The 56,273-nt window shown below is 64.2% G+C and carries 56 protein-coding genes and 1 other RNA gene (2 of these 57 only partly in view); 27 read left to right on the top strand and 30 right to left on the bottom strand.

The features are described from left to right. The 5 genes in view from MUG94_RS12240 to MUG94_RS12260 are tightly spaced (at most 1 nt apart) and all read left to right on the top strand, a layout consistent with a single transcriptional unit that may run on beyond the window. Positions 1–92 carry the end of an ABC transporter ATP-binding protein gene (locus tag MUG94_RS12240; RefSeq protein WP_227906309.1) on the top strand. The gene continues 703 nt to the left of window position 1, outside the view, so the window shows 92 of its 795 coding nt (coding positions 704–795); the start codon falls outside the window, past its left edge; the stop codon is at positions 90–92. Continuing rightward, entirely contained in the window at positions 89–805 is a 717-nt protein-coding gene (locus MUG94_RS12245) for an ABC transporter ATP-binding protein (protein WP_227906311.1), read from the top strand. The genes MUG94_RS12240 and MUG94_RS12245 overlap by 4 nt, the downstream gene beginning before the upstream one ends. A 1-nt stretch (position 806) precedes the next feature. Next, positions 807–1,685 carry a branched-chain amino acid ABC transporter permease gene (locus tag MUG94_RS12250; RefSeq protein ID WP_227906312.1) on the top strand — a complete coding sequence of 293 codons (879 nt, stop codon included), beginning with the start codon at positions 807–809 and terminating at the stop codon, positions 1,683–1,685. Next, positions 1,682–2,890 carry a branched-chain amino acid ABC transporter permease gene (locus tag MUG94_RS12255; protein ID WP_227906314.1) on the top strand — a complete coding sequence of 403 codons (1,209 nt, stop codon included), beginning with the start codon at positions 1,682–1,684 and terminating at the stop codon, positions 2,888–2,890. The genes MUG94_RS12250 and MUG94_RS12255 overlap by 4 nt, the downstream gene beginning before the upstream one ends. After that, on the top strand, positions 2,887–4,224 hold the full coding sequence (locus MUG94_RS12260; RefSeq protein ID WP_227906316.1) for an ABC transporter substrate-binding protein: 1,338 nt from the start codon (positions 2,887–2,889) through the stop codon (positions 4,222–4,224). The genes MUG94_RS12255 and MUG94_RS12260 overlap by 4 nt, the downstream gene beginning before the upstream one ends. A gap of 77 nt (positions 4,225–4,301) precedes the next feature. Here the strand turns inward: MUG94_RS12260 and MUG94_RS12265 are convergent, their stop codons facing one another. From MUG94_RS12265 to MUG94_RS12275, 3 genes are all read right to left on the bottom strand, one after another. Beyond that, positions 4,302–4,754 (bottom strand): MaoC family dehydratase, encoded by a 453-nt coding sequence (locus MUG94_RS12265; RefSeq protein WP_227906318.1) that lies wholly within the window; start codon positions 4,752–4,754, stop codon positions 4,302–4,304. Positions 4,755–4,756: 2 nt separating this feature from the next. Continuing rightward, positions 4,757–5,530: a 3-oxoacyl-ACP reductase FabG gene (gene fabG, locus MUG94_RS12270; RefSeq protein WP_227906320.1), complete on the bottom strand. Its 774-nt coding sequence runs from the start codon at positions 5,528–5,530 to the stop codon at positions 4,757–4,759. An 84-nt stretch (positions 5,531–5,614) separates the two neighbouring features. After that, on the bottom strand, positions 5,615–6,190 hold the full coding sequence (locus MUG94_RS12275; RefSeq protein WP_227906323.1) for a DinB family protein: 576 nt from the start codon (positions 6,188–6,190) through the stop codon (positions 5,615–5,617). A gap of 124 nt (positions 6,191–6,314) precedes the next feature. Here MUG94_RS12275 and MUG94_RS12280 point away from each other — a divergent pair, with 124 nt between their 5' ends. After that, positions 6,315–7,313: a helix-turn-helix transcriptional regulator gene (locus MUG94_RS12280; protein ID WP_227906326.1), complete on the top strand. Its 999-nt coding sequence runs from the start codon at positions 6,315–6,317 to the stop codon at positions 7,311–7,313. 13 nt (positions 7,314–7,326) lie between these two features. Continuing rightward, complete coding sequence (gene hrpA / locus MUG94_RS12285; protein WP_227906328.1) at positions 7,327–11,244, top strand: ATP-dependent RNA helicase HrpA; 3,918 nt, start codon at positions 7,327–7,329, stop codon at positions 11,242–11,244. A gap of 112 nt (positions 11,245–11,356) precedes the next feature. Here the strand turns inward: hrpA and MUG94_RS17350 are convergent, their stop codons facing one another. Further along, complete coding sequence (locus MUG94_RS17350) at positions 11,357–11,506, bottom strand: LPXTG cell wall anchor domain-containing protein (protein ID WP_227906352.1); 150 nt, start codon at positions 11,504–11,506, stop codon at positions 11,357–11,359. Positions 11,507–12,401: 895 nt separating this feature from the next. On the opposite strand from MUG94_RS17350, the gene MUG94_RS12290 reads away from it, so the two are divergent. Both MUG94_RS12290 and MUG94_RS12295 read left to right on the top strand, forming a co-directional pair. Further along, entirely contained in the window at positions 12,402–12,659 is a 258-nt protein-coding gene (locus MUG94_RS12290; RefSeq protein ID WP_227906330.1) for a hypothetical protein, read from the top strand. 90 nt (positions 12,660–12,749) lie between these two features. Continuing rightward, on the top strand, positions 12,750–13,010 hold the full coding sequence (locus MUG94_RS12295) for a hypothetical protein (protein WP_227906332.1): 261 nt from the start codon (positions 12,750–12,752) through the stop codon (positions 13,008–13,010). Between the two features lie 13 nt (positions 13,011–13,023). Here the strand turns inward: MUG94_RS12295 and MUG94_RS12300 are convergent, their stop codons facing one another. The 3 genes from MUG94_RS12300 to MUG94_RS12310 form a co-directional block, all read right to left on the bottom strand. Further along, positions 13,024–13,452: an HIT family protein gene (locus tag MUG94_RS12300; protein ID WP_227906334.1), complete on the bottom strand. Its 429-nt coding sequence runs from the start codon at positions 13,450–13,452 to the stop codon at positions 13,024–13,026. Between the two features lie 126 nt (positions 13,453–13,578). Further along, positions 13,579–14,451, bottom strand: a complete 873-nt coding sequence (locus tag MUG94_RS12305) for a sulfurtransferase (RefSeq protein WP_227906336.1) — start codon at positions 14,449–14,451, stop codon at positions 13,579–13,581. Beyond that, positions 14,448–15,122 (bottom strand): MBL fold metallo-hydrolase, encoded by a 675-nt coding sequence (locus MUG94_RS12310; protein WP_227906339.1) that lies wholly within the window; start codon positions 15,120–15,122, stop codon positions 14,448–14,450. Before MUG94_RS12310 ends, MUG94_RS12305 begins: the two co-directional genes overlap by 4 nt. 190 nt (positions 15,123–15,312) lie before the next feature. Between MUG94_RS12310 and MUG94_RS12315 the strand changes: the two genes are divergently transcribed. Continuing rightward, on the top strand, positions 15,313–15,735 hold the full coding sequence (locus tag MUG94_RS12315; RefSeq protein ID WP_227892039.1) for a Fur family transcriptional regulator: 423 nt from the start codon (positions 15,313–15,315) through the stop codon (positions 15,733–15,735). Between the two features lie 7 nt (positions 15,736–15,742). Here the strand turns inward: MUG94_RS12315 and MUG94_RS12320 are convergent, their stop codons facing one another. The 5 genes from MUG94_RS12320 to MUG94_RS12340 form a co-directional block, all read right to left on the bottom strand. Continuing rightward, on the bottom strand, positions 15,743–16,612 hold the full coding sequence (locus MUG94_RS12320; RefSeq protein ID WP_227906342.1) for a metal ABC transporter permease: 870 nt from the start codon (positions 16,610–16,612) through the stop codon (positions 15,743–15,745). Continuing rightward, positions 16,599–17,414, bottom strand: a complete 816-nt coding sequence (locus MUG94_RS12325) for a metal ABC transporter ATP-binding protein (RefSeq protein ID WP_227906343.1) — start codon at positions 17,412–17,414, stop codon at positions 16,599–16,601. The genes MUG94_RS12320 and MUG94_RS12325 overlap by 14 nt, the downstream gene beginning before the upstream one ends. Further along, positions 17,411–18,394 (bottom strand): metal ABC transporter solute-binding protein, Zn/Mn family, encoded by a 984-nt coding sequence (locus MUG94_RS12330; RefSeq protein ID WP_227906348.1) that lies wholly within the window; start codon positions 18,392–18,394, stop codon positions 17,411–17,413. The genes MUG94_RS12325 and MUG94_RS12330 overlap by 4 nt, the downstream gene beginning before the upstream one ends. 118 nt (positions 18,395–18,512) lie before the next feature. After that, positions 18,513–19,583, bottom strand: a complete 1,071-nt coding sequence (locus MUG94_RS12335; protein WP_227892043.1) for a hemolysin family protein — start codon at positions 19,581–19,583, stop codon at positions 18,513–18,515. Further along, a complete protein-coding gene (locus MUG94_RS12340; RefSeq protein WP_227906349.1) occupies positions 19,580–21,013 on the bottom strand; it encodes a hemolysin family protein in 1,434 nt (477 codons plus the stop codon). The genes MUG94_RS12335 and MUG94_RS12340 overlap by 4 nt, the downstream gene beginning before the upstream one ends. Positions 21,014–21,539: 526 nt before the next feature. On the opposite strand from MUG94_RS12340, the gene MUG94_RS12345 reads away from it, so the two are divergent. The 7 genes from MUG94_RS12345 (at position 21,540) to MUG94_RS17355 (ending at position 32,801) form a co-directional block, all read left to right on the top strand. After that, positions 21,540–25,388 (top strand): multifunctional oxoglutarate decarboxylase/oxoglutarate dehydrogenase thiamine pyrophosphate-binding subunit/dihydrolipoyllysine-residue succinyltransferase subunit, encoded by a 3,849-nt coding sequence (locus tag MUG94_RS12345; protein ID WP_227906351.1) that lies wholly within the window; start codon positions 21,540–21,542, stop codon positions 25,386–25,388. Positions 25,389–25,452: 64 nt separating this feature from the next. Beyond that, positions 25,453–26,052, top strand: a complete 600-nt coding sequence (locus MUG94_RS12350) for a GDSL-type esterase/lipase family protein (protein WP_227906353.1) — start codon at positions 25,453–25,455, stop codon at positions 26,050–26,052. A gap of 339 nt (positions 26,053–26,391) precedes the next feature. Continuing rightward, on the top strand, positions 26,392–28,146 hold the full coding sequence (locus MUG94_RS12355) for an ABC transporter family substrate-binding protein (RefSeq protein WP_227906354.1): 1,755 nt from the start codon (positions 26,392–26,394) through the stop codon (positions 28,144–28,146). 115 nt (positions 28,147–28,261) lie between these two features. Beyond that, complete coding sequence (locus tag MUG94_RS12360) at positions 28,262–29,794, top strand: ABC transporter permease (protein ID WP_227892050.1); 1,533 nt, start codon at positions 28,262–28,264, stop codon at positions 29,792–29,794. Positions 29,795–29,805: 11 nt separating this feature from the next. After that, on the top strand, positions 29,806–30,843 hold the full coding sequence (locus tag MUG94_RS12365; RefSeq protein WP_227906357.1) for an ABC transporter permease: 1,038 nt from the start codon (positions 29,806–29,808) through the stop codon (positions 30,841–30,843). After that, positions 30,840–32,618, top strand: a complete 1,779-nt coding sequence (locus MUG94_RS12370; RefSeq protein ID WP_227892053.1) for a dipeptide ABC transporter ATP-binding protein — start codon at positions 30,840–30,842, stop codon at positions 32,616–32,618. The genes MUG94_RS12365 and MUG94_RS12370 overlap by 4 nt, the downstream gene beginning before the upstream one ends. A gap of 108 nt (positions 32,619–32,726) precedes the next feature. Further along, positions 32,727–32,801: a 50S ribosomal protein bL37 gene (locus MUG94_RS17355; protein WP_369299106.1), complete on the top strand. Its 75-nt coding sequence runs from the start codon at positions 32,727–32,729 to the stop codon at positions 32,799–32,801. A 94-nt stretch (positions 32,802–32,895) separates the two neighbouring features. Here the strand turns inward: MUG94_RS17355 and rsrA are convergent, their stop codons facing one another. Further along, a complete protein-coding gene (gene rsrA, locus MUG94_RS12375) occupies positions 32,896–33,156 on the bottom strand; it encodes a mycothiol system anti-sigma-R factor (protein ID WP_227892054.1) in 261 nt (86 codons plus the stop codon). Next, a complete protein-coding gene (locus MUG94_RS12380; protein WP_269436960.1) occupies positions 33,153–33,953 on the bottom strand; it encodes a sigma-70 family RNA polymerase sigma factor in 801 nt (266 codons plus the stop codon). The genes rsrA and MUG94_RS12380 overlap by 4 nt, the downstream gene beginning before the upstream one ends. 238 nt (positions 33,954–34,191) lie before the next feature. On the opposite strand from MUG94_RS12380, the gene MUG94_RS12385 reads away from it, so the two are divergent. From MUG94_RS12385 to MUG94_RS12410, 6 genes are all read left to right on the top strand, one after another. Beyond that, a complete protein-coding gene (locus MUG94_RS12385) occupies positions 34,192–34,773 on the top strand; it encodes a DoxX family protein (RefSeq protein ID WP_227892057.1) in 582 nt (193 codons plus the stop codon). Positions 34,774–34,777: 4 nt separating this feature from the next. After that, positions 34,778–36,094: a 3-phosphoshikimate 1-carboxyvinyltransferase gene (gene aroA / locus MUG94_RS12390; RefSeq protein WP_227906360.1), complete on the top strand. Its 1,317-nt coding sequence runs from the start codon at positions 34,778–34,780 to the stop codon at positions 36,092–36,094. After that, positions 36,094–37,209, top strand: a complete 1,116-nt coding sequence (gene rsgA, locus MUG94_RS12395; protein WP_227892059.1) for a ribosome small subunit-dependent GTPase A — start codon at positions 36,094–36,096, stop codon at positions 37,207–37,209. Before aroA ends, rsgA begins: the two co-directional genes overlap by 1 nt. A 112-nt stretch (positions 37,210–37,321) precedes the next feature. Then, positions 37,322–38,131, top strand: a complete 810-nt coding sequence (hisN, locus tag MUG94_RS12400; protein ID WP_104052505.1) for a histidinol-phosphatase — start codon at positions 37,322–37,324, stop codon at positions 38,129–38,131. 2 nt (positions 38,132–38,133) lie between these two features. Then, positions 38,134–38,955, top strand: a complete 822-nt coding sequence (locus MUG94_RS12405) for a class I SAM-dependent methyltransferase (RefSeq protein ID WP_227906362.1) — start codon at positions 38,134–38,136, stop codon at positions 38,953–38,955. An 81-nt stretch (positions 38,956–39,036) separates the two neighbouring features. Then, the gene (locus MUG94_RS12410; RefSeq protein ID WP_227892062.1) at positions 39,037–40,149 is read left to right on the top strand and encodes a carboxylate-amine ligase; all 1,113 of its coding nucleotides are present in this window, start codon (positions 39,037–39,039) and stop codon (positions 40,147–40,149) included. 4 nt (positions 40,150–40,153) lie between these two features. Here MUG94_RS12410 and MUG94_RS12415 read toward each other — a convergent pair whose 3' ends face one another. Together MUG94_RS12415 and MUG94_RS12420 are read right to left on the bottom strand one after the other, a co-directional pair. Next, the gene (locus tag MUG94_RS12415; protein ID WP_227906364.1) at positions 40,154–40,600 is read right to left on the bottom strand and encodes a YrdB family protein; all 447 of its coding nucleotides are present in this window, start codon (positions 40,598–40,600) and stop codon (positions 40,154–40,156) included. Between the two features lie 36 nt (positions 40,601–40,636). Beyond that, complete coding sequence (locus tag MUG94_RS12420; RefSeq protein ID WP_227906366.1) at positions 40,637–42,346, bottom strand: glycoside hydrolase family 13 protein; 1,710 nt, start codon at positions 42,344–42,346, stop codon at positions 40,637–40,639. Positions 42,347–42,609: 263 nt separating this feature from the next. Here MUG94_RS12420 and MUG94_RS12425 point away from each other — a divergent pair, with 263 nt between their 5' ends. Together MUG94_RS12425 and MUG94_RS12430 are read left to right on the top strand one after the other, a co-directional pair. Beyond that, on the top strand, positions 42,610–43,101 hold the full coding sequence (locus tag MUG94_RS12425) for a DUF1269 domain-containing protein (RefSeq protein WP_227892067.1): 492 nt from the start codon (positions 42,610–42,612) through the stop codon (positions 43,099–43,101). A 141-nt stretch (positions 43,102–43,242) separates the two neighbouring features. Next, a complete protein-coding gene (locus MUG94_RS12430; RefSeq protein ID WP_227906368.1) occupies positions 43,243–43,644 on the top strand; it encodes a hypothetical protein in 402 nt (133 codons plus the stop codon). 100 nt (positions 43,645–43,744) lie between these two features. Here MUG94_RS12430 and MUG94_RS12435 read toward each other — a convergent pair whose 3' ends face one another. From MUG94_RS12435 to prfB, 7 genes are all read right to left on the bottom strand, one after another. Further along, positions 43,745–44,380, bottom strand: a complete 636-nt coding sequence (locus tag MUG94_RS12435; RefSeq protein WP_227892072.1) for a uracil-DNA glycosylase family protein — start codon at positions 44,378–44,380, stop codon at positions 43,745–43,747. A gap of 353 nt (positions 44,381–44,733) precedes the next feature. Beyond that, positions 44,734–45,103, bottom strand: a transfer-messenger RNA (tmRNA) gene (gene ssrA, locus MUG94_RS12440). 87 nt (positions 45,104–45,190) lie between these two features. Beyond that, entirely contained in the window at positions 45,191–45,664 is a 474-nt protein-coding gene (gene smpB / locus MUG94_RS12445) for an SsrA-binding protein SmpB (protein WP_104052511.1), read from the bottom strand. Between the two features lie 42 nt (positions 45,665–45,706). Beyond that, on the bottom strand, positions 45,707–47,113 hold the full coding sequence (locus MUG94_RS12450; RefSeq protein WP_227906369.1) for a M23 family metallopeptidase: 1,407 nt from the start codon (positions 47,111–47,113) through the stop codon (positions 45,707–45,709). A 53-nt stretch (positions 47,114–47,166) separates the two neighbouring features. Continuing rightward, the gene (gene ftsX / locus MUG94_RS12455; RefSeq protein ID WP_227892074.1) at positions 47,167–48,078 is read right to left on the bottom strand and encodes a permease-like cell division protein FtsX; all 912 of its coding nucleotides are present in this window, start codon (positions 48,076–48,078) and stop codon (positions 47,167–47,169) included. After that, positions 48,075–48,869 (bottom strand): cell division ATP-binding protein FtsE, encoded by a 795-nt coding sequence (gene ftsE / locus MUG94_RS12460; RefSeq protein ID WP_227892076.1) that lies wholly within the window; start codon positions 48,867–48,869, stop codon positions 48,075–48,077. The genes ftsX and ftsE overlap by 4 nt, the downstream gene beginning before the upstream one ends. A gap of 170 nt (positions 48,870–49,039) precedes the next feature. After that, positions 49,040–50,158 carry a peptide chain release factor 2 gene (gene prfB, locus MUG94_RS12465; RefSeq protein WP_227892077.1) on the bottom strand — a complete coding sequence of 373 codons (1,119 nt, stop codon included), beginning with the start codon at positions 50,156–50,158 and terminating at the stop codon, positions 49,040–49,042. Between the two features lie 151 nt (positions 50,159–50,309). On the opposite strand from prfB, the gene MUG94_RS12470 reads away from it, so the two are divergent. Then, positions 50,310–50,630 (top strand): hypothetical protein, encoded by a 321-nt coding sequence (locus MUG94_RS12470; protein WP_227906370.1) that lies wholly within the window; start codon positions 50,310–50,312, stop codon positions 50,628–50,630. A gap of 22 nt (positions 50,631–50,652) precedes the next feature. On the opposite strand, the gene MUG94_RS12475 is transcribed toward MUG94_RS12470, so the two are convergent. From MUG94_RS12475 to MUG94_RS12505, 7 genes are all read right to left on the bottom strand, one after another. Then, on the bottom strand, positions 50,653–51,135 hold the full coding sequence (locus MUG94_RS12475; protein ID WP_227906371.1) for a pilus assembly protein TadG-related protein: 483 nt from the start codon (positions 51,133–51,135) through the stop codon (positions 50,653–50,655). Continuing rightward, positions 51,132–51,596: a hypothetical protein gene (locus tag MUG94_RS12480; RefSeq protein WP_227892082.1), complete on the bottom strand. Its 465-nt coding sequence runs from the start codon at positions 51,594–51,596 to the stop codon at positions 51,132–51,134. The genes MUG94_RS12475 and MUG94_RS12480 overlap by 4 nt, the downstream gene beginning before the upstream one ends. After that, positions 51,556–51,972, bottom strand: coding sequence for a TadE family protein (locus tag MUG94_RS12485; protein WP_269436965.1), 417 nt, complete (start codon positions 51,970–51,972; stop codon positions 51,556–51,558). The genes MUG94_RS12480 and MUG94_RS12485 overlap by 41 nt, the downstream gene beginning before the upstream one ends. Then, positions 51,969–52,190 carry a hypothetical protein gene (locus MUG94_RS12490; RefSeq protein ID WP_227892084.1) on the bottom strand — a complete coding sequence of 74 codons (222 nt, stop codon included), beginning with the start codon at positions 52,188–52,190 and terminating at the stop codon, positions 51,969–51,971. Before MUG94_RS12490 ends, MUG94_RS12485 begins: the two co-directional genes overlap by 4 nt. A gap of 25 nt (positions 52,191–52,215) precedes the next feature. Next, a complete protein-coding gene (locus MUG94_RS12495) occupies positions 52,216–53,016 on the bottom strand; it encodes a type II secretion system F family protein (protein WP_227906372.1) in 801 nt (266 codons plus the stop codon). Between the two features lie 137 nt (positions 53,017–53,153). Beyond that, positions 53,154–54,008 (bottom strand): type II secretion system F family protein, encoded by an 855-nt coding sequence (locus MUG94_RS12500; protein WP_227892086.1) that lies wholly within the window; start codon positions 54,006–54,008, stop codon positions 53,154–53,156. Continuing rightward, a complete protein-coding gene (locus MUG94_RS12505; protein WP_227906373.1) occupies positions 54,005–55,231 on the bottom strand; it encodes a TadA family conjugal transfer-associated ATPase in 1,227 nt (408 codons plus the stop codon). Before MUG94_RS12505 ends, MUG94_RS12500 begins: the two co-directional genes overlap by 4 nt. A 298-nt stretch (positions 55,232–55,529) precedes the next feature. On the opposite strand from MUG94_RS12505, the gene MUG94_RS12510 reads away from it, so the two are divergent. Next, positions 55,530–56,273, top strand: partial view of a GH25 family lysozyme gene (locus MUG94_RS12510; RefSeq protein ID WP_227906374.1) — the beginning only. The gene runs 1,257 nt beyond the window's last position; the window shows 744 of its 2,001 coding nt (coding positions 1–744); it begins with the start codon at positions 55,530–55,532; its stop codon lies off the right edge, out of view.

The raw sequence follows: 56,273 nt of genomic DNA on the forward strand, positions 1-56,273 counted from the left end.
ACTTCGGCAAACTGATCGCCGAGGGCACCCCGGCCGAAATTGGCGCCAATCAGGCCGTCACCGACGCCTATCTGGGAGTTGAGCCGGCATGAGCGGGCTGCTGGTCCTGGATTCGGTCAGCGCCGGCTACGGCCCGGTCCCCGTCCTGCACGCCGTCAGCCTCAGCGTGGAAACCGGCAGCATCACCGCCGTCGTCGGCGCCAACGGCGCGGGCAAGACCACCCTGCTCCGCACCGTCGTCGGCCAGCTGAAGCCGGCGGCGGGAAGCATCCGCTTCGACGGCGCCGATTTGGCGGCGACCAAAGTGGAAGACATGGTGCGGCGCGGCATCGCCCTGGTGCCCGAGGGGCGCGGCGTCATCACCGAGCTGACAGTGGAGGAGAACCTGCGCCTGGGCGGTTTGTGGCGCCGCGACCGGGCCGCGGCCGCAGCCCTGCTGGCACGCATGTATGAATTGTTTGAACCACTGGACCGGCGCCGCAAAGCCCCCGGCCATCAGCTCTCCGGCGGCGAACGCCAAATGCTCGCCCTGGGCCGCGCCCTGATGGCCGGCCCCCGGCTGCTGCTTCTCGATGAACCGTCTCTGGGCCTTGCCCCGCGCATCACCGCCCAGATCCTGGGCCTGCTGCGCAGCCTCTGCGACGACACAGGCCTCACCGTCCTGCTGATCGAGCAGAACGTCCGCAGTGCCCTTTCCGTGGCCGACGACGGCGTGGTCCTGAACCTGGGATCCGTCGTCGCCGCCCGCCCCGCCGCCGACCTGGCTGCGGATACCGACCTGCGCCACACCTACCTGGGGTTCTGACATGGACAGATTTCTCTTCCTTACCGTCGACGGACTGGCGCGCGGCGCCGTGCTGGCCGCCTTCGCCCTTTCCCTCGTGATTATTTGGCGCGCCGCACGCATTGTGAACTTCGCACAGGGCGCGATGGCCGTGGCCACCACCTACATCGCCTTCACCGTCACCAGTGCCACCGGCAACTACTGGCTGGGGCTGGCGTCCGCCGTCGTCGCGGGCCTGGTGCTTGGCGCCCTCGTGGAACGGACCGTCATGCGCTTCGTGGGAAACACCAACCCGCTGAACTCCGTGATTGCCGGGCTGGGACTGCTGCTGGTTATCCAGGCCATCCTGGGCATGGTATTCGGCAACGGGTACAAGGCCATGGCCACGCCGTTCAGCACAACACCGATTTCCATCGGCGGCGTCAGCGCCATCTCCCCCTACGATCTGTTCATCTTCACCTGTGTGGGGCTGATCGTCGTCGGACTGGCCCTGCTCTTCACCAAGACTTCACTGGGGCTGAGGCTGCGCGCCTCGGCGTTTGCGCCGGACCTGGCACGGCTGCTGGGAGTGCGGTCCTCGCGCATGCTGACCCTGGGCTGGGCGTTGTCCTCCGCCGTCGGCGCCCTCGCTGCGCTGCTCATCATTCCCACCGAGCTGGGCCTGAATCCGCATGCTGTGGACACAGTCTTTGTCTACGCGTTCACCGTTGCCGTGGTGGGCGGACTGGATTCCGCGGGCGGTGCTGTTGCGGGCGGACTGGCCGTGGGTGTGGTGCTCAGCTGGGTCAGCGGATATCTCGGCTCCACCCTGGCCCCCATCGCGGTGCTGGTCCTGCTGCTGGTGGTGCTGCTGCTCCGCCCGGCGGGACTGTTCTCAATGACGAAGGAGCGCACAGCGTGAAACCGTTGACACCACTGACTTCCCTCCTGCTGGCTGCTGCCGCGGCAGCGGTACTGATCGGGCTCACCTTCGCCATCGAACCCTTTCGGTCCTATCAACTGGCCACGGCCTGCGCGTACCTGTGTGCCGTGGCCGGCCTGACCCTGCTCACCGGTGCCGGAGGGCAGCTTTCCCTCGGGCAGGCCGCTCTCATGGCCGCCGGTGCCTACAGTTACGCGCTCAGCGCCAACGCGCTGGCCGAAGCGGGAGTGGAAGGCCTCCTCCTGCTGCTGGCTCCGCTCGGTGCCGCAGTCCTGGGAGCCGCCCTCCTGGGCGTAATCATCGGATGCGCCGCCGGACGGTTGCACGGCCCCTATCTGGCCGGTTTCACTCTCGCCCTGGTGGTGGCCATCCCGGCGGTGACCAGCACCTTCTCCAACATCCTGGGCGGGGACCAGGGCCTGTGGATCACCGTGGAGAAGCGTCCGGCCGCGCTGCGCGGCACAGTGAGCAACGAGCAATGGCAGGCGTGGCTGGCGATCCTCTGCGCAGTCGCCGTGATGGTGGTGTTGAACAACCTGTTGCGCGGACGGTTCGGGCGCCAGCTGCGGGCCGTGCGTGACAACGACGCCGCGGCCTCGCTTTCCGGGGTCAACGCGGCCCGAACCAAGATCATCTCCTTCACCGTCAGCGCAGCAGCGGCGGGCCTGGGCGGCGGCCTCCTCGCCTACGTCACCCAAAGCGCCAGTCCAGGAGCGTACTCGCTGGTCCTGTCCCTCTACCTGCTGATGGCAGCCGTTATTGGCGGCATTGGTTCACTGACCGGCGCCGTCTGGGGGGCGCTGATCATGGTGTTCCTGCCCTACGCGGTTAATTCGTTCACCGCCGCTCTGCCGGTGTCCGCGGATGTCGCTTCCCGGCTGGACGGCAACCTCGCCATAGCGGTGTTCGGCACCATCCTGGTGCTCGTCATCCTGATTGCCCCCCGCGGCATCCAGGGGCTGCTCTCCGCCGGCGGGCGCCGGATCCGGACCCGCTTCTCCCCCGGAGCTGGTCCCGCTGGGCCTGCCGCGACCGCCGTCGTCCCCGTTCCCGTTCCCGGTTCCGAGTCCTCTCCCCCAACTCCATCCGCTGCTGCCGGCGTCGCCGGCAGCGCACCGCAGTCCGGCACGTCAGCAGAAAATCCGCCATCAGAAACACTGTCCACCACGAAAGGTCAACGATGACTAGTTCCCAGCACACCGGCTCCGTCCGCAGCACCACCGCTTCCCGGCGAACGGCCTCCGGGCGATCCAGGCGCTCCGTCCTCGCAGCAGCCGTCACGGCGGCCGCCCTCACCCTCGCAGCCTGCGGTTCCTCCGGCGAGGGCACCCCGGAGGCAACCGAGGACGTTCCCGGCATCACCGACAGCACAGTCAAAGTGGGAACGCACCAGCCCCTCACCGGACCGGCGGCGGCCGGATATGCCTCCATTTCCCCGGCCACGAAGGCCTACTTCGACTACGTGAACGCGAACGGCGGAATCCACGGCCGCACCATCGAGTACAGCGTGAAGGATGACGGCTACAACCCGGCCAACACCCAGAGCGTGGTGCGTGAACTGGTGCTCCAGGACGAAGTTTTCGCCATCCTCGGCGGCCTCGGCACACCGCCGCACAGCTCGGTGCTGGACTTCCTGAATGACAACGAGGTCCCGGATTTGTTTGTTGCCTCCGGCAGTCCCACCTGGAACCAGCCTGAGGATTACCCCTACACCTACGGCTTCATGCAGGACTATGACACCGAGGCCAAAGTCCTGGCGACATACGTGCAGGAGGAATTCCCGGATGCGACCTATTGCCTGTTCGGGCAGGACGACGATTTCGGTGCCGACTTCAAGACCGGACTCGAGTCGGCGCTCGGCAGCGGCGGACTCGCCAGTTCGCAGGTCTACTCCACCGCGAACACTGACGTCGCCGCCCAGATCAGTGCCATGCAGGCGGCCGGCTGCGATGTGAACTTCCTGGCCTCGATCAACGGTTTCAGCGCCCAGGCCATCGGAACGGCGGCCAAGCTGGGCTACTTCCCCAAGTGGGCGGCGTCCTCTGCCGGCGGAGACTACAACACCCTGGCCAGTTACCTGGGTGAGAACACCGACAAGCTCCTGGAGGGGTTTATCAGCGCCAACTACCTTCCGTCCTATTCCGACGCCGACGACGAGTGGACGGCCAAGTTCAAGGAGATCAACGAGGAGTACAACCCCGGTGCTGAATTCGACGGAAACACCATCTTCGGCATGTCCCTGGGCTACCTGTTCGCCGAGGCCCTGAACGAGGCCGGCGAGAACCCCACCAGGGAGTCGCTGTTGGAGGCACTGGAGTCCGGGGAGGTGCAGGGCAACGGCCATGTGCCGCTGGGCTTCAGCGAGGACAGCCACGCCGGGTACACCGGCGGGATGATTACGCTGATCTCGGGCGGCGTCCAGTCCTACACCGGGACGCCGTTTGCCGTTGACGGAGACTCCGTCAGCGCCTACACGGAAGACCGTCCCGCAATGCCCCAGAACGGCATCCCGGAGTAGACGCCGGCGGGAGACCGCCCGAACAACAAAGGTAAGGGCCCGCCACCGGCGGGCCCTTACCTTTGGCTGGAGTGCTGCTAGGCCAGCACGTACAGGGTGATCCAGTCGGCAACTGCCGCCGGCTTGTCCGCCCCCTCCAGTTCAATCGTGATGCCGGTGACGACGCGGACGCCCTGGCCTGTGGACTCGACCTTGGCCAGTTCGGAGACCACCCGGACGCGGCTGTTCACCGGCACGGGGTGTGGAAACCGCACACGGTCCAGACCGTAATTGATGCCCATCACGGTGCCATCCAGGCTCACCCGGTCCGACGCCAGCGCCGGCAGCAGCGAGAGGACCAGGAAACCGTGGGCGATGGTGGCGCCAAACGGACCGGCCGCTGCCCGTTCAGGATCAGTGTGAATCCACTGATGATCGTCGGTGGCGTCGGCGAACCGGTTGATGCGGCCCTGGTCGATCGTGATCCAGTCAGTGGTTTCGCGCTGCCCCACGGCCGCTTCCAACTCCTGTACGGAGGAAAAGTGCGCCATTGCTAAGCCCTCGGTCCGCCGGCTACGTACAGCACCTGACCGGAAACAAAGGAGGCTTCCTCCCTGATGAAGAAAGACGCCGCAGCAGCGATGTCGGCAGGTGTTCCGGCACGGCCCACCGGGATCTCGGCCACTGCATGCTTCACGAAGTCATCGAAGGGCACTCCGATCCGTTCAGCCGTCGCCCGCGTCATGTCGGTTTCGATGAACCCCGGCGCAATCGCGTTGACCGTGACGTTGTAGCGGCCCAGTTCGATGGCCAGTGTCTTGGTGAATCCCTGCAGTCCTGCCTTGGCAGCGGAGTAATTGGCCTGGCCGCGGTTGCCCAGGGCCGAGGTGCTGGAAAGGTTGACGATGCGTCCCCATTTTTCCTGCACCTGATGCGCCTGCACGGCACGGCTCATCAAAAAGGCGCCGCGCAGGTGAACACCCATGACCGCATCCCAATCGGTGTCCGTCATCTTGAACAACAGGTTGTCGCGGAGGATGCCCGCATTGTTCACCAGGATGGTTGGTGCGCCCAGTTCGTCCGCGATCCGGGCCACGGCGGTTTCGACGGCGCCTGCATCCGAGACATCCGCCCCCACTCCCACGGCCTTTCCCCCGGAATTGTTGATGGCCTCCACTGTGGCGGCGGTGTCCTCTTCCCGCAGGTCAATGACACCGACGCGGTGGCCGTCGGCCGCCAGCCTCGATGCGACGGCGGCACCAATGCCGCGTCCTGATCCGGTGACGATGGCGGTTCGCTGAACAGGAGGTGCTTGGGCTTCGGTCATGTTTCTCCTCAGAATGTGAGCTGCATCATAGTGAGGCTGAGCGTACCGACCGGACGGTACGTATGCAACGCACCGCGAGCTGCGCTAATTACCTGCTGCGTCCGCCCGGTGGGCGTAGAGATCCCGAAGCAGTGCCACCTCGGCGAGGTGATGGATCATCTCGCGGTGGATGTGCAGGACCAGTTCCGCCATCGGCGCCTGCGCCCGGCTCCCCTCCGCTTCCCCCACCGGAGCGGCGAGCGCCGCTTCGTCCAGAGCTGAGACCGACCGGATCCAGGTCCCGTAATACCCATCCAGCAGGTCCAGGGCTTCTGCCGCGGTTCCGGGGTATTCGAAGTCCTCGTAACTGACGGCCGGCCCGCCGAAATGCGCGGCGTTCCGCGCGCCCAGCACGCCCACCAGAAGGTGTCCGATCCGCCAGGCAATGGTGGTGACAGGTGCCGGCACGGGTTCCGGATACTCAAAGTCGATCGTGAAACTCCCCGATCCCCCCTGCATCCCCGCGGTTCCCGTTCCCCGCGGCCGCACATTCCAGGCATCCGGCACCGGCTCCCAGAAATACTCATCATCCGTGAGGCCCTGCAGCCGGGGGCGCGCCTGGTTTTTCCAGTGCCACTGCATCTGGTCCGTCAGCAGCCCGGTGAAGTCGAAAGCATCCATGAACATCCTCCTCAGGGTCCGAGCTTCCAGGTGAGCCGGCGGTTCCGGCTCCCGCCCCTGCTCCATCCCACCCTAAAAGCGCATCAGGACAGCTTTTGTCCGCGATGCGGAGTACTTTGAAAGCATGTTGGAAACCTCGGCACGGCTGCTGCACCTGCTGTCGCTGCTGCAGATGAGGCGCGAGTGGACCGGGGCGGCCCTGGCAGACCGCATGACGGTCACCGAGCGCACGGTGCGGCGCGACATCAGCAAGTTGCGCAGCCTTGGTTATCCGATCTCGGCGTCCCCGGGCATTGCCGGAGGCTACCAGCTGGGAGCCGGTGCCCAGCTTCCGCCCCTGCTGCTCGACGACGACGAAGCGCTCGCCGTCGCGCTGGGCCTGGCCGCCGTCGCCACCGGTCCCGTGGCGGGAATCGGCGAGGCATCCGTGCGGGCGCTGGCAAAGCTGGAACAGGTCCTCCCCGGACGTCTGCGGCCAAAGTTCTCCGCGATGCGCCAGTCCATCAGCGTGCTGGCAGGAAACGCCGCCACCGTTGACCCGCAAACGCTCACCGCGCTGTCCGGTGCCATTGCCGAACATCGTGTGGTTGCCTTCCGCTACACCGCCGTCGGCGGGGTTTCGGCGCGGCGCCTGGTGGAACCCTACAAGCTTGTCAGCACCGGCCGGCGCTGGTACCTCGCCGCGTGGGATCTGGAACGGCGGGATTGGCGGACCTTCCGGATGGACCGCTGCCAGAGCATTCCTGCCATCCGGGAGCGCTTCTTTCCGCGCGCCCTGCCCGCCAAGGACATGGCCGCCTATGTCCAGGACTCCATTACGCGCTTTCCCTACCGGTACGACGTCGTACTGCGGCTGGCGGCGCCCATTGCCGATCTGCGGGACCGGATACCGCCGGAGGCAGCCAGCCTGGAAGCCGACGGCCCGGGGCACACCATCCTGCGCGGCGGGTGGGATTCCCTGGATCTGCCGCTGATGCGCCTGGCCGCGCTGGACATCGACTTCGAAATCCTGGCACCGGCCGAGATGCGCGATCGGGCGCGGGCTGCGGCAGCGCTGCTCCAGCGTGCCGCCGATGTCCAGCCCTCGGCGGAATACGGGAACGCCGAAGATTCCAGCCACTAGACTGGAAGCAATCATGGCACTGACTATTTCCTACCCCGCCCAGCTGCCCGTTTCGGAGCGCCGCGAAGACATCATGGCTGCGATTGCCGCCAACCAGGTGACGATCATCGCGGGCGAAACCGGTTCCGGCAAGACCACCCAGATCCCCAAAATGTGCCTGGAACTCGGGTTGGCGGAGAAGGGGCTCATCGGACACACCCAGCCGCGGCGGCTCGCCGCACGCACGGTGGCTGAGCGCATCGCCGAGGAGCTCGACGTCGAACTGGGCGACGAAGTGGGCTACCAGGTGCGCTTTACGGGTGAGACCAGCCGCAAGACCAAGGTCAAGCTGATGACCGACGGCATCCTGCTGGCCGAAATCCAGCATGACCGCAAGCTGAAGAAGTACAGCACCATCATCATCGATGAGGCTCACGAGCGCAGCCTGAACATCGACTTCATCCTGGGCTACCTGCGCCGGCTCCTCCCGGAGCGCCCGGACCTGAAGGTCATCATCACCTCGGCCACCATTGACCCGGAACGCTTCGCCGAGCACTTCGCCGCGGACGGCAAGCCCGCCCCCATCATTGAGGTGTCCGGACGCACGTTCCCGGTGGAGGTCCGCTACCGTCCGCTGAACCAGCCCGCCGACGGCGGATCCGACGACGAAGACGTTGACGATGAGCTGGAGGAAGACCGCGATCCGGTGGACGCGGTCTGTGACGCCGTGGAGGAACTCTCGCGCGAGGCCCCTGGGGACATCCTGGTGTTCTTCTCCGGTGAGCGCGAAATCCGCGACGCCGCCGATGCGCTGCGCTCCTCCGTGCAGCGCGTGCCCCGCCTGGCCAACACCGAAATCCTGCCGCTGTACGCCAGGCTGTCCCTGGCGGACCAGCACAAGGTCTTCCATCCGGGCAAGCACCGCCGCATCATCCTGGCCACCAACGTTGCCGAAACCTCACTGACCGTGCCGGGCATCAAGTACGTGGTGGACACCGGCACCGCGCGCATCTCCCGGTACTCGCACCGCACCAAGGTTCAGCGGCTGCCCATCGAGCGCATTTCCCAGGCCTCGGCCAACCAGCGCTCCGGCCGCTGCGGCCGTGTCTCCGACGGCATCGCCATCCGCCTGTATTCCCAGGAGGACTTCGAGTCCCGCCCGGAGTTCACGGATCCGGAAATCCTGCGCACCAACCTGGCCGCCGTCATCCTGCAGATGGCCGCCATGGGAGTGGCAAAGGGGCCGAAGGACGTGGCGGATTTTCCGTTTGTCCAGCCTCCGGATTCCAAGGCCATCAATGACGGCGCTACCCTCCTGAAGGAACTTGGCGCCCTGCAGCCTGCCGGCGGCATCACCCCGGTGGGCCGAAAACTGTCCCAGCTGCCGGTTGACCCCCGGCTGGGCCGGATGATCGTGGAAGCCGGTGCCCGCGGCTGTGCCAAGGAAGTCATGGTTCTCACCGCCGCGCTCACCATCCAGGACCCGCGGGAGCGCCCCTCGAAGGACGACGCCGCCCGCGCGCAGAAGGCTGCGGAGCTGCACAAGAGGTTCGTGGACGAGAACTCCGACTTCACCGGCTACCTGAACCTGTGGCGCTACGTGCAGGACAAGCAGAAGGAACTCTCGTCGTCGGCCTTCCGCCGGCTCTGCAAGAACGAATTCCTGAACTATCTGCGGATCCGCGAGTGGCAGGACCTGTTTACCCAGCTGCGCCAGATCGCCAAGCCGCTGGGCATCACCCTGTCCCCCGGCCCGGTGGACCCGGTGTCCCACGACAAAGAAATCCATATGAGCCTCCTCGCCGGCCTGCTCAGCCACATCGGTCTCTACGACCAGCGCAAGCGGGAGTACTCCGGCGCCCGCGGCACCCGATTCGCAGTGTTCCCCGGGTCGGCCCTGTTCAAGAAGTCCCCGGACTGGGTAATGGCCGCCGAACTGGTGGAAACATCCCGGCTGTGGGCGCGCGTGGCCGCCAAATTCGATCCGCTGTGGGTGGAGGAAGTGGCTCCGCACCTCATCAAGCGCTCCTACAGCGAACCGCACTGGTCCAAGAGCCGCGGATCAGTGATGGCCTATGAGAAGGTCACGCTCTACGGCGTCCCCGTCATCCCCCAGCGCAGCATCAACTACGGCCGCGTGGATCCCGAACTGTCCCGTGAAATGTTCATCCGTCACGCCCTGGTCGAGGGTGACTGGCGCACGCACCATAAGTTCTTCCACCGCAACCAGGCACTCCTGGCTGAGGTCGAGGAACTGGAAAACCGCGTCCGCCGCCGCGGCCTGCGCGTGGACGATGAAACCCTGTTCGAGTTCTACGACGAACGCGTGGGCAAGGACGTGGTCTCCGAACGGCACTTCGACAAGTGGTGGAAGAGCGCCCGGCACGAGAACCCGGCACTGCTGGACTTCGACCCCGATGCGCTGCGCACCGACGACGCCGCGGGCCTGGACGAGAACGACTTCCCCAAGGTCTTCACCTACGGGGACTTTGAGCTGCCGCTCAGCTACGAGTTCTCCCCCGGCATTGCCGGAGCCGGCGACGGCGTCAGCGTGGAGGTCCCGGTGCTGTTCCTGAACCAGCTCGATCCGGAGCCGTTCAAGTGGCAGATTCCGGGCCTGCGCGCCGAATTGATCACGGCACTGATCAAGTCGCTGCCCAAGGCCATCCGGAAGAACTTCATTCCGGCACCGGACGTGGCACGTGCGGCCGCATCGGCCCTGGCCTCTGACTTCGACCCCGCGCAGGACGCTCTCGAGCCCTCCTTGGAACTGGCTCTGCGGCGGCTCAAGGGCCACATCATTCCGCCCGGGTCCTGGAACTGGGATGCAGTGCCCGAGCACCTGCGGATGAGCTTCACCGTGGTGGACGGCTCCGGCAAGGTGCTGGACGAAGGCAAGGACCTTGCCGCGCTGCAGGAATCCCTCGCTCCCGCCACCCGGCGTGCCATTGCCGAGTCCTTGGGAGCCACGCCCAAAACCGTTACGCCCAAGGCTGCCGGCAAGCACGGAGGCAAGCCCTCCGGTCCGTCCGGAAACGGATCGGGCCAGCAGCAGCCGGCATCGTCGTCGGGCCCCTCATTGGCCGAGCAAACCGGGCTGACCGAGTGGAGCGTCGGCACCGTTGACAAGCAGGTGCAGCGGCTCGTGGCCGGGCACATGGTCACCGGCTATCCCGCGCTGGTGGACGAAGGGAAAACTGCCGGGCTGCGCATGTTCCAGAGTCCCGGAGAACAGGCGGTCGCCATGCGCGGCGGCGTGATCCGGCTGCTGGTGCTGCGCGTTCCCAGCCCGGCCAAGTACGTCCTGGAGCACCTGAGTAACGCAGAGAAACTGACCTTCAGCCAGAATCCGCACGGCTCGGTGGCCGCCCTGATCGAAGACTGCACCCTGGCTGCGGTGGACAAGCTCACGCCCGAGGCCCTGCCGTGGACCCGTGCGCAGTTCGATGAACTGTACGAGAAGGTCCGGGCCGAGCTGATCGACACCGTTTTCACCGTGACCGCCACGGTGGAGAAGATTCTCTCCAGCACGCGCCGCATCACCAAGGCGCTCAAGGGAACCCAGTCACTGGCCCTCATCAGCGCCCTGAACGACATCCGCGCACAACTGGACTCGCTGGTGTACCCAGGCTTTGTGGCCCGCACCGGCTATGCGCAGCTCACCCATCTGCCGCGCTATCTGGCCGGCATTGAGCGGAGGCTGGAAAAGCTGCCCACCAATGTGCAGCGTGATGCCCAGCAGATGGCTGTCGTGCAGGCTTTGGAGGACGACTACGACGACGCCGTGGCGGCGCTGCTGCCCGGAGCCGGAACACCCCCGGCTCTGACCGAGGTCCGGTGGATGATCGAGGAGCTGCGGATCAGCTTCTTCGCACAGGAACTGGGAACCGTGCGGTCGGTGTCGGAAAAGCGGATCCGTACCGCTCTGAACGCGGCCTTGTCCCCGGCTTAGGGTCAATCTTCGCAGCAGCCCCTTCCCTCCCGGATCCGCCCTTAAACGAAGACTGGTGGTGCACCCTTCGTGCAGAAGCACTTCGGGTACACCACCAGTTTGCGCGTTGGGCCTATGCCCTCCGGCGTCGCGAGATCAGCACCAGCGCCGCGCCGAAGCTGAGGACAAGTCCTCCAGCGACAGCCGCCCACGTTCCGTGCGTTCCGGTGTTGGCTAGTCCGGACTCACGAACGACTGGGGCCCCGTCAGTTGTGACACGAATTGTTGCGCCAGGGGTGCCCGGGAGAGTGACCCGAACAGTCGGAGGAGCAGCATTCGCAGGTCATGCAGGTGGTGCAGGATCAGGGGTCGGAGAAGGATCCAGTGACGGAGACGGGCTCGGCGACGGAGACGGCGACGGCGACGGAGACGGCGACGGCGACGGCGACGGGAACAAACCCGTCTCAGGGGCGGGATCCGGGGTTGGGGACGGAGTCGGTTCCGGTTCCGGGCAGTCAGGGATTACCCATATGTTGTCCAGATCATTATTCCAGTAATCCACCAGTCGTGCATTGAGGGGAAACTCTTCAGTGGGAGTAAGAATCGGCGGGTATGTGTACGCACCCGGAACTTCGAATTCGACGGTGTACTGGTTTAGAGCCCAATCCTGGCCGCTAAACCAGCGGGCAGCATGTCCCACACACCGGAGAATGTGCGCCAACCCGACTGGGTCGCCAGCAAAGTCTGGGGACCTGAATTGTTACCGCGACCGACCACCCCGCCAGAACGGACATACCCGTTACAAGGGTTGTTAGTTTCCGCTGCAATTCTGCATTTTCCATTTTAATGATCGAAAGATGGCACCACCGGCATCATCTTGGGCTCTGGATTGCAGAATGACCGCAGTAGTTTGGGGTGCGTTCCTCCATAAGGCTACAAAGAACACTTGTGCATCCTCCGGTAAGTGCTGTGGGTGTGCCCCCTGTCCCGGACTGTGTCCCTGCTTGAGACATAAGGGGGTGGGCTTCCCTCCGCTTTGGGAAACATCGACCGGTCAGGGAAATTCCTGCCACTGCGGACCGGAGGTGTTTCCCAAAACGGAGGGGCTTCCCAAACTGCAGCAGCATCGTCGCGAAACCGGTGCCTGCTGTTCCGACCTGCGACAATATGCTGTCCAGATGCAGCAGATATCAGAGAACTTGGTGCCCGTACCCGATTACCGCCGGACGGCCCGGCGCCGAGCCTTCTCCGAACTGCCCGCAGCCCTGCATGAGCGGCTGGCCTTGTACATCGGCGGCAGCATCACGTCAGTGCGCAGCGCCGGCGGCGGCTTTACCAACGGTTTCGCCGCCGTACTCACCTGCACCGGCGGCTCGGAGGTTTTCGCCAAGCCCGGAAGCTCTGGCCGGCGACGCCGTCCTCCACGGCGACCTTAGGCCTGACAACATCCTCATCAGCTCGGGCGTGCACTTGTATGCGACTGGAATTTTCTGGGCACCGGCGCGCCGTGGACAGACTGGGTGGGGGTGCTCCCCTACGCGCGGGGCGGCGGGCTCGACGCCGATGCCTGGCTGCGCGGGTCCTCTCTGACCCGGGGCGTGCCGCCGGAGTACATCGACGCGTGGCTGGCGGCGCTGCTCAACTACATGCTCGATTCGGGGAACCAGCCGGAGGTTGCGGCCAGCCCGCATCTGCGCAGCCACGGGCGGCACACCTCCCGGCTCCTTTGGGATTGGCTCGCAAGCCGGCAGCAGACAGCAGAAAGGGGCAGGTTTCCCCGCCCCTGATTCCGGCTGATTGTTATGACTCCGGCACGAACTCCCCGTGCCCGGCGGCGCGAAGTGCCTCCCGCAGCTTGTCCGCGTTGGCCGCCATGCGTTCGGGATCAGGGTTGGAATCGGCCCGGCTGAAGTCGAAGTCCTGCAGGGAATTGGTGGGCCAGACGTGCAGGTGCAGGTGGTCGATTTCGAAGCCTGCAATGCTCAGCCCAGCCCGCTCCGAGCCGAAAGCGGCTATCTGCGCCTGACCCACAATCTGCGCCACTGCGGTCAGCTTCTGCAGCAGTTCCGGCGGGGCGTCGGTCCACTTGTCGATCTCCTGCCGCGGCACCACCAAGGTGTGTCCGTCGCTGAGCGGGCCGATGCTCAGGAACGCCACCACGTCGTTGTCCTTCCAGACAAAGCGGCCGGGGATCTCGCCGTTGATGATCTTGGTGAACAGAGTGGGCATGGGTTCTCCTGGGGACGGGGTGGTGGAAGTGGACGTGTTCCGCGCAGCGGCGGACGGCTGCGCATTGGCAGCCGCCTTCAAGCGCAGGGGCGGCGGAACGGGTCGGCCGGTCATCATGCTTAGACGCTATCGCTTTTTGACTGTCCCCGGCCATTCCCCTGCCTGCGTTCCCACTTCAACCGGGGAGCCCTTCGTCGATGACCACTGGGACCACGACCCGGGATACAGCGCGGCCCGGTAGCCGGCCATTTCCAGGGCCACAACGTCGTGGGCTGCGCTGATGCCGGATCCGCAGTACACGGCCACGGGGGCCTCACGGCGCACCCCCAGCGCCTCATAAGCGGCGCGCAGTTCCTCCGGCGTGCGGAACGTACCCTGCTCAGTCAGGTTCTGCGGGGTGGGGGCATTGACTGCACCGGGAATGTGGCCTGCCTGCGGGTCCACCGGCTCACGGTCGCCGCGGTAGCGGTCCCTGGCCCGGGCATCGAGCAGCCGCCCCGCTGCCACGACCGCCGGAACATCCCACATCTCCAGGACCGGCATCCGGCCCCAGGAGAGCTCGACATTCCCGGGAGCGGGTACCACGGCCCCGCCCTGCAGCGCGAAACCGGCCCGGTGCCAGGCGACGACGCCGCCGTCAAGCAGGTAGACGTCCTCCAGTCCCGCGTGGCGCAGCAGCCACCAGGCACGGGCAGCGGAGGTGCCGCTCACAGCGTCATACACCACCACGGTATCCCCGGCGTTGACCCCCCAGCGGCGGACCGTGCGGTGAAAGTCTTCCGGGTCAGGCAGCGGATGCCGTCCCGCGGAACCATTCCCGGCCGGAGCGGCCAGTTCCTTTTCCAAATCCACATAGACGGCGCCCGGGATGTGTCCGCGCTCAAACTGCTTGTGTCCGTCGGTGTGGCCCAGCGCCCATCTCACGTCCAGCAGCACCACCGGCTCACCTTTGGCCAGCAGTTCCTGCAGGGCGTGGACATCGATAACCGGCCCGCTCATACCTGCACCGATTCGCCGGTGGACAGGTGCTGGTACACGGTTCCGTACAACTCCCCGAAGCGGGCGACATGGTTCTCAGCTACGCCCAGTCCGCGCTCGTTCAGGAGCGCATCGTGGATGGGATAGGCGCGTTCCGCTCCGGAGGCAATGACAAAGTCGATGACCTCCCCAACCTTGGACCAGGGGGCATGGATGGGAACCAGCAGGGTCTGCACCGTCAGCCCGTTCGGAATCACGAAGGAATCCCCCGGGTGATACAGGGTGCCGTCGATCAGGTAGCCGACGTTGGCCACCAGCGGCACCAGCGGATGGATCAGCGCGTGCTGCCCTCCGAAGGACCGCACCTCAAAGCCGGCAGCCGCGAAAGTGGTGTTGGGTTCTACATCGATGATCCGATCCGCGGCGCCGCTGTCCGTGCTGCCGGCGGTCAGCGCCGACCGCAGCTCCGCGGCCAGGGACGCCGGTGCGTAGAGGGCCAGGCCGGTGTTCGCCTGCATCACGGCCAGAACCCGGTCCCGGTCCAGATGATCGGCGTGCTCATGGGTGATCAACACGGCTGACGCACCGTCCAGGGCCTCCTCGACTTCGGAGAACGAACCGGGATCCAGTACGAGCACGTTGCCGTCGCGCTCCAGCCGCACGCAGGAATGGGTGTACTTGGTCATTTTCATAGGGTCACAGTACCCCTCAGCACCGCTTCTTCACCGGAAGGGTTCGCGGTGACCCGCAGGGACTCTTACTGAGCCGGTGCGATAATCTGGAAGTTGCGCAGGCAGCGCGGGCTGAGGAAAGTTCATGTTCCGCTGCTGCCCTGCCGGAGCCACAGGCACCGGCACCGGCACCACCGTTCCAAGGAGGAGCATGTCATCCGAGACGTCCCGCCCAGCGAAGCGGACCCCGGAACAGCGGGTCACGCGCCAGCGCCTCGCCGTCGGCCGGACCCTGGATGAACTGGATGATTTCGTCAGCACGCAAGAGCTCTACCGCCTGCTGCACGAGCGCGGTGACAGCGTCTCCCTGGCCACCACATACCGCATCCTTCAGTCCATGGCGGAAGAGAACCAGGTGGACGTGCTGCGAACCGGCGACGGGGAGGCGCTCTACCGCCGCTGCGCCGTCGAACACCACCACCACCATCTGGTGTGCCGAAACTGCGGCAAGGCCGTGGAAGTGGAAGCGCCGGCTGTGGAAGCCTGGGCTGCGGGTCTGGGAAAACAGTACGGTTTCACCGATGTGGCCCACACGGTGGAGATCTTCGGCCTCTGCCCGGAATGCAGCGCCTGAGGATCCGCTACGCGGCAGCGTTCGCCCGCACCCGACTCTTCGTCCGCATCCGTTTGATCAGCCGGCAGACGATATAGATCAGGAACGAGATGGTGGTGATGTACGGGCTGATCGAAATCCGCCCGCCCAGCGCCAAGAGGATTCCGCCCACCGCCGACGTCACGGCAAACAGCACGCTGAGCAGCACGACCAGCCGCGGCGAGGACGTCACCAGCAGTGCCGCGGCCGACGGCGTGATCAGGAGCGAGAGCACCAGCAGTGCACCCACCACCTGGATCGACAGGGCCACGGAGAGCCCCAGCAGGATCATGAAGACAATGGACAGCACGCGCACGGGAACACCGCGCGCTTCGGCCAGTTCGGGGTCCGCGCTGGCAAAGGTCAGCGGCCGCCAGATCAGGACCAGTCCGGCTATGACGACGACGGCGGTGCCGGCCAGCAGGTTCAGCTGAACCGTGTCAACGGCAACGATCTGCCCGGTGAGCAGGCCAAACTTATTGGCTGAGCGGCCCTCATAAAGGCCGAGGAACAAGATGCCCAGGCCCAGGCCGAAGGGCATGATCACTCCCGTCACGGAGTTCCGGTCCCGTGCCTTGAGGCCCATGACCGCCAGCAGCACAGCAGCAGCCACGGAACCCGCCAGGGAACCGAAGACCACGTTGGCTCCGATCAGCAGTGCAAACGCTGCGCCGGCGAAGGACAATTCGGCGATGCCGTGTACGGCGAAGGCGAGGTCCCGCATCAGGACGAAGGTCCCGATCAGGCCGCCGACCAGCCCGAGGATGGCTGCTGCCCAGATGGAATTGGCGACCAGCGGCAGGAGCTGCCCGTAGTCGCTGAAGTCAAAGACTGCGGAAAAGAATTCACTCAAGTCCATGGTCATCCTCGCTCTCGCCGTGGACGTGGGTGGTCGCGTCGGGAATGCCGAGGACAACTATGCGGCCGTGGCTGCGCAGCACTTCCACCCGGCTTCCGTACATCTCCGAGAGCACGTCCGACCGCAGCACCTCCGACGGCGTTCCGGTGCGGAAGGTGCCGCCGGCCAGATACAGCACGCGGTCCACGTAGTCGATCACGGGGTTGATTTCGTGCGTCACGAACACCACGGCCGAGCCCTGCTCATGGCAGCGGCGGTCGATCAGGGCGCTGATGGCCTGCTGGTGGTGCAGGTCCAGGGACAGCAGCGGTTCGTCGCAGAGGAGCAGGTCAGGATCAGTGGCCAGTGCCTGCGCGGCACGCAGCCGCTGGAGCTCGCCGCCGGACAACATCCCCACGGGTTCATTGGCGTACCGGGTGGCGCCCACCTGTTCCAGGAGATCGTCCACCCTCCGGCGCACCGGAGCGCGGTTCAGCCGCAGTCCCCATTTGTTGCCGTCGACGCCGAGACCCACCAGGTCTCTTGCCCGCAGGGGGGTTCCAGGGCCGAAGGCCTTCTGCTGGGGAATGTAGCCGATGTCGCGGCTGCCGCGCTGGGCGGGTTTGCCGTTGATCTCCACCGTTCCCCGGCTCAGCTGCTGCAGACCCAGCAGGACCTTCAGGAAGCTTGTCTTGCCGGAGCCGTTGGGCCCCAGCACCGCCAGGAATTCACCCGCATTAATGTCCAGGTCCAAACCGTCCCAGAGGGTGCGGGAACCGAAGGACAGGCCGGCGCTCCGGAGCCGGACAACGGGACCGGTCACCTTAGCACGTCGTCGATTGAGGTCACGTTGGAGCCCATCCAGGTCAGGTAGTCCTGACCCTCGGGAAGGGTTTCGGAGAAGTCCAGCACAGGTACGCCTGCGTCTTCGGCGGTGGCGCGGACGGATTCGGTCTGTGCGGTGGAGGTTTGGGTGTTGTAGGCCAGGAACGCCATGTCGCCGGAGCGCAGCAGATCCTGCATTTCCTTCAGCACTGCCGGAGGAACGTCGGCGCCTTCCTCCACGGCCGAAGTGAAGTCCGCCGGGGTGACGTTGTGCAGGCCGGCGGCGTTGAACAGGTATTCCGGAACGGGCTCCGTCAGCGCCACATCCCTGCCGCCGGCCGCTGCCTTATCTTCCGCGAGGTCTGCAGTGAGGTCTTGGATGCCTCTGTTGAAGGTCGCAGCATTGTCCCGGTAGGCGGAGGCATTGTCGGGATCCAGCGTGGCCAGGCGTTCGGCGGCGGCCTCGGCCAGCAGGCCCATCGCCTCGGGGCTGTACCAGACGTGTTCGTTGAAGGAACCGTGGGAGTGTCCGCTGTGATCGTGTCCGCCCTCGGCGGTGCGGGAGTCGTCGTCGGTTGTTTCGCCGTCGGCTTCCTCCAGCCCGGAGATCTCCACGGCGTTGAGGACGTCCGCGCTTTCGATGCCGGAATCGGCCACCAGCGTCTCCATGAAGGTGTCATAGCCGCCGCCGTTCAGCACCACCAGGTCCGCTCCGGAGACGGCGAGCTTGTCCCGGGCCGTTGCTTCATAGGAGTGCGGGTCCTGGCTGGGCCGGTCGATGATCGACGAGACGCTGACATGGTCCCCGCCCACCGTCTCCATGATGTTTCCGTAGACATTCGTGGAAGCAACCACGTCAAGCGTTCCTTCACCGCTCCCGGCGGAGGAACCGGAGCCGGAGCCGCCGGTGCAGCCGGAGAGAGTCAGGGCGCCGCCGGCCAGGAGTATCCCGGCAAGACGGACGGAAGGTCGTCGCATAAGTGTTTGTTTCCCTGTCGGGGCTTAAAGGATGGTGGGGAGTTCCACGTGCGGAACTCCCCACAGCATAACCTAAACGCGAATCATTCGCATCTGTAACGGGAGTGCTTTCACCCGGCTACTCGGAATAGCTTTCTCCGGACCTGCGGAATCCCTGGGCCTGGGTTGCGTCGCGGATCTCACCCACAAGCTGCTCGATGATGTCCTCCAGGAAGAGCACCCCGCGCGTCTGGTTGTCCGGACCCAGCACGCGGGCCAGGTGGGAGCCGGTTCGCTGCATGGTGGCCAGGGCATCTTCAATGCCGTCCTCCAGCCGCAGGTTCGCCAGCGTCCGCACCTTGTTTTCGGTCAGCGGCCGGTCGTAGGAGTCGACGGGCATGGCCATGATGTCCTTCAGGTGCATGTAGCCCGTCAGGTTTCCGCGCTCATCCATGAGTACGAACCGCGAGAACCCCGTGCGCCCCACTGCCTTCTCAAACTCCGCCGGCGTGGTGTCGGTGCTGAGCGTGACAAGTTCATCGAGCGGCACCATGACCGTGCCGGCCGATTGTCCGGAGAATTCGAGCGCACCGGAAATGACACCGGAATCATCGGCAACCAACCCGTGCTTGGTGGATTCCTGCACGATGGACTGCATTTCCTCCAGGGTGAAAGCCGAGGCCACCTCGTCCTTCGGAGTTATGCCCATGACGCGCAGCGCGTGGTTCGCCAGCCAGTTGAGGCTGAAGATGATCGGCCGGACCACCCGGGAGATGAAGACCAGCGGAGGCGCCAGCAGCAGCGCCGCCCGGTCCGCCACGGACACGGAGATGTTCTTCGGCACCATTTCGCCGAAGGTCACGTGCAGGAAAGTGACGATCAGCAGCGCCACCAGGAACCCGGCACCGTCGGCAAACTCAACCGGCAGCCCAAGGGCTTCCAGCGGAGCCGCAAGAAGATGGTGGATCGCGGGTTCGGCCACGGAGAGAATCAGCAGGGAACACACGGTAATGCCCAGCTGGGCGCAGGCCAGCATCAGAGACACGTTTTCCATTGCCCACAGGGTGGTTTTTGCACGCTTGGACCCTGCATCGGCCAACGGTTCAATTTGGCTGCGGCGCGCCGACATGACGGCAAACTCGCCGCCCACGAAGAAGGCGTTGCCAATCAGCAGGACCACCAGCCAGAAAATGCCCATCAGGTCACTCATCGCCGCTCCCCCTTGCCGGCAGCATCCTTCACCGGAGCGTCAACCCGGGCTGGGCTTTTCGACTCGGGCCGCTTCGGCTCGGGCTTTTGTGAAGCCGCCGGGACGCTCTCGTCGACAGCCGCAGGATCGTCGTCGTCGTACTGCGGAATAAAGCTCACGCGGTCAATACGGCGGCCGTCCATGCGTTCAACTTCAAGGAGCCCGCCTTCAACGCTGACGCGGTCGCCCACGGCCGCGATCCGTCCCAGCTCGGCCATGATGTAACCGCCCACCGTCTCGTAGCCGGCTTCATCCGGAATGTGCAGCAGCGGCACGAGCCGGGAGACCTCATCGGGGCGCATGATGCCCGGGAAGTACCAGGCACCGGCGGCACTTTGCAGCACGCCCGGCTTGATCTTGTCGTGTTCGTCGGAAACTTCGCCCACGATCTCCTCCACCAGGTCTTCAAGGGTGGCGACGCCGGCGGTTCCGCCCCATTCATCGAGAACGACGGCGAGCTGCAGGTTCGCGCCCCGAAGCTCGGAGAGCAGGCTGTCCAGGTGAACCGTTTCGGGCACCCGGAGAACCTCGCTCATGATGGCGCCCGCCGGCAGGTCAGCCCGCCGGCTGCGCGGCACAGCCACCGCTTTCTTGACGTGCACAACGCCCCTGATGTCGTCCGGGGAATCGCCCAGGACGGGAAAGCGCGAATACCCGGTGCGGCGGGCCGCTTCAATAACGTCCGCCACCGATTGCTCGGAGTCGATGGTCTCCAGCCGGATCCGGGGAGTCATGACGTCGGCTGCCGTCCGTTCCGCGAAGGAGAACGTGCGGGACAGGAAGTTGGCCGTTCCCTGGTCCAGGGTGCCCATTTCGGCTGACCGTCGGACCATGGAGGAAAGCTCAGCCGGTGTGCGTGCTCCGGAAACCTCCTCTTTGGCTTCGAGGCCGAAGAGGTTCAGGACTTTGTTGGAGAAACCGTTCAGCAGCAGGATGGCCGGCTTGAACACCACGGTGAAGGCCAGCTGCGGCCGCGCCAGTGCCCGCCCCATCCGGAACGGCAGCGAAATGGACATGTTCTTGGGGATCAGTTCCCCCAGGAGCATGGACAGGAACGTCGCCAGGATCATGGCTGCCACCACGGAGACGGAATCCACGGCGACAGGCGGAAGGCCGAGTCCGGCCAGCGGGGCTTTCAGCAGCCTGCCCACGGACGGCTCCATCACGAACCCGGTGAGCAGCGTAGTGAGCGTAATGCCCAGCTGGCAGCTGGACAACTGGGTGGAAAGGGAGGTCAGGCAGCGCAGCAGCGGTTCCGCGCCCTTGTCGCCGTTCTCCACGGCCCGGCGGACCGTGGGCTGGTCGAGGGCCACCAGGGAAAACTCCACAGCCACAAAAAAGCCGGTGCCGAGAATCAGCACCAAGCCACAAAGGAGATAAAGCCATTCCATTTAGGCTCCCACCGCCGCAGCCAGGGGGCTCGTGGCCGCCGCTCGGTTTAATCGGGGAAGCGCGGGTGGAAGTCCCGCAGGGAAGAGTCCGCGGCGCGGGTCAGGCGGAGGGTGATCGGCCGAAGCCGGTCTGGAAGGCTCCGATGCGGCACCGGGGGTGCGAGGTGATTGGGTTCGGGAATGGCCGGCTCTGTGCGTGCGGTCCGCAGGAGCGGAAGGGGACGCAGGCCGGCGCCTAGAGAAACTGTCCATGAGATTTTCAGTTTACAGGTTTGGCATTCGGGCGCCACCGTAAAAATGCCAACCCGGCTCGCGGCTCAAACTGACTGAAGCGGTTAGCCGGGTTACCCCGTCAGTCACAGATGTCAAACGAAATTGGCCAGTTGTCCCGCTATGTCACTAGACTGGCATGAAGTCTCGGTCACTGCGCACCGGCCGGGCCGCACCAGTGAGCTTTGAGGCTTTAAGCCCTCAGACATGGTGCCAATCAGGGCAAAAGGCAACTCATGGAAGAGGCGTATTAACAGTGCCAGACCAATCCAACCACCGGCTGCCGGAAGAATTCGGCGGCAACGAGTGGCTTGTCGATGAACTCTACGAGCAGTACCTCAAGGACAAAAACTCGGTTGACAAGAAGTGGTGGAGCATTTTCGACTCCTTCAAGAACGAGGAGGCCCAGGCCTCCGGTTCGAGCACTTCCAACGGAAACGGATCGGCAGCCCCCAGCGAACTTGGCGCCAATCCCACAACGCGCCAGCTTCCGGTAGTGCAGGCCGAATCCGCCAAGCCGAAGGCTTCCGGCGAGTCCCCCGCCTCCACCCAGCAGTCCGGCAAGCCTCCGGTTGCCAAGGAATCCGCAGCATCCAACTCTGCTGCCAAGGATTCCAAGCCGGCCTCCGGCAAGGGCGAAGCAGCCGAGAACAAGGCAGCTGACAGCAAAACCCCGCCGATTCCGGCGCAGCTGCCCAAGAAGCAGCCCACCAGTGCTCCCTCTGAAGAGGACAAGGTCAACGTCCTGCGCGGCCCGGCCAAGGCCATCGCCACCAACATGGACCTGAGCCTGAGCGTCCCCACGGCAACCACTGTGCGTGCCGTGCCTGCAAAGCTGCTGATCGACAACCGCATCGTCATCAACAGCCACCTGGAACGCGCCCGGGGCGGCAAGATCTCCTTCACCCACCTGCTCGGCTACGCCATCATCCGCGCCGCCGCGCAGTTCCCGTCGCAGAACGTGTACTACGACGTCGTCGACGGCAAGCCTGTAGCGGTGCAGCCGGCCCACGTGAACTTCGGACTGGCCATCGACATGCCCAAGCCGGACGGCACCCGCCTGCTCGTGGTCCCGAACATCAAGAAGGCTGAAACACTGAACTTCTCGGAGTTCTGGCACGCCTACGAAGACCTCGTGAAGAAGGCCCGCGACGGCAAGCTCACGGCGGACGACTACAAGGGAACCACCATTTCCCTGACCAACCCGGGCGGCATTGGAACGGTCCATTCCGTCCCCCGCCTGTCCAAGGGCCAGGCCTGCATCATTGGCGCCGGCGCCCTCGACTACCCGGCCGAGTTCCAGGGATCCAACGAGAAGATTCTCGCCCGCAACGCCATCTCCAAGATCATCACCCTGACCTCCACCTATGACCACCGTGTCATTCAGGGTGCCGGCAGCGGCGAGTTCCTGCGCATCATCCATCAGCTGCTGCTCGGCGAGCAGGGCTTCTACGACGAGATCTTCGAGTCCCTCCGGATTCCGTACGAGCCCGTCCGCTGGAGCCCCGACATCCAGGTCAACCCGGACGAGCAGGTCAACAAGGTTGCGCGCATCCAGCAGCTGATCCACGCATACCGTGTCCGCGGCCACCTGATGGCGGACACCAACCCGCTGGAATACGTCCAGCGCCGCCACGCGGACCTGGACATCCTGAACCACGGGCTGACGCTCTGGGACCTGGACCGGGAATGGCCCACCGGCGGTTTCGGCGGCAAGCCCATGCTCAAGCTCCGCAAGATCCTCGGTGTGCTCCGCGATGCCTACTGCCGCACCGCCGGCATCGAGTACATGCACATCCAGGATCCGGCCGAGCGCGAATGGTTCCAGGAACGCCTGGAAACCAAGTACAGCAAGCCGACCCGCGAAGAACAGCTGCGCATCCTGAGCAAGCTCAACGCGGCTGAAGCCTTCGAGACGTTCCTGCAGACGAAGTTCGTCGGCCAGAAGCGCTTCTCCCTGGAAGGCGGCGAATCCCTGATTCCGCTGCTGGACGCCGTGATTTCCGGTGCCGCCGACGACGGCATGGCTGAAGTCGGCATCGGCATGGCCCACCGCGGCCGCCTGAACGTACTGACCAACATCGCCGGCAAGACCTATGCCCAGGTCTTCCGCGAATTCGAAGGCACCCAGGACCCGCGCAGCGTCCAGGGCTCCGGTGACGTGAAGTACCACCTCGGCACCGAAGGCACCTTCACCTCGGACAACGGCAACCAGACCAAGGTGTACCTGGCGGCCAACCCGTCCCACCTCGAAGCCGGGGACTCCGTCCTTGAAGGCATCGTGCGTGCCAAGCAGGACCGCCTGGACCAGGGCGACGAATTCCCTGTCCTGCCGATCCTCATCCACGGCGACGCCGCCTTCGCAGGCCAGGGCGTGGTTGCGGAAACCCTGAACCTGTCGCAGCTGCGCGGGTACCGGACCGGCGGAACCATCCACGTTGTGGTCAACAACCAGGTTGGCTTCACCACCTCACCCACATCATCGCGCTCCTCGGTGTACTCCACCGACGTTGCCAAGATGGTGCAGGCTCCGATCTTCCACGTGAACGGCGATGACCCGGAGCAGGTTGTGCGCATTGCACAGCTGGCCTACGACTACCGCCAGCGTTTCCACAAGGATGTCGTTATTGACATGGTCTGCTACCGCCGCCGCGGACACAACGAAGGCGACGACCCTTCGATGACGCAGCCGATGATGTACAGCCTGATCGAGGCCAAGCGCTCCGTGCGGAAGCTGTACACCGAGTCCCTCATCGGACGCGGCGACATCAGCCAGGATGAAGCCGAACAGGCGCTGCGCGATTATCAGGGCCGCCTGGAACGGGTGTTTGCCGAAACGCACGCCGCCCAGACCTCTCCCCTGCCGGTCATCTCCAAGGACACCGAAGCGGTCTCGGACCTGGAGCGCCCCGCGGCCCAGCAGGAGGGAACCACCATCGTTTCCCCTGCCTCCACGGCTATCTCCTCCGAAGTCCTTGCACACATCGGCAAGGCCCACGTGGCAGTGCCCGAAGGCTTCACGGTCCACCCGAAGCTCAAGGCCCTGCTGGAAAAGCGTGAGCAGATGTCCCGCGAAGGCGGCATCGACTGGGGCTTTGCGGAAATCGCAGCGTTTGGCTCACTGGTCATGGAAGGCGTCCCCGTACGTCTCGCCGGCCAGGACTCACGCCGCGGCACCTTCACCCAGCGCCACGCGGTCTTCCACGATCGCGCCACCGGCGCCGAGTGGATGCCGCTGGCCGAGCTGGATCCGAACCAGGCGAAGCTGTGGATCTACGATTCGCTGCTGTCCGAATTCGCTGCCATGGGCTTTGAATACGGCTACTCGGTTGAACGTCCGGATGCACTCGTGCTCTGGGAAGCCCAGTTCGGCGACTTCGTCAACGGCGCACAGACCATCATCGATGAGTTCATCTCCTCAGCCGAGCAGAAGTGGGGCCAGCGTTCCTCGCTGGTGCTGATGCTTCCGCACGGATACGAGGGCCAGGGCCCGGATCACTCCTCCGCCCGGATTGAGCGCTTCCTGCAGATGTGTGCCGAAGACAACATGATTGTGGCAAACCCCACCACGGGTGCTTCCCACTTCCATCTGCTGCGCCGCCAGGCCTACAGCCGGCCGCGGAAGCCGCTGATCATCTTCACTCCGAAGCAGCTGCTGCGCCTGAAAGCGGCAGCAACCTCGGTGGAAGACTTCACGCAGGGTTCGTTCCAGCCGGTCATCCCGGAGCACGCAGACCTGGATTCAAACGCCGTCGACCGGGTGCTGCTGGTCTCCGGCCGCCTGTACTACGATCTGCTGGCCAACCGGCAAAAGACGGGTGACGAGAAGACCGCCATTGTCCGTGTCGAGCAGCTTTACCCGCTGCCCGTTGCGGAGATCCAGGCGGCCGTCGCCAAGTACCCGAACGCCGACGTCGTCTGGGCGCAGGATGAGCCCGCCAACCAGGGTCCGTGGCCGTTCATCGGCCTGAACCTGCCGACACAGCTGGACCGCCCGCTGCGCCTGGTATCACGTCCGGCGTCCGCGTCCACCGCCACCGGTTCAGCGAAGCGGCACGCCGTGGAGCAGGACATTCTCGTCAAGAAGGCCTTCGAGCGTCAGTAGGCTAAGTTGGGGTGGGGCGCCGCTGGCGCCCCACCCCGTTTTTTGTGACCGGAGAAGGTGACTAGTGGAACAACGCAAAATCAGGCTTGCAGCCGTCGGCGACGAGCTGCTGGCCGGGCACGGCGACCCTCGCGCCCTGGGGTGGCTGGGCCGCGTATTGGCCCGCACCACCCCCGAAAACGTGAACGTTCAGGCATACACCCTGGCCGCGCCGCAGGAGGGAACCGAATCCCTGGCGAACCGCTGGCTGCAGGAAGCCGGCCGCCGGTTCGACGACCACTGCGAGAACCGGCTGGTGATCGGGCTTTCCGACCGGGACCTTGATCTCAACCTGTCGACGGCGAGAAGCCGCCTCAACCTCGCAAACATCCTCGACGGTGCGGCACAGATGAGCATCAAAGTCTTCGTCGTGGGACCGCCGCCGGGACTCGATGCCGAGCGGAACCGCCGCCTTTCGGATTTGTCAGCCGCCTTTGGCGATGTGACCACGCGGCGCAAGCATGTGTACGTGGACACCCTGACCCCCCTGCTTAACCACGAACAGTGGCGCACGGATCTGGCGTCGAACGGCGGCACCCCGGGACAGGCGGGTTACGGACTGATGGCTTGGCTGGTCCTTCACCGCGGCTGGTACCGCTGGCTGGATCTTCCGGATATGAACTGAATACTCGAGAAAACATCAGGAGGGCCTCCGGCGACACGCCGGGGCCCTCTTCACGTTAAGACGCATTCTTTCGAGTAGTTTCCCACCTGCCCGGGCCAACGGTTTCGGGAAGTTCCCTGCTGCCCCGCGGTATTTCGGCTGTCGGATGCCCGGGAAGCACCTTCCTGCACAGGCCCTGGCATCCGCTCCGGAGGTAACAATCGGTTAACGTCCGTTCACAGTTAGCACAGTCGAAACATTTAGTGGCTAGTCTTTCGGAACATGTGGCGGTCATCACGATCGCTTGGGGGAGCCGCCAGTGGTGGTTCCTGACGACTTCATCACAAGTTAGGACTACGAATGCGTACAAAGCGCACGGCAACTCTTGCCGCACTTTCCGTGGGAGCCCTTTTCCTGGGCGCCTGCGGCTCAGCCGGAGGCGGAGAAACCGCTGAAAGCGACACCACTGAGGACGCCAACCTCGCGTCGACCATCTCAGTCGCCATCAGCCAGGCCCCCGACTTCTACAACGGTGGAACGTCCAAGTCCAACAGCGTGTACAACACGTACGTGGACAACTTGGTCCACAGCAACTTCTCGGAGTACAGCCCCGAGGGCGTCATCCGCAACGAAGAGTTCGGCACCTTCGAAAAGACCAGTGACGATCCCCTGACCGTTGAGTACAAGATCAACGAGGATGCCCAGTGGTCCGACGGAACACCCATCGACTTCGATGACGTGCTGATGAACTGGGCCGCCTTCTCCGGCAAAGTGGTCGAAGGAGATGCCGAGATCTTCCAGCCCTCCTCCAACAACGGTTACGAGTACCTGGCAATGCCCGAAGGCGAAGCCGGCGACAAGGAATTCACCTACGTTTTCGAGCAGCCGTACGCTGACTGGGAAAACCTCATGATCGGCTCCCTCATGCCGGCCCACGTTGCGGCGGAGCAGGGCGGACTGAGCACCGACAACAACGGCGAAGCACTTGTTGCGGCCATCCAGGACAACGACCTGGCGTCGCTGAAGCCCGTTGCCGAGTTCTGGAACACCGGCTGGGGCTATGCCGAAGGCCTCCCCTCGCTGCCGGACACCGCACTCATCCCCTCCTCCGGCCCGTACAAGCTGGACAATGCAGCCGGTGGAAACCTGACGCTGACGAAGAACGAGAACTACTGGGGCGAAGAGCGCACAGGCGCCACCGAGAGCATCGTCTTCAAGACCATCGCAGACACCGAAGCCGTGCAGGCACTGCAGAACGGCGATGTGGACATCATTGAGCCGTCCGGCCCCACCGGTGACACCAAGGACCAGATCGAAGCCATCGGCGACTCCGTCACGATGCTCACCGGTACCGGCATGACCTTCTCGCACATTGACCTGGACCAGTCCGAGAACGGCGTATTCAAGGACATCAAGGTTCGCCAGGCATTCTCCAAGTGCGTTCCGCGCCAGGACATCGTTGACAAGTTCGTCAAGCCGGTTGACCCCGAAGCCACCGTGGTCAACCTGCGCGAATACCAGCCCTCGCAGCCCGAGTATGACGAGATCCTCGAGGGTGCACCCTCTGCCAGCGACTACGACGAAGTTGATCTCGAAGGCGCCAAGTCCCTCATGGCCGAGGCCGGAAAGACCGAGCCCGTTGACGTCCGCGTACTGTTCTCCTCAGCCAGCCAGGTCCGCGCAGACATGACCGCGCTGATCAAGGATTCCTGCGACCAGGCCGGCTTCAACATCATTGCCACCCCGGATGCCGAGTGGACCAAGAAGCTCGATGAGCTTGGCTCCTGGGACGCTGCACTGTTCGGCTGGGCCGGTTCCGGCCTCGTAGCCAGCGGACAGTCGATCTACGACTCCGAGGGTGTGCAGAACTACGGCAAGTTCGAGAGCGAAAAGGTCGACGAGCTGTGGGACGAAATTGCCCAGACCACAGACGCCGACAAGGTGAAGGAACTGAAGATCCAGCTCGAAGAGGAACTCTCCAAGGACGTCTACAACGTCCTCCTCTTCGCCAACGCTGACATCGTTGCCCACAACTCCGGCATGGAGGAAGTGGTTTACAACCCCACCCAGAGCGGCGTCACCTGGAACGCCTACAAGTGGACCAAGCAGGCCTAACCAAGGCATCACGCCATAACGGTTAGAAAGCGGGATGGGCAGACCCACGGTCTGCCCATCCCAAACTTTTGCCCCGCTAGCGGCTTTACGTACCACCCCCCAATAGGAGCCTTCGGTGTTCTACTTCATCCTCAAAAGAGCGGTGACCTCGTTCTTTATTCTCTTGGCCGCCACGGTGCTGATGTTCATCCTTGCCGTCAACTCGGGCGATCCCCTTGCTGACCTCATCGAACTCCAAAGCGCCGAACGTGAGTCGCGCATCGCGCAGCGGACAGCAGCACTTCATCTCGACCAACCCGTCGCCGTCCGTTACCTCCTCTGGCTGCAGGAAGTGGGCCGCTGCATGATCCCCGGGGGTGCCGAATGTACACTCGGGCTCAACCGTGCCGGCAGTCCGGTAATCGATCAGCTGCAGACAGCCATCGGGTCCACCTTCCGCCTCGTCGTCGTCGCTACCCTGATTGCCCTCGTCCTCGGTGTCGCCGTGGGGCTCGTCACGGCCCTGCGCCAGTACAGTGTTTTTGACTACTCCATCACCTTTGTTGCCTTCCTGCTCTTCTCCATGCCGCTGTTCTGGCTCTCCACGCTGCTCAAGCAGTACCTGGCGATTGATCTGAACACCTGGCTGGCCGATCCACAAATGTCTTATCTGGGCATAGCCGCCGTAGGCCTGGTGGTTGGCGTCGTCGCGGCTGTGGTGCTCGGCGGCGACAGGAAGCGTCACCTGCGTGTCTTCGCCATCGCCGCCGTTGCCACCTCGGTCCTGTTCTACCTGTTGTTGGTCTCCAACTGGTTCAAGACCCCGGGTCTTGGCCCCATCGGCCTCCTGATCACGGCTTTTGGCCTGGCCCTGGGCATTACCGCCATGCTTGCCGGGTTCCGCCGGCGCCGGATTGTCAACGCTGCCCTCGCCACGGCGGCAGTTGGCTACGTCGGCTACCTGGTGACCCAGCCGCTCATGCAGGATCCCAATTGGGGCATCATTGCCGGCCTCGCTGTCCTCACGCTGCTGGTATCGCTCGCCATCGGTCATTTTGTCGGCGGCCCCTATGCCAAGCAGACCCGCAACCTGACCGCAGTCATCGGGCTGTCCATTGGGTTCTTTGTGTTCATTGATGCACTGCTAAGTGCCTACCCGTCGCTCGCCCGTAAAAACGGCGGCCGACCCATTCCCACCACGGGGTCCTCGACTCCTAACCTGCAGGGCACTTTCTGGGAGATCAACCTGGACTACGCCCTCTATCTGGTTCTTCCCACCATCGCGATCATGCTGATTTCCTTTGCCACATACACCCGTTACACCCGGGCCAGCATGCTTGAGGTGATGAACCAGGACTATGTCCGCACCGCCAGGGCCAAGGGCTTGAGCGAGCGGTCGGTGGTCGTCAAGCACGCTTTCCGCAACGCCATGATCCCCATTACCACCCTGATGGCGTTCGACTTCGCCGGAGTCTTGGGCGGTGCCGTCATCACCGAGGCCGTTTTCGGCTGGAGTGGTATGGGAAAGATGTTTACGGACGGCCTGACCAATGTGGATCCCAACGTCATCATGGCCTTCTTCCTGGTGACCGGCGTGGCTGCGGTGACCTTCAACATGCTGGCCGACATCGCGTACGCGTTCCTCGACCCGCGCATTAGCCTGAATTGATAGGCGGAGACATGACTGAAAAAATACCGTCCGGAACCCCGGGCAGCAGCCCGGAACTGACAAGCATGACTCTGGAAAGCCAGAGAACGGACATCGCTGATGCCCCCGCAACCCGGGCCGTCACTGCCGATCCGAAGATCACCGCCGCAAAGAGCCAGGGCCAGCTGGTCCGGGAACGGTTCTTCCGCCATAAGGGCGCCCTCGGCGGCCTGACCGGACTGGTGTTCATCCTGCTTCTCTCCTTCACCTCCATCGGGATCTCCGTGGGTCCGCTGCACATCCCCGGCTGGTGGCCGCACAGCTTCTCCTCGGTCATGGAGCTGGAGGACGGCGGTTCTCCCACCCTCTCCTGGACCGGCCTGGGGAATCATCCCTTCGGCCAGGACACTTTGGGCCGCGACTACTTTGCCATGACCATGCGCGGCGCCCAGATCTCCCTGATCATCGCCTTCGTCGTGGGCATTGTGGGAACGGTGGTGGGAACCGTCATTGGAGCACTCGCCGGATACTTCCGGGGAATGATTGAGGCCGTCCTGATGCGTTTCACCGACGTCATCATCACAATCCCCCTGCTGGTGGTGGCCGCAGTCCTGGCCAGCGTTGTCTCGCAGTACGGCATCGTGGTCTTTGCCATCTTCCTGGGCCTGCTGACCTGGACAAACCTGGCACGCATCGTCCGCGGCGAGTTCCTCTCCCTGCGGGAAAAGGAATTCGTCGAGGCGGCAAAATCCGTCGGCGCCAGCTCGAGCCGCATTATCTTCAAGCACATCCTGCCCAACACCGTTGGGGTCATTATCGTGTCCGCGACTCTGGCCATTTCCAGTGCCATTCTGCTGGAAACCGCACTGAGCTTCCTGGGCCTCGGCGTTCAGCCGCCGGACACTTCCCTGGGCAAGCTCATTAATGAAAACCGGGCTGCCATGACCACCCGTCCGTGGCTCTTCTTCTGGCCCGGCATCTTTATCGTGGCCATTGCCCTCACCGTGAACTTCATCGGCGACGGCCTCCGGGATGCCTTTGATCCCCGACAGACAAGGAACAAGCAATGAGTTCGGCATCCCCGTACACCTACGCGTCTTCATCAACGGGCACAGCTCCGATTCTGGAAGTATCGGGCTTGGGCGTCGATTTCATGGTGGACAACAAATGGGTGATGGCGGCCGAGGGAGTTTCCTTCACCGTGTCCCCGGGCGAGATCCTGGCTATTGTGGGCGAATCCGGATCCGGAAAGAGCATGTCCTCCATGGCGCTCCTGGGTCTCCTCCCCGGCAACGGCCGCTCCAAGGGCAGCGCCAAGCTGCAGGGCAAGGAACTCATCGGAGCTCCCCAGTCCGTTCTGCGCAAGATTCGCGGCAATGACATCGCCATGATCTTCCAGGAACCGATGACGGCGCTCAATCCCGTGTTGACGGTTGGCGAGCAGATCAAGGAGATCATCGAGCAGCACACGGATGCGTCCCCGGCCCAGGCCAAGGAACGCGCCATCGAACTGCTGCGGATGGTCGAAATCCCCGAGCCTGAGAGGCGGTACGGTTCTTACCCGCACCAGTTCTCCGGCGGCCAGCGTCAGCGTGCCATGATTGCCATCGCCATCGCCAATGACCCCATCCTCCTCGTCGCCGACGAACCCACCACGGCACTGGATGTCACGGTTCAGGCTGAAGTTCTGGAGCTGCTGCGCAACCTCAGCAAACGGCTGAACAGTGGGGTCCTGCTCATCACCCACGACATGGGCGTGGTGGCTGACCTGGCCGACAAAGTGGTTGTCATGGAAAAGGGCCGAATTGTCGAAGCGGCGCCGGTGGCCACGCTCTTCAACAGCCCGGAGGAGGAGTACACCCGCCAACTGCTGGCGGCCGTACCGCATCTGGGTTCAGTAGTCGGCGGAGTGCTGTCGGCGGTGGAGGTGGAGGAAGACGGCGCCCTGCAGATCTCCGAAGCTCCGCGCGCGGTCCTTAGGGACTCTGCAGACCTGGTCACTGCTGATGCCGGCGTCGTGCCGGCCCTGCAGCTGACCGGGGTATCCATTGAATACCCCGGCCGTTTCCGCCAGCCCGGGTTCAAGGCCGTAACCGACGTTTCCTTCGTCATTAATCCCGGTGAAGTTATGGGGCTGGTTGGTGAATCGGGCTCCGGTAAGTCAACCATTGCCCGGGCCGTGACCGGGCTGCTTCCAGTCAGTGCCGGAAGCGTGGATATCAACGGCACCAACATCGCCGGCCTGTCACCCAAGAAGATGCTGCCGCTACGCAGAAAATTTGCGATCGTGTTCCAGGACCCGGCGGCTTCTCTAAATCCGCGCATGTCCATCGGCGAATCCATCGGCGAGCCGCTGTTCCTGCATGAGAAGCTCTCGCGCAAGGACCTCGACCACCGGGTGGAGGGCCTGCTCGACGATGTCCAACTCCCCACCAGCTTCCGCAACCGGTACCCCCATGAGTTGTCCGGCGGACAGCGGCAACGTGTTGGCATTGCCCGGGCCCTCTCGCTGCGCCCCTCTCTGCTGGTGGCCGATGAGCCAACGTCCGCACTGGACGTTTCAGTTCAGGCCCGGGTGCTCGCCCTCCTTCAGGACCTGCAGCAGCAGTACGGTTTCGCCTGCCTCTTCGTCAGCCACGACCTGGCAGTGGTGGAGATCCTGGCGAGCCACATCGCAGTGCTGAACAAGGGAATCATGGTGGAGCAGGGTTCCACGGAGCAGGTGCTGCGGTATCCGCAGGACGCATACACGCGCCGCCTGCTCGCGGCCGCTCCCGTGCCGGACCCGGCCGAGCAGGCCCTTCGCCGGGAACAGCGCAACGCCCTCATGGCTGCAGGCAGTTGATCGGGCAGACAACTTAAACGGCGGCCGAAACAGCCGCGGTTTAGGTTGTCGGACTCACTCTGTGGGACACTGGAGGGCAGAACTTTCAGCAAATCGAAGGAGGCAGCTATGAGCAAGCGTGCACGCAAGCGTCGTGACCGTAAGCGCGGCGGCGCCAACCACGGTAAGCGTCCCAACACTTAAGTCTTGGACTAACCGTGTGGCCCATCGCCACTAAGAAAGAACCCCCGGAGCCTTACGGCCGCCGGGGGTTCTTTTTTGTTCAGCCGCCGGCCTGCTAGTGCTCAGCGGTCTGGATCTGGCTGATCCTTGCCAGGATGCTGGCCTTGAGTGTTGCCGGGGCAGCCTCGGTGCATGACCGTTTCACCACCGACCGAATGACGCACTCCAAGTCGTGTTCCTCGGCGCATTCGGGGCAACCGTCCAGGTGCTCCTTGATCTCGACGATGTCATCGTGGGACAGCGCACCGTCCAAGTACTCATACAGCCGTTCGATGCGGGTATCCTCGCAATCGCCCAGGCTTTGGCAATCGCTCATAGCGTGTTCCCCTGTTTCTTGTTTTGGCTGGCCGCGGCAGCTGCAGTGGCTGCTTTGCCGCGGATGCCGCGTTCATGTGCATATTCGGCCAACAGTTCGCGGAGCATTTTGCGGCCGCGGTGCAGGCGCGACATTACGGTCCCAATGGGAGTGTTCATGATTTCCGAAATTTCCTTGTATGCGAATCCCTCCACATCAGAGAAATACACAGCCAAACGGAATTCTTCCGGAATGGATTGCAGGGCATTCTTCACGTCGGAATCCGGAAGATGGTCCAGCGCCACGGCTTCTGCAGAGCGCAGTCCGGCCGAAGTGTGCTCGGCAGCACGGGCGAGCTGCCAGTCCTCCACGCCGTCCGAATTGGCCTGCAGCGGCTCGCGCTGCCGCTTCCGGTACAAGTTGATGTAGGTGTTCGTCAGGATCCGGTACAGCCAGGCCTTTAGATTGGTCCCCGGACGGTACTGGTGGAAGGCCGAGAACGCCTTGGTGTAGGCCTCCTGGACCAGGTCCTCCGCATCGGATGGGTTCCGGGCCATGCGCATGGCCGCAGAGTAGAGCTGATCCACGTACTGCATGGCATCGCGCTCAAAGCGTATCTTGCGTGCCTCTTCCGATTCGGACGCGACATCCAGCTCGGAGTCTTCCACCTGGGGGCTGCCTTCCGGCGCATCAGTTCTCATCACTTCCAAGTCTACGGTGCGGGGCTCCGGGCCCACACGCAACTGGACTGGAGATGCTGAAGCCTCCGGCTGCGCATCTGTTATCACCAAAGCAGCTGGCACGTTCACTCTCCTCATTTTGGGGACCGCTTCTGCCAAGGGCTTGTCCGCAGGCAGCGGGCTGTCCTCGAATCCGGTAATCACCCTTTCGGGAAGAATGCCGCATACCGTTCCAACGCTCCGCCCGGACAGCTTATTCCGCCGCAGTGATTTGCCTTGGCAGCGCGGCACAAGGTGTGCGAGCCCCGTAAAAGTGCCAGACTAGGAGTATTCTGCCCGGCAATTTCCGAGAACGGGCAGCAACCAGGAGGTCAATATGTCGATTGTCCGTTTGCTCGCCCGCCCGCTCCTTGCCACAGGCTTTATCGCGGCCGGGGTTGACCGCCTGCGGGATTCCGACCAGACCGCCCAGCAGCTTCGCCCCACCTTGGACCGGGTTGGGGCAATGATGCCTTCCGCTGCATCCGTCACCGGGAACCCCCAGCTCGTGGCCAAGGTGCTTGGCGCCACTCAGCTGGGTGCCGGCTCGCTGCTGGCCCTCGGCAAGCTGCCGCGTTTGTCCGGCCTGCTGCTGACCGGCACCGCGGTGCTGAACGCCGTGGTTGAGTACAAGAATGCCGAAACGGACACCGCCGATGAGCGCAAGGCCCGCCGTGCGGCCCTGCTCAAGAACCTGTCTCTCATCGGTGCCGTCCTTTTGGTGGCTGTTGATACCAATGGCCGTCCCGGTCTGGCCTGGCGTGCCGGCCACCTCGCCGATGACACGCGCCGCAGCGTTGCCTCGCTGAGCAAGGATGCCGGGCGCAAGTCCCGTTCAGTTCAGAAGGACGCTGCCAAGCAGCTCAAGAAGGCCAATAAGACCGTCCGCACCACCGCAGCCGGCATTGTAGGTTCCTAGTTCCATGCCCTCCCCCGCCGAACCCCAGACAGTCTCCCCCTGGCCTGCACCGCAGGTTTCATCCCCGTTGAACGCCGATGTGCGGGTCCCGGGCTCCAAATCCCTGACCAACAGGTATCTGGTCCTCGCCGCATTGGCTGACGGCCCCAGCAGGCTCCGGGCTCCGCTTCACTCCCGGGACACCGCGCTGATGGTCCAGTCATTGAGGGCGCTGGGCGCCACAGTGACCGAGGTCGACGGCGACGGCGCCTTCGGTCCTGATCTGGAGATCCGGCCCATGGAGCCGGGGAGCGCTTCGGGTGCAGAGATTGACTGTGGTTTGGCGGGAACGGTAATGCGCTTCGTGCCACCCCTGGCCGCCCTCAAGGCTGGCAGCACTGCCTTTGACGGCGATCCCCACGCGCGCCAGCGGCCAATGTCCGCGATTATCGATGCGCTGCGCGGCCTGGGCGTGACGGTGCACGACGACGGCACCGGTGCACTTCCATTTACAGTAGCCGGCACCGGCGAGGTCGCCGGAGGGCGGCTGGACATCGATGCCGGGGCATCGTCCCAGTTCGTCTCCGCCCTGCTGCTGGCGGGTGCGCGTTTTCGGGACGGACTGCACCTGGTCCATACCGGTTCAGCCCTCCCCAGCCGGGACCACATCGCCATGACGGTCCAGGTGCTGCGCGGCGTCGGCGTGCACGTGGACGACTCCGTCCCCAACGAGTGGCGGGTTTCCCCCGGGCCCATCCGTGCCTTCGACGTTGCCATCGAGCCGGACCTCTCCAATGCCGGACCGTTCCTGGCAGCAGCCCTCGTGGCGGGCGGCACCGTGCGACTGGCCGGCTGGCCCGAGCGCACAGCGCAGGTGGGTGACCGCTGGCGGACCATACTGCCGGCCCTCGGCGGCACCGCCACCCTGTCGGAGGGCACCTTGACAGTGACCGGCACCGGCCGCATCACCGGAGCCCAGCTTGCCGACACCAGTGAGCTCGCGCCCACAGTGGCTGCCCTGTGCGCCCTGGCCGACTCCCCCTCAACGCTTACCGGCATTGCCCATCTGCGCGGCCACGAAACCGACCGCCTTGCCGCTCTGGTCACTGAGATCAACAGGCTGGGCGGCGACGCGGAAGAGACAGCGGACGGCCTGATCATCCGGCCGGCGCCGCTGCACGGCGGCGTCTTTGAGACGTATGCCGACCACCGGATGGCAACCGCCGGTGCCCTCATCGGCCTCGCCGTCCCCGGAGTGCTGGTGCAGGACATCGGGACCACGGCCAAGACGCTGCCGGAGTTCCCGCAGCTGTGGCGGGAACTCACTGGAGGTCTGTACTAATGGCCCGCTCCACCGGCAGCTGGGACGAATCGGACGTCCGGATCCGGCCCAACAAGAAGGGCTCGCGCCCCCGCACCAAAGACCGTCCGGCCTATGACGAGGCCGTCACCGGCCGGATCATTACCGTGGACCGCGGCCGCTACACCGCCGTCGTCGACGAGGACACCCCCACCGAACGCATCGTGATCGCCGCCCGTGCCCGCGAATTGCGCCGTAATCCCGTGGTTGCCGGCGACCTCGTGTCGCTGGTTGGAGACGTTTCGGGTTCCCCCGACACCCTGGCGCGCCTGGTGCGCATCCAGGATCGCCGCACACTGCTGCGGCGCAGCGCCGATGACACCGATCCCGTGGAACGCGCTGTAGTCGCCAACGCCGACCAGCTGGTGATCGTGGTGGCCGCAGCCAATCCCGAGCCGCGCACCGGGTTCATCGACCGCGCCCTGGTGGCCGCCTACGACGCCGGCATTTCGCCGTTGCTGTGCATCACCAAGGCTGACATCAAGGACCCCGCTGACCTCCTGGCCAATTACGAGCATCTGGATCTGGATGTCATCATCAGCCGCACCGCGGCAGATGACGCGTCGGGAATCGACGCCCGCTCCGATGACGGTCTGTCCGCACGTCTGCAGGGCGACGCCGTGCAGCAGCTGCATCACCACCTTGAGGGCAAGGTCTCGGTCCTTGTGGGCCATTCGGGGGTGGGCAAGTCCACCCTGGTCAATGCACTGACCGGTTCCGACCGCGCCACCGGAGGCGTCAATGCCGTGACCGGCAGGGGCAGGCACACGTCCTCTTCCGCGCTTGCGCTGAAGGTTCTTGAGGCTCCGTCGGGCAGCTGGATCATCGACACGCCAGGCATCCGTTCCTTTGGCCTCGCCCATGTTGACCCCGACCGCATCCTTCAGGCCTTCCCGGATCTTGCCCCGGGCACCGACGCCTGTGAACGCGGATGCCGGCATGACGACCAAGCCAAGAACTGCGGCCTGGACCCGTGGGTGGAGTCCGGGCAGGCGGGAGCGGCCGGGCCGGCCCGTTTGGCCTCCCTGCGCCGCCTGCTGAGTTCCGGAACCCGAACCGAAAACCGGGCCTCCGCCAAGGAACTGGGCGCGCAGTGACGCGTGCCGGGAACGCTGCACGGAGCAGATGCTTCCCCGAAACGGCGCCACGGAGGATCCCGGGCCGTGTAATCGTGGGCACTGCCCACCGAATAAGGATAAGTTGAACAGTATGCCGTTCGCCCAGAACTACAACGATGACCTGCGCCTCGCCCATGTGATGGCCGACTCCGTGGATGACCAGACGATGTCCCGCTTCAAGGCGCTGGACCTGAAGGTTGAAACGAAGCCGGACCTGACGCCCGTCACCGACGCGGACAAGGCTGCCGAGGATGCCATCCGGGGTCAGCTCTCCCGGGCCCGTCCCCGGGACGCTGTCCTGGGTGAAGAGTTCGGTTCCACCGGATCCGGGCCGCGCCGCTGGGTCATTGATCCGATCGACGGCACCAAGAACTTCATCCGCGGCGTTCCCGTCTGGGCCACCCTCATTTCCCTGGTCGACGACGGCGTCCCCGTCCTCGGCGTCGTCAGCGCACCTGCGCTGGGCAAACGCTGGTGGGCAGCCACCGGAACAGGTGCCTACATGGGCCGTTCCCTCGCTTCCGCCACCCGGCTTCGGGTCTCCAACGTCTCGGAGCTGTCCGACGCTTCACTGTCCTACTCCAGCCTCGGCGGCTGGAAGGAACGCGGTAACTTCGACGAATTCATCGGCCTGACCGAATCCGTCTGGCGCACCCGGGCCTTCGGCGATTTCTGGTCCTACTGCATGGTGGCCGAGGGCGCCGTTGACATCGCGTGTGAACCCGAGCTGAACCTGTATGACATGGCCGCACTGGTGCCGATCATTACCGAGGCAGGCGGCCGGTTCACCTCGCTCGAGGGCGAAGACGGGCCGTTTGGCGGCAACGCCCTGGCCACCAACGGCGCCCTGCACAGCGATGTACTGCGCCGTCTGAACCCTGCCCTGGACGACCTGCTCTGACCGTGGCACAGTCGACGTCCGGCCCGCGGCTGGAGGCCCTGCGCCGCCGGGAACTGGCACGCAGCTACGAGGACGGCGGGGAACACTACGACCGCATCCGGCCCGGCTACCCCGCCGAAGCGGTCGAGTGGTTGTTTCGCTGCGCACCGCGGTCAACGGAAGGCCCTCTTCAGCAGGTGGCCGACATCGGTGCAGGAACAGGCAAATACACCCGTTCCCTGATCGCCGCCGGATACCAGGTCACCGCCGTCGACCCCTCCGTTGACATGCTCCGCCAACTGGAGCAAATGCTGCCCGGGGTTCCCGTCCTGCAGGGGACCGCCGAGTCCACCGGCCTTCCTTCCGCCTCCATGGACGCCGCCACCGTGGCCCAGGCCTGGCACTGGTGCGACCCCGTGGCCGCAAGCACCGAACTGGCCCGGATCCTGCGTCCCGGCGGATTCCTGGGGCTGGTCTGGAACCAGCTCGACGTCAGTGTCCCCTGGGTGCACCGCTATTCGCGCATCATTCATGCCGGTGACGTCCTGCGTCCCGGCTTTCGGCCGGTGGTTGGCCCCGAATTTGTTCCGGATGCCTCCCACATCGCGCGCTGGTCGCAGCAGATGACTCCCGAGGACCTGATGGAACTCGCCAAGTCCCGCTCCTACTACCTCTCGGCTTCCGAACCGGTTCGGGAAAGAGTCATGGCAAACCTCACCTGGTACCTGTTCGAGCATTTGGGGCACCGATCCGGTGACCCCCTGGAGCTGCCCTATCTGACTCTTTCCTGGCGGATGGTCAAGTCCGCGGAGCTCGGGTTGATGCCTGTTCCCGGAGACCTCTGACCTGTAGTCTGATGCCTCCGGCTCCGAAGGGTGACCGGGTATATCCAGCCACACACTCTGCTGCGGAACGGGGCACGCCACGTGGTCACCTTCGGAATCGAAGAAGAATTCCTGCTCACAGATCCCCTGGGCTCTCTGCCCAGTGCCCGGGCAGCGGACGTCGTTGAGGCGCTCATTCCCGGTGACGGCAGCAGCCTTACCAGCACTGCGGAATTGCTGGCCTGCCAGGTGGAAAGCTCCACGCCTGTTTGCAGTGAAGCAGGTGAGGCGATTGCCTCCCTCCTCGATTTCCGCAACCGCCTCAGTGAAGCGGCTGCCGCAGCCGGTCTCGATGTCGCTCCCACGGGAGCCGCCCCCGCAATGGGACCCGGACCGGCAGTGGTCAGTGCCACGGAACGCTACCAGAGCATGGGACAGATGACCGGGGCCGTCGCGGACGAACACTATGTGAACGGGACCCACGTCCACGTGGCGGTCCCGAGCCGTGAAGAAGGGGTCCACGTTCTGAACCGGCTGCGCCCCTGGTTTGCGACTCTCGGCGCCATCAGCACCAACTCTCCGTACTGGCAGGGCAGGGACACGCGCTTTGCCAGCTGGCGGCTTATCCAGTACCGCCGTTGGTCAATACAGGGTTGTCCGCCGTTCTTCTCCGGTTCAGCCGACTACGACTCACGGGTTGCCAAGCTTCTGGCCACCGATGTTGTCCTCGATTCCGGCCACGTCGGTTGGGTCGCCCGTCTCTCCGAGCGCTTCCCCACCATCGAAGTCCGGGTGGCCGACACCCAGCTGGAGGCAAGGGACGCCGTCCTGCTGGCCCTGGTGACCCGGGGGCTCGTGAGTACCGCGCTCTCCGAGGAAGCTGCCAATGTGGAGGGCAGCCCGGACACCCTGGCCGATCCGGAGATACTCGACGCCGGGCTCTGGCAGGCTGCACGCTTCGGGCTGCGGGGAAACCTTCTGGATCATGGTCCGAACGGCGGTGACCTCAGCCGTGCGGCCCCGGAACAAGTCGCCGCACTGCTGGACTATATTCGGCCGGCTCTGGAGGAATCCGGGGACGAAGCCTTTGTCCGCACCGGCATGGCCCACGTTTTGGCCACGGGCACGGGCGCCCAGCGGCAGCGGGAGGCAGTGCGAAGCGGCGGTTTTGCAGCACTCAGGCCCCTCTTCGCTGCGTCCCTGACTGCCTCCTGAAGGCTCAGCGCTTGGCGGAGCGGCGCCCGGCAGGACGCGGCGCAGAGGCCACCGCCGGGTAACCGGCGGCCAGGTCCCAGATCAGATTGACGACGGCGGCAGCAGCCATCAGTACGGCAACCAAAGCCAGCCCGCTCACCATGAGGGCGCCGGCGCCGGCAAGGAAGGCACCGCCTGCCACCAGCGGAAGCGCCGGCCAGGGCAGCCGGTACTTGGCGCGCGGTGCCAGCAGGAGCCCCCACAGGACGACCGAGACCGTCAGTGCCACGACAGCGGCGACCGTCCGGTGCTCGGGAAACGCGGCAATGGCCCAGTAGGCAACGGCGAAGAGGAGGGCCGTCTCCAGGGCGAATGCCAGTACCTGCCGAACGATGATCGTCCACGGTCGCAGGCGGGCCTGCGCTGCGGGCTCGGTGACGGTGCGGATCCGTGATGTCTCGTTCTCTCTCACAAAGGCAACTTTAGCCCCAGTGGACCGGAAACCCGGCTACCCGAACTCGTAGGTGGAAATATCCAGGATCCGTGCTTCCCAGGGGCGCAGCCAGTGCGGGTCCCCCGGATCTGTGTAGTTGCCCAGGATCAGCTCCCCGCTTCCAAGATTGGACGGCAGTTCCATGGCCTCTCCCGACACGTTGCACTCCACCAGGAACTGCTGGTCTCCGCGGCCGCGCCGGAACGCGTAAAGCGTGGGATGCTCCGGATCGAGCAGGTGGAAGTCTCCGAGTGACACGACGGAGGATTCGTGCCGCAGGCGGATCAGTTTTTGGTAGTAGCGATATACGGACCGTTCGGAAGCCAGGTCCGCCTCCGCATTGATGTTCCGGAAGTTTTCGTTGACCGGGATCCACGGCGTTCCGGAGGTGAATCCGGCGTTCGCTTCGCTACTCCACTGCATGGGTGTGCGGGCGTTGTCGCGGCTCATTGCTGCCAGCGCCGTCAGCGCAGCCTCAGGGCTGGAACCCCGGCTGAGAGCATCAGCGTAGAAATTCAGGGATTCCACATCACGGTATTGATCGATGGATGTGAACCCGGCGCTGGTCATTCCCAGTTCCTCGCCCTGGTAAATGTACGGTGTCCCCCGGTGGAGGTGCAGCAGGGTGGCCAAAAGGGTTGCCGACTCATACCGATACGTCGCGTCATCCCCGAACCGTGACACCTGCCGCGGCTGATCATGGTTTCCCAGGTACAGACTGTTCCAGCCCGTTGCCGCCAGTCCCCGCTGCCACCGGTTCCAGCTGGTCTTGAGGTCCCTCAAATCCAGTTGCCGATAGTCCCATTTGTTCCCGGGGCTCTGGTCAAGGCTGACATGCTCAAACTGGAACACCATGTCCAGCTCTCCGCGGTGCGGATCTGTGAACAGCAGGGCCTCGTCCACGGTTGCTCCGGGAGTCTCTCCGACAGTCAGGTAGTCGCCCGTCCGGTTTGTGAACACGGCCCGCCGCATCTCCTGCAGGAATTCGTGGATCCGGGGGCCGGAGGTGAAGTACGGCGCGCCGTCACCCCAGACTCCCCCGGGCTCCACCACGCCGTCGGGCAGGGCCGGATCCTTGGAAATAAAGTTGATGACGTCCATCCGGAACCCGTCAACGCCCCGGTCGATCCACCAGTTCATGACGGCGTGGACTCCTTCCCTCACCCGGGGGTTTTCCCAGTTGAGGTCCGGCTGCTGGGGGGTGAAGAGGTGGAGGTAGTACTGCTTGGTTCCCGGATCATAGGTCCAGGCGGAACCGCCAAAGTGTGAGCCCCAATTATTGGGTTCGGCCCCGGGCTCTCCGGGATCAAAGCCCGGCCGGGGATCACGCCACCAATAGGTATTGCGTTCTTCATTGTCCCGAGACCGTGACGACTTGCGAAAAGCCTCGTGTTCGCTGGAGGTATGGTTCACCACGAGGTCCATGATGAGCTTCATGCCCCGGGCATGGATGCCTTCGAGCAGCTCGTCGAAGTCCTCTTCGGAGCCAAACAGGGAATCGATCCGCCGATAGTCGCTGATGTCGTAGCCGTTGTCGAACTGCGGCGACTGGTGCACCGGCGAAAGCCAGATCACGTCTACGCCCAGTTCGGCGATGTAGTCCAGCTTTGCCGTGATACCTGCCAAGTCACCGGTGCCGGTGCCGGTACTGTCAGCGAAGCTCCGCGGATAAACCTGATAGACAACGGCATTGGTCCACCACGCCGGGCGGTCAGGATCGCTCATCTTGGCGCCTTTCACTCAGGCCGTGGGAGACCGGCCGCGGGCGGGACCGCCGCCTTCCGGACAGGGGAATGATCCAGACACGGGACTGGGTGCATTCTACGGCTAAGTGGGGCCCGCAGACAGGGGTCCACGGCACACTACCATCGGGCTCGCCCGGTCAGACCGATTTCCTTGCCCCCGTGATTCGAGCGTCGTTAGTGTGGGCGCTACTTCGTCCCTTTATGGTGGACGATTTCTGGATCCCGACGTTTGGAGACAACGCCATGACAACACTGACCGTATGGAAATTTCCGGATTCAGGTGCTGCCGAGCAAGCAACCGAGACACTCTCCAGCCTGCAGTCACAGGGCTTGATCAATGTCCAGGATGAGGCTTACGTGACCTGGCCCGAGGACAAGAAGAAGCCCAGCACGCACCAGGAACATCATCTGGTGGGAGCAGGCGCCCTGGGCGGCGGTTTTTGGGGCCTCCTGTTTGGCTTGATTTTCTTCATTCCGATCATTGGCCTGGTAGTGGGAGCGGCCGTGGGAGCGCTCTCGGCTTCCATGGTTGATGTGGGGATTGATGACAACTTCATCAAGCAGGTGCGCAGCGAAGTCACTCCGGGAACCTCGGCGTTGTTTGTCCTCACCTCGGACGCTGTGGAGGACCGGGTACTGGATGCCTTCAAGAGCAGCTTTCCCGATGCGAAGCTGATCTTCACAAACCTCTCCAAGGAGCAGGAAGCCAACCTGCGCCAGGCGTTCGCGGACTAATCCGTTCGGCGCTGTGTGCTGACTGAATGGCCGCGGCGAGAAAATTCTCGTGAGGCCGGATCGTCCTGGGGGGACGGTCCGGCCTTCACGCGTGTGCGCCTGTCCGGCACCTCCGTCCCGGTTCCCGTATCGTTAATGGGGATGATTACCAGACGCCAGGCTGCACTTGCCTTAGACATTCCCCTTGAAATGGCCACGCGCCATGGAATCCCTGCCCGCCTCACCGAGGAGGAACTGGATCGGATGCAGACGGACCCGCCCGCTTGGCTGGTCCAGTCCCGCGCGAACCGGACGGGCAAGCGGCCCGTTTGGGTGGAGCTGGAATGCGTTGTGTGCGGGTACCGCGAAAACGCCCGGCCCAAGAAGTGGTGGCCGGAGTTCTCTTTCCTGGCCTGTGCGGACCATGCCCTTTCCGAGCTTCCCCCGGTGCCGGCTGGCCATGCACGCGGTGAATACGACGGCATTGGAACCCGCTTTACCGGATACGTCCATGTACCGGCGGATCAGGTTCCCGGCCGCTCGGAGTCGCCGGACAGCTTCTGACACCCGGGCGCCGGGCGCCGGCCCAAAAACACGAACATCAAAAAACCAGGCGTACCGTAAGGCGCACCTGGTTTTTTGATGTGTGGAACGTTTGGGAAGCTTAGCTGGACGGAATAGCCAGACCTGTGCGCGCCATCGCGTCCTTGTAGGCAATCCGCATGGTGGCCAGGCCCTCTTCCTGACGTTCCGCCGTTGCGCCGAACGCGCGTCCGTCCACAGAGCGGGCCTTGTAGATTTTGAAGCTGCGCCGGTAAATCATCCGATTCTCTGTCTTGAGGAAGGCAGCACACAGACGCTGTGCCTCGGTGCCGTGGGCCACGATGGCGGATGCGCGCGGCACCAGCGCCAGGAAGCGCAGCAGGGGCTTGAGCCCCTCTTGGATCTGCTCCTTGGTCAGTTTGCCGTTGGGCTCACCCGGAACGTGCCAGGGATACGTGTTCCACGGCATGACGTACTCCGGGCGGAGCCCCACCTGCCAGTGGACCCCGAGAAGGCGGGCAACGGCGTCGTCGTCGCCTGCAGTGATGAAACCCGATGGATGGGCTGTACCGATATTGGAGAAAAGGCTCACAATGCGGGTCTCGCCCACGTCGTGCATGGGATCAATGTACGGCACCTCGGTGCCCGGCTTCAGCGCCTTGAGCGAATCACAGAGCTGATTGACCTCAGCGACGTTGTCGTCATAACGACGGTTCCAGAGTTCTTCGGATTGTGTTCCATTGTCCAGGCTTTGCATAAGGTGGTGCGTCTCCTACAAGGTCGTATCGACCGGTTTATAGCTCATGTGCCCGGACGGAGCGCGTACGGGCGGATGCTGCCGTGTCCCGCAGCGCCGTTACGCGGCGGCTTTCGCGGACCGCCGACAGCGGAAGGCCGGACGCGGTTCCTGGCAACAGGTTTCCGGCTCCTGCCAGTCTAGCAATTCCAGCCACCCCTCCTCCGCCGCTAGGAGGAGCACGGGCGGAAAACACGGCGCCTGTGACCAAGAACTCCCCCGCTGCCGGCTGATTACGACACGAAATACGGCGGGTGGCTTAAACAAAAAGCAGGGAAGCCGCCCGAAGGCGGCTTCCCTGCTTTTCATTGAATGGGTGGAGATGGGGGGAATTGAACCCCCGTCCGATGTCGTGTTGTCAGGGCTTCTCCGGGCGCAGTCTGCGGTGGATTTTCTCGGCCCCAGCTGTCATGCAGACAAGCAGCTGATCCGGGCCCAGCCGTTTAAGAGTCCCGAACACGCCAACGGCGAGCATGTTCAGCAGTGGCCCTCTAAATGACGCCAGGATCCGGGACGAGAGCATTCCCGGGCTGACGGACTATGCCCGCTGCTTAGGCAGCGAGAGCGAAGTCAGTGCGCTTTGAATCGGCACTTATTGTTTTACAAGGAGCGTTTACGAGATAACCCTGTATCCTCGGCCCGCTTCACCTGTCTCGACTAACACCGTCGAAACCTGTCATCCCCAATGTGTTGCTAACCCATATGTACTTTTCAAAAACCGGTCCAAGGTACGGACCGGTGCGTTAAGTGTAGCCCATGAGGGAAGGCAGGTCAGGCGCCGCGGTTTTTCTCCCGCATGTCCCGCAGGGCTTCCCTGTTGTCCTGCTTCTCGCGCAGCGTCTGACGCTTGTCGTAGTCGCGCTTGCCCCGGGCCACGGCAATCTCAACCTTCGCCCGCCCGTCCAGGAAGTACAGCTGCAGCGGAACGATGGTGAACCCGGATTCCCGGGTCTTCTGCATAATCTTGTCCAGCTGTTCTCGGTGCAACAGGAGTTTCCGGCGGCGGCGGGCCGAATGATTGGTCCAGCTCCCGTTGAGATACTCCGGAATGTATGCGGCTTCGAGCCACAGTTCATCGTTGTAGAAGGTTCCGAATCCGTCCACAAGGGACGCCCGGCCCTCCCGCAGCGACTTGACCTCGGTACCCATCAAAACCATGCCGGCCTCGTAGGTGTCGAGGATTTCATAGTTGTGCCGGGCCTTGCGGTTGGTGGCCACTACCTTACGGCCACTTTCTTTGGGCACGGGGGAACTCCTTGTCGCTAAACGGAAAACTCTATTGTAGGCCTACAGCAGGCCCATGGGGTCAACCAGGGCACCGTTGAGGACGGTCTCGAAGTGCAGGTGGCAGCCCGTGGAGTTGCCGGTGGTGCCGACGTAGCCAATGAGCTGGCCGGCATTGACCCACTGGCCGACGGAGACCACAAAGCTGGTCAGGTGGTAGTAGTTCGTTGCAAGGGCACTGTTTCCGATGACCCCGTGGTCAAGGACCACGCGGTTGCCGGTTCCGATCATGCCGTCGGGCTGGCCCTGGTCGGCGCGGTACACCTCGCCGGATGCCGGTGCGTAAACGGGCGTGCCGCAGCTGGCGGCAAAGTCGATTCCTGAGTGCAGGTATCCGCCGGTGCCGAAGAAATCAATGCTGCCCGGAGGGGTGGCGCGCCAGCCGAAGCCGGAGGAAATGGATGCCCGCACGGGGAGGCTCAGACCAAAGGCCGAGGGGCTGGTTGGTTTTGTGTCCGGCACCTCCGGCGGCGGAGTGGGCCGGTTGTTGCGTGCCGCTTCTTCGGCGGCTCGGCGGTTCGCCTCGGCGATCCGGGCTTCCTCTTCCTTGCGTGCCTTCTCAAGGAGGGCGCGCTGGCGTTCAGCGATATCGGCCGTTGCCTTGGCCTTGGCCGTTTCCAGGGACGCGAGCTGCGCCTGGATGACCGGCTTTTTGGCTTCAAGGGCAGCGTTCGCTGCCTCGGTCTGCTCGATCAGGGTATCCACCTTGGCCTTTTCAGCCGCAGCGGAGTCTCTGGCTTCCTGTTCCAGCACCAGTGCCGCTTCCGCCTGGGCCTTGAGGTTGGAGATTTCCTCTTCAACCGCGGCGAGGCGAGCTTCAGAGTTAACGTTGGTGGCGTTTTGCTGGGAAAGCTGCTGCATGGAAGCGTTCTGGCTGCGCAGCACCTGCTCCGCCAGACCCATGGAATCAGTGAGGCTGTCCGCACCCTCGGCACCAAGGATCAGCGAAAAGCTGGAAGGCACCCCGCCGCTCTTATAGGCCTGTGCGGCAATTTGGCCTATGACTTCTTCCGTGTCCTCCATGGCCGCCCGGTCCTGCTCAATCTGAGCAGTGATGGTGTTGCGCGTTTCCTGCGCCAGCGCCACACGATCAGTCAGGGCACTGACCTTGCCCGCGGCTGCTGAGACGCGGCCTTCCGCGTCCGCCAACGCCTGCTGGGCGCCGGGGAGCTGCTGCTGGTAGATCGCCAGCTCCGCGACCTTCCTGCTGGTTTCAGCATCCAGGTACTCGTAGGTCTCCTGGACTTTCTGCTGTTCCGCCTCAATGGCGGCCTTGCGGTCGTCGAGTTCGTCAGCCGATGCGGTTCCACTGAACGCAAGGGTGAGTGCAAGCACGGCTGACGCAACCACGGCTGCCGTGGTTTTGCGCAGGGCAGGCGTCGTCGCCGGCCGCAGGTGGGCACTAACCATTGTTGGAACCGTCCATGGGGTCTGTCAGCTTTCTTTTCAAAGTGAGCAACACTCTAAACCCTTAAGTAGCGTCTAAGCGTTAGTAGTGAGGACGCACCGGCCAGTAAAGCCCCAATAAGGAGTAATACAGGGCTCAAGACCAGTACTTGCTGCGCCGAAATGAACGCAGTCGCAGGGTATGCTTCGGCCAGCGCACCAATAAAGAAGTGTGCCACTGCCCACAGCGTACCCGAGGCCAACACGGCACCGATGACAGCCGCAATGACCCCCTCAAGGATGAACGGCAGCTGGATGACCGCCTTGGACGCTCCCACCAGCCGCATAATGCCGGTCTCGCGCCGTCTGCTGAAGGCAGATAAGCGGATGGTGGTGGCGATCAGCAGGATGGCGCAGACCAGCATTACCCCCGCGATAATCAGTGCAATCAGTGATGCCATGTTCATAAAGGAGAAGACCTTCTCCAAAAGCTCACGCTGGTCGCTGACGGTTTCCACGCCGGGCATGGATGAGAATGCCTCATCAATAACCTCGTACTTTTCCGGATCCACCAAGGAAACACGGAAGGACTCCGGCAACTGTGCAGCCGTCACTGAGTCCACGAGCGGCGAGTTGGCGAACTGCTCGCGGAAATGCCCGAGCGCCGTCTCCTGGTCCTCATAGTCAACCGACGCTACGTATTGGGAGAACGCCGGCGATTGGAGCTGCTCTTCGATAGCCTCCCGCTGTTCATCCGTGACCGCTCCGGATGCGCACGAGGCCGTGGTGACGGTGTCACCGCAGAGGAAGATCGCCACCTGCACCTTGTCGTACCAGTAACCCTTCATCTGGCCGATCTGCAGCTGCAGGAGTCCGGCCGCACCCACAAAGGTGAGGGATACAAAGGTCACCAAAATGACGGAGACCACCATGGAAAGGTTCCGGCGAATGCCTGAACCGATCTCGCCGAGGACAAATGCCAACCTCATTCAGCGGCCCCCTTTCCTGCCGCGCCGGTCCCGCCCGGTGATCGGACGCCGTCGGCCGGCTTAACGACGGCGGCCTGCGGAATGACGATCCCCTGCTGTGTCTGGGGCGCACCCAGGTAGATGCCCTCGCGCTCGTCGCGCACTATCTTGCCGTGGTGCAGTTCGACGACGCGCTTGCGCATCGTGTTCACAATGTCGTCATCGTGGGTGGCCATCACCACGGTGGTTCCGTTCTGGTTGATCCGGTCCAGGACCTTCATGATCCCCAGCGACGTGGTGGGGTCCAGGTTTCCCGTGGGCTCATCAGCAAGGAGGATTCCGGGCTTGTTGACGATCGCACGTGCGATGGCCACCCGCTGCTGCTCACCGCCGGAGAGCTCATGCGGCAGGCGGTTGTCCTTGCCTTCGAGGCCGACGGTTTTGAGGACCTCGGGCACGGAGTCACGGATGACTGCCCGGCTGCGCCCGATCACCTGCATGGCAAAGGCTACATTGGCGAAGACGGTCTTATTCGGCAGCAGGCGGAAGTCCTGGAAAACGACGCCGATCCCCCGGCGCAGGCGCGGCACGCGCCAACTGGGGATTTTCGCCACGTTCGATCCGGCCACGTAAACGGTCCCGCGGGACGCGTGCTCCTCTTTGAGGATCAGCCGAATGAAGGTCGATTTTCCGGAGCCGGAGGCTCCGACCAGGAACACGAACTCGCCGCGGTCCACTTCGAGGTTCACGGAGTTCAGTGCCGGCCTGGAATTACGGTCGTAGACCTTGGTGACGTTGTCGAAAGTGATCATGTCTGCTTAGCGCCCATCAATCGGCCGGGACACGGGCCTTGGTTTGGGAAAAGGGCGCCGGCTGTTCGACTATATCGGCGGTTCCACCTATGGCCAGAGATTCGGGACGGTGTGTCGCCGTCCGGAGCCTATTTGGACCCGGTTTCCGCTGTTCTCCGATTTGCTGCCGCTTACTTGCGGGCGGAAACACTGCCGTGGGCGCGCCAGCGGATGCCGGCGTCGATGAAGTCGTCGATCTCGCCGTCGAACACCGCAGAGGTGTTGCCGACTTCATGTTCCGTACGCAGGTCCTTAACCATCTGATACGGGTTGAGGACATAAGAGCGCATCTGATCTCCCCATGAAGCCTTGACGTCACCGGCGAACGCCTTCTTCTCGGCGTCTTCCTGCTCCTTCTTCAGCAGCAGCAAGCGGGACTGCAGCACGCGCATGGCCGCGGCACGGTTCTGCAGCTGTGACTTCTCGTTCTGCATGGACACCACGGTGCCCGTGGGGAGGTGGGTCAGGCGCACGGCCGAGTCCGTGGTGTTCACGGACTGCCCGCCGGGACCGGAGGAACGGAAGACATCCACACGGATCTCGTTGTCCGGGATGTCGATGTGATCGGTGGGCTCAATCAGCGGAATGACCTCAACGGCGGCAAACGAGGTCTGCCGGCGGCCCTGATTATCGAAGGGGCTGATGCGGACCAGCCGGTGCGTGCCGGCCTCCACCACCAGGGTGCCAAAGGCGTACGGGGCCTTGACCTCGAAGGTGGCCGATTTCAGCCCGGCCTCTTCGGCGTAGGAGGTGTCCAAGACCGTGGTCGGGTAACCGTGGCGCTCGGCCCAGCGAAGGTACATGCGCAGCAGCATTTCGGCGAAGTCAGCCGCATCCACTCCCCCGGCGCCGGAACGGATGGTCACGACAGCCTCGCGGGCGTCGTACTCACCGGAGAGCAGGGTGACTACTTCCAGCTGGGAGAGGGACTTGCGCAGGGATTCCAGCTCCGTCACCGCCTCAGCCTTGGACTCGGCGTCGGCCTCATCCTGGGCGAGTTCCACCAGAACCTCGAGGTCATCGATGCGCGACTGGATTCTCTCCAGCCGTTCCAGTTCCGACTGGCGGTGCGAGAGCTTGGACGTAATTTTCTGCGCCTCGGACGGATCATCCCAGAGGTCCGGAACGCCGGCCATTTCGCTGAGCTCTTCGATGTCCTCTTTGATTTTGGCTACATCGGAGACCTCCTCGATGGAAGCAAAAGTGGACCTGAGGGCGCGGATCTCCGCGGGAAAATCAATTTCAGCCATGGTGCTTACAGCCTACGCCATGAGCCCTCCGGGCCGCTTCCGGTGCTCCGTGCCGGGTGAGGGCACGCCGGTCGCACCTGCCGTTCTGCGTTTGACCGGGAGAAACCGTAAATTGGTGTTGTCAGCACATGCACCTGCAGAAGGAGCAGAAGTGAGCACCTCCGAAGTTAGAGAGCCCGCTGTGGCCAGGCCCGTCCGCCACCCTGAATCGGGCCGCCGCTATTCCCTGGAAGAGCTCGAAGCCCTCGCCGCAGAAGGCGATCCCTGGGCCCTGGGAAAGATGGACGAGTGGGACCTCTCCTTCTCCGACGAGTACAAGGGCTCGCTGACGGATCGCTGTCCCGATCCGGGCTGTGATCAGTACGGTGAGCCGGTGACCCTTTGCTACGGCGAAGATGGTGAACTGCTCGACGTCGACCACGGCGGCTGGGGCCATCCGCCCGCCGCTGAGATCCAGGCCAAGGCGTCGTAGCCGCGCTGGATCGTGTTGCAGCCTATTGGCTGAGGCGTGCCCTGGCCTCGCTCACCGCGGTGATGGGAATGCCGTCCGGCACCAGGAAGTTCACCAGCGGAGGATGCACGACGCCGGTCAACACCACCACCGCAGTGCGGCCGTCAGCAGTCCCGGTCTCAGCGTCTACGGAAAGACCCGGAATCCGGTCCGCGGCGTCGGTCAGGGCAAGGTACCGGTTCACCTCAGCTTGGACCGCTGCCGGAGCAAGCACTGCTGCCGGCCCCTCCCCCGGTGAGGCAACGTCCCCCAGCGAAAAGGTGTCTGCAGCTGCGAGCGCGGCTCCGTCTGCAGCGGACAGCAGCTTCTTGTGCCCCAGATAGAGGGCGGAGGCCCCCATGACCACCGAGACCACCAGCAGGCTCACCAACATGTAGCCGATGATCAGGACGCCGACTTGGCCTTCCTCTCCCCGAAGGACGGATCCCCTTCCAGTTGCTGCGCGCGCCGCGCGACGCCGGCTCACCCGTACCGCTCCACGATCTGGGTGGAGGACGAGTCCACTGTCACCGGGGCGAAATCCGTCCCCGGGAGCCCCGCAGACAGCGGCAGGGGGACGTCGAAGCGCACAAGGGCCGTCACAGTCGACCCGGGCGACAGGCACTCTGCGGAACAGGAAATGTCCAGCAGCATTTCTTCCGGTTGGAAACCGAAGTCGGTGAAGGCCAGTTCAGCTGCCACCCTGGCCTGCGCCTCGCCGGCTGCCGGGTCTCCTGCGCTCACGTAGACCTTTGCTGCCGATTCAGCAGCCCCCACGGCGGCAAACGCCGCGCCCTGCACCTGCCCCGCAGTGACGACGAGGTACACCACCGGCACCAGCAGTACCAAGCCAAGGAAGATGAACTCCACCAGGGCGTTCCCGTCTTCACGTCCGCCGGGTCCTGCGTCATCCGGCTCCAGCGGCTGCGTCCTGTCCCCAAAATCCATGACCGGTCACCTCCAATCCGTCGCTGGGTCCCAGGAATCCGATCACAGGAAGGGGCGCCCGCACCGTGACCTGCAGCATCCGGACACCGCTGTGCGTTGTTTCCTGAAACGTCACGTCTTCGGCCAGCGAGCTGTTCAGCGCGAGACGGATCAGTTCCTCGGTGCGTGCTGCGCCGTCGGCCGGGGTGCGGTCGGCCAGCGTGCCGTACCGCGCACCGGAAGCCGCTGCGTCAATCAGCGTATTGCGCACGTGCAGAATCAGGGCCAGCTGGATGATCGACATGAAGAGCAGCGTCAGCAGGGCGCCGACCATGACAAAGTCCACTACCGCTGACCCGGTTTCCCGGCCGCGGGCCGAAGGACGCCGTACGGTCAGGGATTGACCTTCTCCATCGCTGCGTTGAACATGCTTTCGAGGGCGCCTTGGGCCATAACCAGGATGAAGGCGACCAGCGTGGCTGACATCAGGGTGATCATGACCCAGCCCGGGACGTCGCCGCGTTCGCGGTCCTCGCTCCTTAGCGTCTGGCCGAAACGAACGACCAGCGAGGTGCCGAGCAGTAACAGGAGCCGCGGTGCGTGGATGGTGCGCATGGGATGTTCCTTTCATAGGGGTGACCTAGAGTCCGATTCCCAGGAGGGAAAGACCGGGAAAAATCGAGAAGAGCACTGTCAGTGGAAGGACGCCGAAGACCAGAGGGACCATCATTGCGATCTCCTTCTTTCCGGCGCTTTCCATGAGTTCACGTTTGGCCAGGTCGCGCACGTCCTGGGATTGCGCCCGCATGACATCCGCGAGCGGGGTGCCGCGTTCGATCGCCACTGTCAAACCGTCCACGAACCGGGACAGCGGAGCGAGCCTGACCCGGTCGGAAAAGTGCTGCAGCGCGTTGGTGAGTGGAACTCCGGAACGGGTTTCGCCGAGGATGCGGGCAAACTCCCCAGCCAGTTCTCCGTGGGCCGTGCGGGCAATCCGCTCCAGGGCTCCGTTGGCGCTTTCTCCGGCGCCCACTGCAAGTGCCATCATCTCCGCCAAGCTGGGGAACTCGGCCAGCATGCGGGCTTCACGGCTCTGGACTTGGGAGCTCAACCGGTAGTCGCGGAGAGTGAATCCGAGCACCGCTCCCAGGACGGTGCCGGCCACGACGCCGCCCACACCCACCCGGTCGACGCTGGCCAGCCAAACGGCAATCATGCCCCCGCCCAGGAAACCTCCGCCGGTCCACAGCACCTGTTCGGCCCGGAAGTCCAGCACGCGCAAGCCCTGCCCCGCACGTTCCAGACGGCGCTCAAGGTCACGGGTAACCGGGTTGATCCGGTTGAGACGGCGGACAGCCAGATGCAGGGCGGGGCGCAGGATCCGTTGCAGCGGGCCGAACGGAGTGAGGTCACCGGCCGGTACGGCCAGAAGACGGGACATCTGGCCTCCTGTGCGCAACTGCGGCGCAATCCGTTCACTGAACGTCACCGGCCGAAGCCATGGCACCCGCAGGACGGCAAACCAGAGCGAGGCCCCCAGAGAAATCCCACACACAACGGCCAGGAACCACGGGGCGTTCACCGCAGCACCCGCTCTTCTTCGGGAAGCGCCCCGATTCGGAGCATGAGCCGGTAGCAAACCACTGAAATGACAATGCCTGCGGCAAGCACCGTAGCCCCGGCCGCAGAGTTGTAGGCGTCAATGGCTTCAGGCCGGGCTGCAAGCAGCATCAGCACGATCCACGGGGCGGCGACGGCCAGCCGTGCAGCATTGACCGTCCAGGACTGGCGTGCCAGCAGCTCGCTGCGGGTTCTGGCGTTGTCCCGCAGGAATTCGTTCAGTGTGCCGAGCAAACGCCCGAGATCTGAGCCTCCCACCTCGCGGGTGAGGCGCAGCGCTTCCACGATGCGGTCAGCCACCGGATCCGCCAGGGTTGCCTTCAGCCGTGTGAGGGAGTGATCGAACTGACCGCCGGACCGGTAATCGGCTGCAAACTCTCGGAAGGGCTGCCGCAGCTCTTCCGGGCCGTTCTCTCCCAACTGGATCAGTGCCTCGGGCAGGGACAGCCCGGCCCGAATGGCAGACCGCAGGTGGTCCACGGCGTCCGGCCACAGTTCCGCGCGTGATGTCCGCTGTTTTCGGGCCTGCCAACGGACCAGGAACAGGGGCACCCCTGCGCCGAACAATCCAAAGCAGGCGGCGATGGGAACGGCACCGGTGCCAGCCAGCACCAGCAGCGCCACCAGCAGTCCGGCTGCGATGCTGCTGGCGACAACCGCCCGCGGCGTCACCCGCTGGATCCCCGCCTGCAGCAGTTCATCTTCCAGCCGGCTGCTGCGGGGCCGGCGGGCCGGCACCGGTGGAACTACCCAGCAAGACCGCCATATCAGGAACAGTCCCAGGCCCAGCAGCAGTCCTGCCGCGGCGCTCATGGCCGCACTTCCAGGAGTTCGGCCACGTTGTAGCCTGCGCGGGCAAATTTCTCCGGTGCCGGCATGGACGCGGCAGTGACTTCCAGCCGGCCGTCGGTCCGCTGAAAAATGGACGACGCTTCGATGACGCCGTTTTCCACCCTGTTGCCCAGCGCCATGATCTCCATAACCTGGCGCTTGCCGGCAGCGTTGCGGGCACAGTGGATCACCAGGTCAATGCAGGAAGCCACGGTGGGCACTACAAAGGCGCTGGAGATGTTTGCCCCGGCCAACAGCGGAAGGGTGCAGATTTTCGTAATGGCATCATGGGCGCTGTTGGCGTGGACGCTGCACATGCCCGGCAGGCCGGAGTTCAGCGCGATCAGCATGTCCAGGCTTTCGGCTTCGCGGACCTCACCCACAATGAGGCGGTCCGGCCGCATACGAAGCGCTTCCTTGACGAGTCTGCGCAGCGGAATCTCCCCTACACCCTCCAAATTCGACTGGCGGCACTGCAACCCCACCACATCCCGCAGCGGCAGCTGCAGCTCAAAGATCTCTTCGACAGTGACGACGCGCTCCCGCGGGCCGATGGAAGCACCTAAACAGTTCAGCATGGTGGTCTTGCCTGCTTGGGTTGCCCCGGACACCAGGACGTTCAGTCCACTGGCGACGGAGGCACCCAGAAACCTGGCCGCCTGCGGAGTGAGGGTTCCCAATTCCACCAGGTGTTCAAGCCTGCTGGCGCGGGCGATGAATTTGCGGATGTTGACGGCCCAATGACGCCGGGTGATGTCCGGGATTACCACATGCAGGCGCGACCCGTCCGGCAGCGAGGCATCGACAAACGGGGAGGAAAGGTCCAGCCGGCGGCCCGAGCTCTTCAGCATCCGCTCCACCAGATCCCGCACCTGCTCCGCTGACAGGGCAAGCGAGGTCAGCTCTGAACGACCGTCACGCGCAGCATAGATTTCGGTGGGTGAATTAATCCAGACTTCCTCCACCGTCGGGTCGTCCAGAAGGGGCTGAAGGGCTCCGAACCCGGCCACGGCATCAAACACGCGGCGGCGGGCGGACTCCAATGCGCCCAGCGGCGGCAAAGAACCCAGGAGGGACCGCTCGTCGTAATCGGTAACCGCGTCCTCGACGAGGCGCCGGACCTCCGCGAGCTGGCTGGCGGGGTCAAGGCCACGCAGACGTATCAGTTCCCGGACCTCATCCTCCACCATACGTACGGCATCCAACGTGTTCCCCCGGAATCCGCACAGCATCCCTGCCGTGCATCTGAGACAAAGGCCACTGCGGCCATGCGGGCAAGGATAGGAGATTTCGACTCCCTTGACGAGAGTGGCAGATCCCTTGTGGAAAACCCTTTCCACGGAGCTTGGCGCTGGCTGGTCCGAGGAAACCTTGCATCATTACAAATGCGGCCTTCCGGTTGTAGCTTCGCTACCTCTACCTTCATTTGGGTGTCACTGGTCACATTATTCACACCCGTCCCGGTAGGATTCAGTCTGAAGTCCACTGCACTCTGGAGACCCCGTGAAACACCGTCAGTCAGCTCCCATATTGGCCGGCCTGCTCTGCCTGGCACTAGCCGCCACCACAGCACCCGCCTCAGCCGCACAGCTCCCGCCGGACAGTGCCGTCACCGAAACGGCACCTGCCAGCCCGGCGCACGGAGTCCCGGAGCCCGCCGGTTCCTCACCGGAGCCCCTGGAGAGCCAAGAACTCCAGTCGCCCGAACCCACCGAAGTTCCGGAGCCGCTTCCGTACCTGACTCCCGAAACCGCGCCGGAGGTAGCCGCGCCGGAGGTAGCCGCGCCGGAGGTAGCCCCTGCCGTCCCGGAACCCGCTGAGACCGAGGTCCCAGACCCCTCCGCACTGACCGAGGAGGAACTTACCGAAATCATCGGGATCCTTGGCTCCACGATGGGACAGGGACTTGAGCGCCTGGAAGAGACGCGCGATCCGCAGGTACCCGGCGGTACGGAAATCGCGGAGCGCCTCGACGCCGAGGAAAAACTGATCATCAGCGGCTTGGCAGATCCGGAACTCGCCACCGATCCGTCCGGCAGCAGGGTAACCGGGGGCAGCGCTCCCGGGACCGCTGCGCCGTCGGCCACCGGAGCCGCTGCACAAGGAAGCGTGCCCTTTGCCGTGCCCGCACTGAGCACCGGGGATGCCCCGGCCGTCTCCCTCGCAGCAACCTGGCGGCCCGCCGGGCTACAGGGCATGGACGTCAGCAGCCACCAGCCTGCCGTCAACTGGGGCCGCGCCTGGAAC

The sequence above is a fragment of the Arthrobacter gengyunqii genome, assembly GCF_023022985.1.
GTDB classification, from domain to species: domain Bacteria; phylum Actinomycetota; class Actinomycetes; order Actinomycetales; family Micrococcaceae; genus Arthrobacter_B; species Arthrobacter_B gengyunqii.

Bases quoted from the DNA above. Each gene is read 5' to 3' on its own strand.
- aroA (WP_227906360.1), top strand. From the start codon at position 34,778: ATGCCCTCCCCCGCCGAACCCCAGACAGTCTCCCCCTGGCCTGCACCG.
- MUG94_RS12280 (WP_227906326.1), top strand. From the start codon at position 6,315: ATGTTGGAAACCTCGGCACGGCTGCTGCACCTGCTGTCGCTGCTGCAG.
- MUG94_RS12300 (WP_227906334.1), bottom strand. From the start codon at position 13,452: ATGCCCACTCTGTTCACCAAGATCATCAACGGCGAGATCCCCGGCCGC.
- MUG94_RS12500 (WP_227892086.1), bottom strand. From the start codon at position 54,008: ATGAGCGCCGCGGCAGGACTGCTGCTGGGCCTGGGACTGTTCCTGATA.
- MUG94_RS12250 (WP_227906312.1), top strand. From the start codon at position 807: ATGGACAGATTTCTCTTCCTTACCGTCGACGGACTGGCGCGCGGCGCC.
- MUG94_RS12340 (WP_227906349.1), bottom strand. From the start codon at position 21,013: ATGGAATGGCTTTATCTCCTTTGTGGCTTGGTGCTGATTCTCGGCACC.
- MUG94_RS12265 (WP_227906318.1), bottom strand. From the start codon at position 4,754: ATGGCGCACTTTTCCTCCGTACAGGAGTTGGAAGCGGCCGTGGGGCAG.
- rsrA (WP_227892054.1), bottom strand. From the start codon at position 33,156: ATGAGCGATTGCCAAAGCCTGGGCGATTGCGAGGATACCCGCATCGAA.
- MUG94_RS12380 (WP_269436960.1), bottom strand. From the start codon at position 33,953: ATGAGGAGAGTGAACGTGCCAGCTGCTTTGGTGATAACAGATGCGCAG.
- MUG94_RS12495 (WP_227906372.1), bottom strand. From the start codon at position 53,016: ATGTCCCGTCTTCTGGCCGTACCGGCCGGTGACCTCACTCCGTTCGGC.
- hisN (WP_104052505.1), top strand. From the start codon at position 37,322: ATGCCGTTCGCCCAGAACTACAACGATGACCTGCGCCTCGCCCATGTG.
- MUG94_RS12450 (WP_227906369.1), bottom strand. From the start codon at position 47,113: ATGGTTAGTGCCCACCTGCGGCCGGCGACGACGCCTGCCCTGCGCAAA.
- MUG94_RS12490 (WP_227892084.1), bottom strand. From the start codon at position 52,190: ATGCGCACCATCCACGCACCGCGGCTCCTGTTACTGCTCGGCACCTCG.
- MUG94_RS12275 (WP_227906323.1), bottom strand. From the start codon at position 6,190: ATGGATGCTTTCGACTTCACCGGGCTGCTGACGGACCAGATGCAGTGG.
- MUG94_RS12480 (WP_227892082.1), bottom strand. From the start codon at position 51,596: ATGGATTTTGGGGACAGGACGCAGCCGCTGGAGCCGGATGACGCAGGA.
- hrpA (WP_227906328.1), top strand. From the start codon at position 7,327: ATGGCACTGACTATTTCCTACCCCGCCCAGCTGCCCGTTTCGGAGCGC.
- MUG94_RS12335 (WP_227892043.1), bottom strand. From the start codon at position 19,583: ATGAGTGACCTGATGGGCATTTTCTGGCTGGTGGTCCTGCTGATTGGC.
- MUG94_RS12260 (WP_227906316.1), top strand. From the start codon at position 2,887: ATGACTAGTTCCCAGCACACCGGCTCCGTCCGCAGCACCACCGCTTCC.
- prfB (WP_227892077.1), bottom strand. From the start codon at position 50,158: ATGGCTGAAATTGATTTTCCCGCGGAGATCCGCGCCCTCAGGTCCACT.
- MUG94_RS12425 (WP_227892067.1), top strand. From the start codon at position 42,610: ATGACAACACTGACCGTATGGAAATTTCCGGATTCAGGTGCTGCCGAG.
- MUG94_RS12420 (WP_227906366.1), bottom strand. From the start codon at position 42,346: ATGAGCGATCCTGACCGCCCGGCGTGGTGGACCAATGCCGTTGTCTAT.
- MUG94_RS12365 (WP_227906357.1), top strand. From the start codon at position 29,806: ATGACTGAAAAAATACCGTCCGGAACCCCGGGCAGCAGCCCGGAACTG.
- MUG94_RS12435 (WP_227892072.1), bottom strand. From the start codon at position 44,380: ATGCAAAGCCTGGACAATGGAACACAATCCGAAGAACTCTGGAACCGT.
- MUG94_RS12430 (WP_227906368.1), top strand. From the start codon at position 43,243: ATGATTACCAGACGCCAGGCTGCACTTGCCTTAGACATTCCCCTTGAA.
- MUG94_RS12320 (WP_227906342.1), bottom strand. From the start codon at position 16,612: ATGGACTTGAGTGAATTCTTTTCCGCAGTCTTTGACTTCAGCGACTAC.
- MUG94_RS12310 (WP_227906339.1), bottom strand. From the start codon at position 15,122: ATGAAAATGACCAAGTACACCCATTCCTGCGTGCGGCTGGAGCGCGAC.
- MUG94_RS12370 (WP_227892053.1), top strand. From the start codon at position 30,840: ATGAGTTCGGCATCCCCGTACACCTACGCGTCTTCATCAACGGGCACA.
- ftsX (WP_227892074.1), bottom strand. From the start codon at position 48,078: ATGAGGTTGGCATTTGTCCTCGGCGAGATCGGTTCAGGCATTCGCCGG.
- MUG94_RS12355 (WP_227906354.1), top strand. From the start codon at position 26,392: ATGCGTACAAAGCGCACGGCAACTCTTGCCGCACTTTCCGTGGGAGCC.
- MUG94_RS12290 (WP_227906330.1), top strand. From the start codon at position 12,402: ATGCAGCAGATATCAGAGAACTTGGTGCCCGTACCCGATTACCGCCGG.
- rsgA (WP_227892059.1), top strand. From the start codon at position 36,094: ATGGCCCGCTCCACCGGCAGCTGGGACGAATCGGACGTCCGGATCCGG.
- ftsE (WP_227892076.1), bottom strand. From the start codon at position 48,869: ATGATCACTTTCGACAACGTCACCAAGGTCTACGACCGTAATTCCAGG.
- fabG (WP_227906320.1), bottom strand. From the start codon at position 5,530: ATGACCGAAGCCCAAGCACCTCCTGTTCAGCGAACCGCCATCGTCACC.
- MUG94_RS12305 (WP_227906336.1), bottom strand. From the start codon at position 14,451: ATGAGCGGGCCGGTTATCGATGTCCACGCCCTGCAGGAACTGCTGGCC.
- MUG94_RS12245 (WP_227906311.1), top strand. From the start codon at position 89: ATGAGCGGGCTGCTGGTCCTGGATTCGGTCAGCGCCGGCTACGGCCCG.
- MUG94_RS12385 (WP_227892057.1), top strand. From the start codon at position 34,192: ATGTCGATTGTCCGTTTGCTCGCCCGCCCGCTCCTTGCCACAGGCTTT.
- MUG94_RS12315 (WP_227892039.1), top strand. From the start codon at position 15,313: ATGTCATCCGAGACGTCCCGCCCAGCGAAGCGGACCCCGGAACAGCGG.
- MUG94_RS12330 (WP_227906348.1), bottom strand. From the start codon at position 18,394: ATGCGACGACCTTCCGTCCGTCTTGCCGGGATACTCCTGGCCGGCGGC.